The sequence below is a fragment of the Tropicimonas sp. S265A genome (genome assembly GCF_049800835.1).
Taxonomy (GTDB): domain Bacteria; phylum Pseudomonadota; class Alphaproteobacteria; order Rhodobacterales; family Rhodobacteraceae; genus Dinoroseobacter.
Genome location: NZ_JBNAFU010000001.1, coordinates 1,462,018 through 1,505,346 on the forward strand (window position 1 = coordinate 1,462,018; position 43,329 = coordinate 1,505,346).

The window sequence follows — 43,329 nt, forward strand, 5'->3', positions numbered from 1 at the left end:
TGCGCGTCTCCTTCTTCTTAGCCGCCTCTGAGCGTGCCGTCCGGCGCGACCGCTCAGAGGTATCTTCCGCGCCTTCATCGCGACTGAGACAACGGCTAACCACAGAGACACCAAAATGACCCAGACATCCGACCAAGACCGCGTGTTGATCTTCGACACGACGTTGCGCGACGGCGAGCAATCCCCCGGCGCGACCATGACCCATGACGAGAAGCTGGAAATTGCCGGCATGCTCGACGAGATGGGTGTGGACATCATCGAGGCGGGCTTCCCCATCGCCTCGGACGGCGACTTCGAAGCCGTCAGCGAAATCGCGCGCCGGGCGCAGACATCCGTGATCTGCGGGCTTGCACGCGCCAATTTCAAGGATATCGACCGGTGTTGGGAGGCCGTGCGCCACGCCAAGCGCCCGCGCATTCACACGTTTATCGGCACCTCGCCGCTGCACCGGGCGATCCCGAACCTGACCATGGACGAGATGGCCGACCGCATCCACGACACCGTCACTCATGCGCGCAACCTGTGTGACAACGTGCAATGGTCGCCGATGGACGCCACGCGGACGGAATACGACTACCTCTGTCGTGTGATCGAAATTGCGATCAAGGCTGGTGCGATGACAATCAACATCCCCGACACGGTGGGCTACACCGCCCCGCGTGAAAGTGCCGACCTGATCGCGCGCTTGATCGCGGACGTGCCCGGCGCGGACGAGGTGACTTTCGCGACCCACTGCCACAATGATCTGGGCATGGCGACCGCCAACGCGCTGGCCGCGGTGGATGCCGGCGCGCGCCAGATCGAATGCACCATCAACGGTCTGGGCGAGCGCGCGGGCAACACCGCACTGGAGGAGGTCGTGATGGCGCTGCGTGTGCGCAATGACATCATGCCGTTCCAGACCGGGATCGACACCACCAAGATCATCAACATCTCGCGCCGGGTCGCTTCCGTGTCGGGCTTTCCGGTGCAGTTCAACAAGGCCATCGTGGGCAAGAACGCCTTTGCGCACGAGTCGGGTATCCACCAGGACGGGATGCTCAAGAACGCCGAGACGTTCGAGATCATGCGCCCGTCGGATATCGGGCTGAGCGACACCAATCTGGTGATGGGCAAGCATTCGGGCCGCGCGGCCCTGCGTGCCAAGCTGAAGGACCTGGGCCACGATCTGGCCGACAACCAGCTCAATGACGTGTTCGTCCGGTTCAAGGCGCTCGCAGACCGCAAGAAAGAGGTCTATGACGAGGACCTGATCGCGCTGATGCAGGACAGTGCGGACACAGCACCGGACCATATCCAGGTGAAGTTCCTGCGTGTGATCTGCGGAACGGAAGCACCGCAATCAGCGGACCTGACCCTGACCATCGATGGCCTGGACCATCAGGTCACCGCGCAAGGCGACGGCCCGGTCGATGCAACCTTCAACGCGGTGAAGGCATTGTTTCCACATGAGGCACGATTGCAGCTCTACCAGGTGCACGCGGTGACCGAAGGGACCGATGCGCAGGCAACCGTTACCGTCCGGATGGAGGAAGATGGCAAGATCGTCACAGGCCAGTCCGCCGATACAGACACGGTCGTGGCCTCTGCCAAAGCCTATGTCGGCGCGCTGAACCGACTGATCGTGCGGCGTACGAAAGCGGGCAAAGACGGTAAGGAAATCAGCTACAAAGACGTCAGCTGAACCAAGGCGCCGGGCAGGCAACTGCGCCTGTCCGGACGCAGTCGGGCGATGTTCTGCCGAATTGGGCCGTGAATCGCCTTTACCAAGTTTTGTGTAGGGTTCATTAAGTTGGAAACAATCCGTGGGGGCTAAACCCGCGCAAAGACGATTCTTGGCTGAGGTAGACGGGCATGTTTGGTGGCTTCTCGCTGTTTTCTTCTGATATGGCGATTGATCTGGGGACGGCGAACACGCTGGTCTACGTAAAGGGCAAGGGCATCGTTCTGAACGAGCCTTCGGTGGTCGCCTATCACGTCAAGGACGGCAAGAAACAGGTATTGGCTGTGGGCGAGGATGCCAAGCTGATGCTGGGACGAACCCCCGGCTCCATCGAAGCGATCCGCCCGATGCGCGAAGGCGTGATAGCCGATTTCGACGTCGCCGAGGAGATGATCAAGCATTTCATCCGCAAGGTCGCCAAGCGCTCGACGTTTTCAAAGCCAAAGATCATCGTCTGCGTGCCCCATGGCGCGACCCCGGTTGAAAAACGCGCCATTCGCCAATCGGTCATGGGGGCGGGTGCCCGGCGTGCCGGGCTGATCGCCGAACCGATTGCCGCCGCAATCGGAGCGGGCATGCCGATCACCGATCCGACCGGGTCCATGGTCGTCGATATCGGCGGTGGGACGACCGAGGTGGCTGTGCTGTCTTTGGGCGATATCGTCTACGCCCGCTCCATCCGGGTCGGGGGCGACCGCATGGACGAGGCGATCATCAGTTACCTGCGCCGCCAGCAAAACCTGCTGATCGGGGAATCGACGGCCGAACGGATCAAGACCTCCATCGGCACGTCCCGCATGCCCGATGACGGGCGTGGGGCCGTGATGCACATTCGCGGGCGTGACCTGCTGAACGGCGTGCCGAAGGAAACCGAACTCAATCAGGCGCAGGTGGCCGAGGCGTTGGCCGAACCTGTCCAGCAGATTTGCGAGGCTGTGATGACCGCGCTCGAGGCGACCCCGCCCGATCTGGCCGCGGACATCGTGGACCGCGGCGTCATGCTCACAGGCGGCGGTGCGCTTCTGGGCGAGCTGGATCTGGCGCTGCGCGAGCAAACCGGTTTGCCCATTTCTATTGCCGACGAGTCGCTCAATTGTGTAGCCTTGGGCACCGGCAAGGCGCTGGAATACGAAAAACAACTGCGCCATACAATCGACTACGACAGCTAAGAGCAGACGCAAATCTCTCGCTGAGGAGCAGCCTTGGCAAGACATCGATACGACGAGGAAGACCATTTCAAGCCGATCCGCCGCGTGCTGATCGGGACACTTGTGGTGTGTCTGCTGGGTATTTTCCTGCTGTGGCGGATCGATAGCCCCCGGGTGGAACGCTTGCGCGCCCAGATCGTCGAGCAGATCGTGCCGGGGTTCGACTGGATCATGGCCCCTGTCACGTCGCTGGTCCGGATGGGCGAAGGGTTCGAATCCTACGCGCGGCTGTATGAACAGAACGAAGAGTTGCGACGCGAGTTGCAGCAGATGAAGGCGTGGCGCGAGGCGGCGTTGCAGCTGGAGCTGGAAAACGCGCGCCTGCTGGACCTGAACAACGTGCAGATCGACCCGGAACTGACCTTCATCACCGGTGTCGTAACCGCCGACAGTGCCTCGCCCTTCCGACGCTCGATCCTGCTGAATGTCGGCTCCGAGGACGGCGTGCGCGATGGATGGGCGACGATGGATGGCCTGGGTCTTGTGGGCCGGATCGCGGGTACAAGCCGTCGCACCGCGCGGGTGTTGTTGCTGACCGATCCGTCGAGCCGCGTGCCCGTGACGATCCAGCCTTCGGGGCAGAACGCGATGCTGGTGGGTGATAACTCCGCGGCGCCGCGCATCGATTTTATCGAGGCCACTGAACAAGTGCGGCCGGGTGACCGGGTCGTGACCTCGGGCGACGGGGGGGTGTTCCCCGCCGACCTGCTTGTGGGGTCGGTCGCCCTGGGCACCGACCGACGGTTCAGGCTGCGGCTGGCGGCGGATTACGAGCGGCTGGAGTTCCTGCGCGTGCTGCGCAGCGCGCCGGCCCGCCCGGTGGAGGACGCCCGCCCCATCGACGGGCGGGTTGATCCGGAAACCGATGACGACCCGATTGCCGCTCTGGACGCGGAGGCCGCCGATGGCTGAACGCGCCAATTTCCAGACGTGGGTGCTGCGTGCGCTCTTTCTTGGGCTGGTGCTGGCCATATTGCTGCACGGGCTCTTGCCGCTGGATGTCGGCGCACCACGCATTCCCGGCCCGGACCTGATCCTGTGTCTGGTTCTGGCGTGGGTGCAGCGGCGACCGGATGTCCTGACCGCGCCGCTGATCGCCGGCACGATCCTGCTGGCCGATTTCCTGCTGATGCGGCCGCCCGGGCTCTGGGCCGTGCTGGTCCTGATCGGGTCCGAGGTTCTGCGCCGCCGGGCCTACCGCGCGGAAGCGACGCCCATCGTTCTGGAGATGGGGATCGTGACCGTGGCCATCGCGGGCATGATGATCGCGCAGCGCCTGATCCTGACCATTCTCTTCGTCGATCAGCCGCCCGTCACCGCAGAAATGCTGCATTTTCTGACGACGGTCGCGGCCTATCCTGTTGTTGCCGTCGCGAGCGTCTATGTGTTCGGCATCAGAGCCCATACCGGAGATGACGGAGGGCTGCGCACATGAAGCGTCCTGACAAAGATCAGGCCGCATCCAGCCGGATGCTCACCCGCCGCGGCCTCGTGGTGGGCGGGTTGATGGGCAGCGTGCTGGGCGTTCTGGCCTTGCGGATGCGCACGCTTCAGGTCGAACAGGCAGAACAGTTCCGGTTCCTTGCCGAAGAAAACCGCATCAACATTCGGCTAATCCCCCCGGCGCGCGGACTGATCTACGATCGCAATGGCGTTCTGCTGGCAGGCAACGCCCCGAACTACAAGGTCGTCATCACGCGCGAAGAAGCAGGCGATGTGGACGCGGTTCTGGAAACGCTGACCTCCATCGTGCCGCTGCCCGAAGATGATCTTGAGCGCGCGCGGCGGGAGATTTCGCGCCGCTCGGCCTTTGTGCCGGTGACCGTGGCGGACCGCCTGACATGGGAGCAGTTTTCCGAGATCGCGGTGAACGCCCCGGCCCTGCCGGGCATCACGACCGAGGTCGGCCTGTCGCGCTTCTACCCTCTGGAGGGTGATTTCGCCCATTCCATCGGCTATGTCGGTCCGGTGTCCGACTTCGACCTGGAACGGTTGAACGACGATGACCCGCTACTGCAAATCCCGCGCTTTCAGATCGGCAAGACCGGGATTGAGGCCAAGTACGAACTGGACTTGCGCGGCAGCGCCGGGACCAGCCGGATCGAGGTCAACGCCGCTGGACGGGTCATGCGGGAACTGGACCGGCAGGACGGGCAAACCGGCGACAGCCTGCAATTGACGCTGGATCACGCACTCCAGAACTACACCGAGGCCCGGCTGGAGGGTGAAAGCGCCGCCGTGGTCGTGATGGATGTCGAACAGGGCGATATCCGAGCGATTGCCTCCGCCCCGTCCTTCGATCCGAACAAGTTCGTTCGGGGCATCTCTGGCCCGGATTACCGCGCGCTTCTGAACGACGAATACCGCCCGCTTGCCGACAAGACCGTGCAGGGCACCTATCCGCCCGGGTCCACCTTCAAGATGCTGACCGCGCTTGCCGCGCTGGAAGAAGGCGTCATCGGTCCGGAGGAACGCGTCTGGTGCCCAGGCTTCCAGCGGCTCGGCAGGCGGCGCTTTCACTGCTGGAAACGCGGCGGGCACGGCTGGATGAACCTTGTCGACAGCCTGCGGCAGAGCTGCGACGTCTACTACTACGAGATCAGCCAGCGCGTCGGCATCGACAAGATCGCCGCGATGGCGAACCGGTTCGGCCTCGGCGTGAAGTTCGACCTGCCCATGTCTGCCGTCTCCGAAGGCTTGATCCCCACCCGCGCGTGGAAGGAGGCCAATCGGGGCGAGGGCTGGCAGGTTGGCGACACGCTCAACTCTTCCATCGGGCAGGGGTTTGTGCTGGCTTCGCCTTTGCAGCTTGCGGTGATGACGGCCCGACTGGCCACCGGGCGCGCAGTGGAGCCGCGGCTGGTGCGCGCCGTGAACGACGTGCCGCGACCGGTCGAACAGGCCCCGATGCTGGGCGTGCGCCGCCTGCACATGGACCTGGTGCAGCGCGCGATGTACGAGACATCAAACCTGCGCAGTGGCACGGCCTACCGGTCGCGCATCGCGGAGGACGAGTTCAAGCTGGCGGGCAAGACCGGAACCAGTCAGGTGCGCAACATCACCGCCGAAGAGCGCGCACGGGGCGTGTTCCGGAACGAGGATCTGCCCTGGAACCGGCGCGATCACGCGCTTTTCGTGGGCTACGCGCCCTATGACAATCCGAAATACGCGATCTCGGTCGTGGTCGAACATGGCGGCGGCGGGTCAAAGGCCGCAGCCCCGATTGCGCGCGATGTCCTTTTGCAAGCACTCTACGGGGAGTTGCCCCCGCTCAGCGCCTATCCGAGCCACCAGCGCAACATGATCGAAGAGCAGCGGAAGAAACTGAAGCTGCGCCCACGGCAGGAACCCGAACAAGGCCGGAGCCGCGCGTGAGTTATCTTGAATACAACGTCAAGCGGGTGCCATCGGGTCTGTCGAAGGTCCTGCACCTGAACTGGCCGTTGATCCTGCTGATCTGTGCGGTCGCCTCATTCGGGTTCCTGATGCTTTATTCGGTGGCGGGCGGCTCGATGACCCCCTGGGTGGAGCCGCAGATGAAGCGGTTTGCGCTGGGGATGGTCGCGATGTTCATCGTGGCCTTTGTGCCGATCTGGTTCTGGCGCAACGTCGCGACGCTTGGATACCTGGTGGCGATGGCCTTGCTGGTTGCGGTGGAATTCGTGGGCGTTGTCGGCATGGGGGCGCAGCGCTGGATCGATCTGGGCTTCATGCGGCTGCAACCGTCAGAGTTGATGAAGATCACGCTGATCATGCTGCTGGCGGCCTATTACGACGTGCTTGACATTAAGAAGGTGTCGCGGCCCCTCTGGGTGGCGATCCCGGTCGGTCTGATCCTGCTACCGGTGTTTCTGGTCCTCAAACAGCCTGATCTCGGCACCTCGATCCTGCTGACGGCGGGCGGTGGCGTCGTGATGTTCGCGGCGGGCGTGCATTGGCTGTATTTCGCGGTCGTGATTGCCGCCGGGGTGGCCCTTGTGGCGGCGGTCTTCTACTCCCGCGGGACGGATTGGCAGCTGCTGAAAGACTACCAGTTCCGCCGGATCGACACGTTTCTGAACCCCGAGAACGATCCGCTCGGGGCGGGTTATCACATCACCCAGTCGAAGATCGCGCTGGGGTCCGGTGGGTGGACCGGGCGCGGGTTCATGGAGGGTACGCAAAGCCGCCTGAACTTCCTGCCCGAGAAACACACCGATTTCATCTTCACCACGCTGGCGGAGGAGTTCGGGTTTCTGGGCGGCGTGTCGTTGCTCATCCTGTACGGATTGATCATCGCGTTTTGCCTGATCTCCGCGATGCGGGCCAAGGACCGGTTCTCCGGGCTGCTGATCGTCGGTATCGCGGCCACGTTCTTCTTCTTCTTTGCGGTCAACATGGCGATGGTCATGGGGCTCGCACCGGTCGTGGGTGTGCCGCTGCCGCTGGTCAGTTATGGCGGGTCTGCGATGCTGGTCCTGATGGTCGGGTTCGGCCTTGTGCAATCCGCGCATATTCACCGACCGAGGTAAGCCATGCCACGCATCCTGTTCGCCGCCGCCGAGGCCCGGTGGGCGCAGTACGAAGCCCCCCTGCGCACCGCACTGGCCGAAGCAGGAATAGAAGCCCGGCTGGACTGCGACGCCTCCGCTCCCGAAACCGTCGATTACATGATCTTTGCTCCGAACGGCGCGATTGAGGATTTTCGTCCCTTTTGCAGCTTGAAGGCGGTGCTGAACCTCTGGGCCGGTGTGGAAGATGTGGTGGGCAACCCGACGCTGACCGTGCCACTGGCCCGGATGGTCGATACAGGGCTGACCGAGGGCATGGTGGAATGGTGCGTGGGCCAGACCCTCCGTCACCACTTGGGCCTTGATCGCCAGATCACCACGCAAGACGGGGTGTGGCGGCATTTCGACTGGATTCCCCCGCTGGCGCGCAATCGCAAGGTCTGTGTTCTGGGGCTCGGTGCACTCGGCAGTGCCGTTGCGCGGACGCTGGTCTCGCTCAACTTTCAGGTCAGCGGCTACAGTCGCAGCCCCAAGCAGATCGACGGGGTCACCTGTTTCAGCGGGGCTGACATGACAGAAGCCCTGCGCGATGCCGAGATCGCGATTGCGCTTTTCCCGTATACCCCGGCAACTGACAGTATCCTTGACGCAGATGCGTTCGCGGCCATGGCGCATGGCGGGGTAATCCTGAACCCGGGGCGCGGCGGATTGATCGATGACGCGGCGTTGCTTGCGGCACTGGACTCAGGCCAGATCGGGCAGGCGACGCTGGATGTGTTCCGTACCGAGCCGCTGCCACCGGATCACGCCTACTGGGCACATCCGAAGGTGACAGTGACCCCGCACATCGCGTCTGAGACGCGGCCCGAAACGGCGGCGCGCGTGATTGTCGAGAACATCCGACGGGGCGAGGCAGGCCTGCCGTTCATCAACCTCGTGGACCGCGTGGCAGGATACTGAAGCTCAACGCAGCTTGGGTGGACGCGCCGGATCCATGCCCGGATTGGCGCCGGGCGTCTGCACGGCTCCATCCGGGAATTGGGGCAGATCGAACCGCAGCCCATGCCGGGCGCTCCGCGCTGCTGACGGGTCTGAGGCCTTGAGGAAGGTCACATCCATTTCTCCTGCCTCGATGCCGGAAAACACCAGAGCCTCGCGCGCGGCCTGCGCCAACCCCTCCTCCGCGCCGGGGACTGGATCAACGAAGGCCAGCAGATGCCCGCGCCGCCCATCCGCATACCTGACGCCCACCAGATAGGCGCAGTGCGCCAGCCCCGCGGCCATCGCCAGCTTGGTATCCAGGGCAGTGATCAGCACCTCTGGCAGGCCCACAGGGGCGGAGATTTCCTGTGGCAGCGCCTCTTCGGGTTCGTGGTCATGGGCAACGGTCGCAGCAAGCCAGCTGACAGCGTCAGGCGGCAGCAGCATGGCGGACGGGGCGACCTCGAGGTTCAGACCGAGCCCCAGCGATTGTTCTGTCAGCAACGTCGCAAGAGCCCGCCCAGACAGTGCCGCATAGGGAGCAGGGCCACCTGTAAAACTTGTCAGACGTTCCTCCCGGTCGAATGCCAGAACGAAGGTATGCGCCTCCACCGGGAAAAGCCGCGGCGTCACGTTGTCCCCTTGGGCCTCAGCCGACAGAAGCAGGAAGAGTTCTGCATCCGCAAGGCGTTCGTAGAAGCGCAGGCGGACGGTGTCATCCTCGGGTGCGCTCTCCATCGCGGCATGGGCCGTGTCGAGCGGGGTTTGATCCGTCATGCAAGCTCCTCAGCGATGCGGCTGCGCAATTCGGGCAGCAGGTCGGTCGTGAACCAAGGGTTTTTACGAAGCCATCCGGTATTGCGCCACGACGGGTGCGGCAAGGGGATCACCTCGGGCACAAAGTCGCGCCACGCCGCTACGGTCGCAGTCACGCCGCCACGCGCCGCTGCACCCAGATGCCATTTCTGCGCGTAGCCGCCGATCAACAGGGTCAGGCGGATGTCGGGCAACCCCTCCATGACCGAGGCGCGCCATGTTTTTGCGCAGATCGGTGGCGGCGGCAGATCGGCGCCCTTCGCGTTGTAGCCCGGAAAACAGAACGCCATCGGCACAATGGCGATGCGGCTGCGGTCATAGAACGTGGCCTCATCCAGACCCAACCACGCCCTGAGACGGACGCCCGACGGGTCCATGAAGGGCTTGCCCGCTTTGTGCACCTTCATCCCCGGCGCCTGCCCTGCAATCAGCACCCGCGCCCCCGGTGCAAACCAGACCACCGGTTTGGGGTGGTGACGGGTCTGGGTGGCCGCAAACCGATCGGCGCAGATCGCACAGGTGCTGAGGTCATGGGCGAGCGGATGTGTTTCCATCCCCCGGAGCTAGGCCATTGGTCGCAACGCGGCAATCGGGACTTGATTATTTCGACATTTCTATAATTATAGAATTATGGAAGCGATATCGACTCATCTGCCCGATCAGAACCTTCAGGACGCGGCGGAGGCATTTGCCGCTCTGGGGGCGCCGCAGCGTTTGTCCGTCTTGCTGACCCTTGTGCGCGCGGGGCCGACGGGACTGTCCATCGGCGCCTTGGGCGCGCGGGTGGGCGTGACCGGTTCGACCCTGACGCACCATGTCAAGGCACTGGTGCAGGCCGGTCTGGTGGCACAGGTGCGCGAAGGACGCGTGATCCGCTGTACGGTCGTCTTCGGCCGGGTCGAGGCGTTGTCGGACTTCCTGCTGGCGCAGTGTTGCGCCGATACCGCGCAAACGGAGCATACCCATGGCTAACACCCAAACCGAGCCGGATCTTGCCCCTGCAACGGTGCGCAAACCTTGGTGGCGCGCGCTGTCGGGGCTGGACGCGGCCGCAGCCCTGATCGTGCTGATCCCGGCAGTTCTGTTGTTTGTGGACCGCGCGGCGCTGCCGCCGGTTCTGGCGGAAACCGCGGCTAGTTTTGCCCATACGCTGCCCTTCATCCTGTTCGCCGTGGCGGTGGTGGCGTATTTGCGGGCCGCGGGCGCCACGACCCTGTTGGCCAAGGTGTTCCAGGGGCATGAATCGCGCATGATCTTTCTCGCCGCGGTCTTTGGCGGGCTGTCGCCGTTTTGCTCGTGTGAGGTGATCCCCTTCGTCGCGGCCTTGCTGGCGGTCGGGGCCCCCTTGTCCGCGGTCATGGCGTTCTGGCTCGCCTCCCCCCTGATGGATCCGGCGATGTTTCTGGTGACAGCGGGCACGCTCGGGGTCGACTTCGCCCTCGCCAAAACCGGGTTTGCCATCGCCATCGGCCTCGGTGGCGGCTTTGCCGTCAAGGCTCTTTCGGGCAGCGCGCTCTACAGTGATCCGCTCAAGGAGCAACCAAAGTCGGCCTGCTGTGGATGCGGTCCTTCCCCGTTCGAGGGCACACCGAACTGGCGGTTCTGGCAGGAGGCACCACGCCGCGATGAGTTCACGTCTGTCGCGCGAGACAACCTGATATTCCTCGGCAAATGGCTGCTCCTCGCCTATTTGTTGCAATCACTAATGATCCGTTACGTCCCGGCGGACTGGATTGCGAACACCCTGGGCGGCGACGGAGCATGGCCGATCGTGATGGGTGCGCTTGTCGGGGGACCGGCCTATCTGAACGGCTATGCGGCCGTACCGCTGGTCGCTGGATTGCTGGAACAGGGCATGGCCCCGGGCGCGGCGATGTCCTTCGTGATCGCGGGCGGCGTCAGCTGCATCCCTGCCGCTGTCGCCGTCTGGGCGCTGGTGAAACCGCGCGTGTTCGCATCCTACATCGCGTTCGCGCTGATCGGCGCGCTGGTCGCAGGCTTTGGGTGGGCGGCGCTGGCCTGACCTGCAAGTGACCCTGGGTCAGCGCCAACTTGCCGACCCCGGGCGAACTCATGCAGACCTGTTGCGCAGCATACCGCGCAGGCGGTACAGCTTGCGCATTGGAGTAGATATTGCGCTTACCTTTTTTACCGATTTTGTTACAAGTGTCGGCAAATGATGCGGGATGGGCAGGACAGCCTTAACCCGCAGGGCAGTATTCAAACCGAGGTTTGAGGCACGAGGCGACCACGGTGATCGAATTCGATCAAGTCAGTAAGTCTTTCTGGACAGGCACGCAGCGCAAAGTCATTCTCGACGATGCGTCTTTTCGCGTGGAACCGGGCAATTCTCTCGGTATTCTGGCCAAGAATGGCACTGGCAAGACGACCCTGATCAACATGATGGCCGGGCTGGAACGACCGGACGAAGGCCATATCCGCCGCAAGGGGCGCATTTCGTTTCCCCTGGGCTTCATGGGTGGGGTCAAGGGCAACCTGACCGGGGTTGAAAATTCTCGTTACATTGCAAAACTCTATCACCTCGACGAAGACTACGTTGAGGCGTTTTGCAGGTATCTGTCAGGCATTGACGAGTATTTCGAGATGCCGCTCGGCACCTACAGCGCGGGGATGCGAGCCCGGTTTTCCTTTGCCCTCCTGATGGCGCTGGATTTTGATTTCTACCTGATCGACGAAGGGATGCCAGCGACCCTCGATGTCGGATTTAACAAGCGCGCTGGTACTGTCATGAAGGAGCGCCTTGAACGCGCCACCGTTGTGATCGTGTCGCATGAAACAAGCGTATTGGAAAAGTTCTGCTCGTCCGCGGGCGTCTTGCAGAACGGCAAACTCTTCATGTTCGATTCTCTCGAAGAAGCAAAAAGGCTCTATGACTATGAAGCCGACGGTTAAGAAATTTCGGATCCGGCGTTCGGACGTCGCCAATTCGCTTGCACGCCAGACGACGGCACCGCAGGCAAAGGCGCAACAGGCTGCGGCGCAAAAACCCGCTGCGGACCCGGCAAGCAAGGCCGCCCCCGGCCCCCGAACCACCGCAAACCCCGCCCCGGCAAAGCCCGCTTCGGGCAACCGCGAGACCAAAGCCGACGCGAAAATGCAGACGGCGATGAACGCCGCCAAAACCGGCCCTGCCCCAAACGCAAAGCCCAAACGTCCCGCCCAGCGCCCACAAGCCGGGGCTGGCCAGGCCAGGCCCAAGGCCGATGCAAAAGGCGCACCGACCGACGCCGATATCCTTGCCGAAGGTCTGACCGGGCGTCAGTTGCGCATCGCACGTCGGGTCGCCTTGCGCCACGGGCTCAAGCCGGAGACCGACCTTGATGCGGTGCGCATGTTGCGGGCGCAGGGGATCGACCCGTTCACGCGCGATTCCATCCTCGACCTCGTGGCAGACAAGAAAAAGGTGAACCTGCCCACGACGGTGCCGGACAATCAGGTGCCCGCGCCGCAGGTGCAGACCGAAGCCGATATCGCCCGCGAAGTAGAAAAGATCCAGAAAGGCATCGCCCAGCGCCGCCGCCGCCGGGTCGGTTTCCTTGCCGCGCGCCTTGCTGCATTTGTCTTTCTGCCGACGCTGGTCGCCGGGATCTACTATTTCCTGATCGCCACCCCGATGTTCGCAACGCATTCAGAATTCATCATCCAGCAGGCCGACGCACAAAGCGCCGGGGCACAGGGCGGCTTCGGCGGCATTCTGGGTGCGGGCGGAGGGCTTGCCACGACACAGGATGCCGTGACGGTCCAGAGTTATCTGACCTCTCGCGAGGCGATGCTGCGGTTGAACGAAGATCACGGGTTCAAGGACCACTTTTCCTCCCCCGAGATCGACTTCTTGCAGCGTCTCGCGCCCGACGCGTCGAATGAAGACGCGTTCAAACTTTACAAGGACCGCGTGATCATTGGCTTCGATCCAACCGAAGGCATCGTGAAGATGGAGGTGATCGCAGCCACGCCAGAGGTCAGTCACGCATTTTCTACCGCGCTCATTTCCTATGCCGAAGAGCAGGTCGACAACCTCACGCAGCGCTTGCGCGAGGACCAGATGAGCGGCGCGCGCGAAAGCTACGAGGATGCCGAGAACAAGGTTCGCGCCGCGCAGGAGCGGGTGCTTGAGTTGCAGGAAACGCGCGGCGTTCTGAGCGCCGATCTGGAAGCGTCATCGCAGATGCAGCAGATTTCCACCTTCGAGACACAGCTCAACCTTGAGAAGCTGCGCCTTCAGGAGCTTCTGCAGAATGCCTCTCCGAACTCTGCTCGTGCGACGGTTGTTGCGGGGAATATCGAACGCCTCGAAGCCCTGATCTCGCAGCTGCGTGCCGAGATGACTGATGGCGTGGATGGCCAGGCGTCTCTAGCGCGGGTCTCGGGCGAGTTGGTGATCGCGCAGGCCGATCTGGAGACACGTCAATCGATGCTCAGCCAGTCGCTTCAGCAGCTGGAGATGGCGCGGATTGAAGCCAACCGGCAGGTCCGGTATCTGTCTCTCGGTGTGCGGCCAATTGCACCGGACGAGGCCAGCTATCCAAGGGCTCTGGAAAACACTTTCCTTGCGTTTCTTGTCTTTGCGGGCATTTATCTGATGGTGTCGCTGACCGCCTCAGTGCTTCGAGAGCAAGTATCGGGATAGTATGAAAACCATAGACCTGCGCGGGCTGGAAATCGGCAACGATCTGCCTTTGACGATCATTGCCGGTCCCTGCCAGCTGGAAAGCCGCAGCCACGCTTTGGAGATTGCCGAAGCCATGCGGGCGGCTTGCGCCGACGCCGGGGCCGGGTACGTGTTCAAGGCCTCCTATGACAAGGCAAACCGGACGTCCGTTTCCGGCATGCGGGGCTTGGGCATGTCCGACGGTCTGGAGATCCTGGCCGACATCCGCAGCACGCTCAACGTGCCCGTGCTGACCGACGTACACGCCCCCGATCAGTGCGCGCCAGCGGCGCAGGCCGTCGATATCCTGCAAATCCCTGCCTTTCTGTGCCGTCAGACAGACCTGCTGCTGGCCGCAGGCAAAACCGGCGCGGTGATCAACATCAAGAAGGGCCAGTTTCTGGCCCCCTGGGATATGGCCAACGTCGCCGCGAAGGTTGCCTCGACAGGCAATGACAGGATCCTGCTGACCGAACGCGGGGCATCTTTTGGCTACAACACGCTCGTGACCGACATGCGCAGTCTGCCCACGATGATGCGTACAGGCTACCCGGTGGTGATGGACGCCACCCATTCGGTGCAACAACCCGGCGGTCAGGGCACTTCGTCCGGGGGGCAACGCGAATTCGCACCGGTGATGGCCCGCGCCGCCGTCAGCCTGGGCATCGCAGCCGTATTCATCGAGACGCACCCCGACCCGGACAACGCCCCGTCTGACGGGCCGAACATGATCGCCCTGACGGACATGCCCGGGCTGGTCCGAAGCCTCATGCGGTTCGACCGACTCGCAAAAGAAGATCCCTTGCGGGTCTAAGCTATCAAGGACCCCGACATGACCACACCGCTTGCTGACGTTGCCCAGAACACCTGGGAGTTTCTGCTTGAGCCGATGATCAAACCAACCGGGTTTCGAGAGTATGACGCGCGCTGGCGTTTCCCTGACGAGATCAATCTGCCCGGCGTCACCGCTCTGGGACTTGGCCTTGGCACTCAGATACACCGCCGCGGGATCAAGCCTGAGATCGCGGTTGGCAACGATTATCGCGACTATTCGCTGTCGGTGAAGAACGCCCTGATGATCGGCCTGATGCAAGCCGGGATCACGGTTCGTGACATTGGCCCCGCACTCAGCCCCATGGCGTATTTCAGCCAGTTCTTCCTCGATGTACCTGCGGTCGCGATGGTCACCGCATCGCACAACCCGAACGGCTGGACTGGGGTCAAGATGGGGTTCGACCGCCCCCTGACCCACGGCCCGGAGGAAATGTCCGAACTGCGTGACATCGTGCTGGGTGGCCAGGGTGTGCCCCGTGCGGGTGGCGCCATCAGCAGGGTAGACGGGATCGAAGAGGCATATATCGCCGACCTCGTCGGGGATTTTCGCCTGTCACGCCCTTTGAAGGTTGTCTGCGCGACTGGCAACGGGACGGCCGGACGGTTTGCGCCTGCGATCCTCGAACGGCTGGGCGCCGACGTAGTGCCGCTGCACACGGACCTTGATTACACCTTTCCGACCTATAACCCGAACCCCGAAGCGCTGGAAATGCTGCACGACATGGCTGCGGCCGTAAAAGCCTCCGGCGCCGACTTTGCGCTCGGGTTCGACGGGGACGGGGATCGCTGCGGTCTGGTCGATGACGAAGGCGAAGAGATTTTTGCCGACAAGGTCGGGGTTATCATGGCCCGTGATCTGGCCAAGCTCTACCCCGGCGCAACCTTCGTTGCAGATGTCAAATCAACGGGCCTGTTCGCGTCCGACCCCGAGTTGATCAAGAACGGCGTGAAGGCGGATTACTGGAAAACCGGGCACAGCCACATGAAGCGCCGCGTGAAGGAGATCGGCGCGCTCGCCGGGTTTGAAAAATCCGGGCATTACTTTCTCGCGCACCCGATCGGGCGCGGATATGACTGCGGCATGCGGGTCGCGGTCGAGTTCTGCAAGCTGATGGACCGCAACCCCGGGCGCAGCGTTTCAGACCTGCGCAGGGCTCTTCCGAAAACATGGTCCACGCCCACGATGTCGCCTTTCTGCCCGGACACCGAGAAATACGACGTCCTCGCGCGGATCGTGGCCAAGATCGAAGACCACGCAGCCAGAGGCGGCAAGATTGGCGGACGGGGCATCTCTGGCATCGTGACCGTGAACGGCGCGCGCGTAATGCTTGATAACGGCGCATGGGGACTGGTCCGCGCGTCGTCCAATACCCCCAATCTGGTCGTGGTATGCGAAAGCCCCGAGAGCGATGCGGAAATGCGCGCGATATTCAATGACCTCGACGCGATCGTGCAAACCGAGGACGCGGTCGGCGAGTACGATCAGAAAATCTGAAACCATCCGGGTCAGGTCTGTTTCCGGTAGATTTTTTTGGCGAAAGGTCTTGCACAACCTCGGGGAGGATCGTATCCCCATCGCCACTGTTGGGGTGTAGCCAAGCGGTAAGGCAGCGGTTTTTGGTACCGTGTACCGTAGGTTCGAATCCTACCACCCCAGCCATCTCTTTCTACATCCCGAGCGACGGGGACAGGTGTCAGGACTGGTCGGCTGACTTCGGTGTGCTTTCAGGCGGATCGTCGTAGACCGACCATCCAAACGCTCCGGTGCTTTGCGGCAATTCGGTATCGCCGGTGTTCCGCGCCAGATATGCCTTCGCGATGAAGTTCGCCGTGATCGGCGCCGTGAGAAACAGGAATAGTGTGATCAGCAACTCGTGCACCGATATATATCCCGTCTCCGCGTAGAAGAAGATCATGGAGGCGATCAAGACCCCGCCCACACCAAGGGTTGTCGCCTTGGTCGGGGCGTGCAAACGCTGCACCGTGTCCTTGAGTTTCACCAATCCGTAGGACCCGACGAACCCGAAGACCCCGCTGATCACCAGGGAAAGCGCAATGAGGAGTTCTGCGACAAAACTCATGGTCTACCTCACTCGATGATGTCGCCGCGCAGCAAGTAGCGGCAATAGGCAACGGTGGACACGAAACCGACCATTGCGATCAGCATCGCGGCTTCAAAGTAGATCGCGGTGCCTCGCCAGACCCCGTAGAGCACCAGAAGGGCAATGACGTTGATGACCATCGTATCCAGCGCAAGGATGCGATCGGCCGCGTCTGGGCCAACGGCGATCCGCCAGAGGTCGATCAGCAGGGCAAGCCCGTAACACCCCGCGGCAAACAGCAAAGCATATTCGATCATTGAAAGATCTCCTTGAGGCGGCGTTCGTAGCGCTGCTTGATCTCGTCCCGGACACTGTCCGGGTCGTCAGTATGCAGGCAGTGCACCAGGATACAGCCCCCATCCGCCGACAGCATGGTGGAAACGGTGCCAGGCGTCATGGTGATCGTCCCGGCAAGGACCGTGATCGCCTCGGCCGAGGTGAGTTCAAGCGGGACGACGATCCATTCCGACCGGATGGACGGTTTGGGTCGAAACAGGATGATCATCGCGACCTGCACATTGGCGACGACGATATCCCACAGCACGATCAGGATGTATTCGGCGATCTTCAGGGGCCGTCCGATCAGGGGTCGATCCGGCCAGTAGGCGGCGGTCAGCATCGGAATGAACAGCCCCAGCGCGGAGCCGAGGATCAGGTTGCCAAGGGTGAATGTGTTCACGAGGGCCAGCCAGACCAGCACCAACGTCACGCTCAGGATAGGATGTGGGATGAAGCGGGCCAACATGAATCACTCCTCCGTAGCGGGGTCGAGAACGGCGGCAATGTAACCCGCACGGTCAAACAGTTGTGTTGATGTCGCCTCCAGATAGGACGCCACCGGCCCCGCAAAAGCCGCCAGACCGGCCAGAACCGCGATGGCAACCATCGTGGGGGCCAGCTGTGTCGGACCAGCCTTGATCTGTGCTGGCGCGGAAGAGGCGTCACCGCCCTGCCCTGCCAAAGCGGTCGATTTCCAGAACAGAGCACTGCCCGCGCGAGCGAACCCGACTATCGTCAGCAGCGACCCCCCAAGGATGGCCGACCAGGCCCAGACCATGGCACCCGGGTCGCGCAGGGCATCCAGAACCAGCAACTTGCCGAGGAACCCGCTCAGCGGCGGCATCCCTGCCATTGCAATCGCGGCAGCAAAGAAGAGTGCGGCAAACAATCCGTTCTGCACGGTCGCAGGCACCGGGTTCAGAGTGTCCGCCGCGCGCTGGGTGACAACAAGATCGGCAATCAGGAACAGGCAGGCCGCTGCAAAGGTCGAGTGCACCATGTAGTAGAGCGCAGCGGTCGTGGCCGTCGGCGAGAACGCCGCGACCGCGACCAGCAGCGTCCCCATGGATCCGACCACGGAAAACGCGATCAAAGGCATCAGGCGCCGCGCACCCAGAACGCCGAATGCGCCGATGGCGATGGTCACGATGGCGGCCGGGAAGAGCCACGTGCTCGCCAGATCCTCTGTGCCCGGACTGCCTGGGCCGAAGGCTGTCGTATGGATGCGCAGGATCGCGTAGGCCCCGACCTTGGTCATGATTGCAAACAGCGCGGCCACAGGTGCGGGGGCGTTCGCATAGGTAGCGGGCAACCAGAACTGCACCGGGAAAAGTGCGGCCTTAACTGCAAACACGATCATCAGAAGCATCGCCGCGACACGCACGAGCGAGGCTTCCTCGGGCGGGATCTCGGGGATGCGGGCTGCCAGGTCAGCGATGTTCAGTGTCCCGGTGGAGGCGTAGAGCGTGCCGAGCGCAAACAGAAACAGGGTGGACCCGGCGAGGTTCATCACGACGTACTGCAGGCCCGCGCGCATCCGGTCACGCCCACCCGAATGGATCATCAACCCATAGGAGGCAATCAGCAGGACCTCGAAGAACACGAACAGATTGAAAATGTCGCCGGTCAGGAATGCGCCGCATATCCCCATGAGCTGGAACTGGAACAGGGCATGAAAATGCCGCCCCCGCGCGTCCCACCCGGTGGCGATGGCATGGATCAACACGATCAGAGCCAGCGACGCGGTCAGCAGGATCATCAGCGCCGACAACCGATCCAGAACAAGGACGATCCCGAAGGGCGCGGGCCAGTTGCCAAGCCGGTAGATATGCGTCGCCCCATCTGCCGCGAGCGCGGCCAGCCCAATGGCAGTGGCCAGTAAAAGCACGGTGCCCGTGACCGAAGCCACGCGCGCCAATGTCATGTCGTGACGCATGACGAAACCGATCAGCGGCGCAAGCAACGCAGGCAAGACGACGGGCAGGATGATCCAGTGCATCATCATGCCTGCGCATCCTTTTTGGCGTCCGCATCCATTTCGTCGCTGTCGATGTCGATGCGGTCACTGTTGGCTTCGAGATACGCGCCCAGGCCGATCATCACCAACACCGCCGTCATTCCGAACGAGATGACGATAGCCGTCAGAACGAGCGCCTGCGGTAGCGGGTCGGTATAAACGCCGTCGCCGTACTTCGACAGGATCGGTGACATGTCGATGGCCAGCCGTCCGCTGGCGAACAGGAACACGTTGACCGCGTACGACAACAACGCAAGGCCAAGGATCACCGGGAAGGTGCGCAACCGCAAAAGCAGGTAGACCCCACCCGCCGTCAGAACGCCCACCGTGCTTGCGACAATAACTTCCATATCAGGAGCCCGCCTTCGCTTCGGCGGCCTGTTCGCCCGGGTCGTAATCCATCGGCTCGACGTTCACCGTCTCTCCGGCAAAACGCGCGATCCGCGACAAGCTGTAGAGCATCAGCATCACCGCCCCCAACACGGTTAGGAACACGCCAAGATCAAACAGCATGGCGGTCGCGAGTTCGAACTCCTCGATCGGAGGCAGGTGGACGTAGGTGTACGCGCTCGTCAGGAACGGGCGCCCGGCAAGCCATGCACCCACGCCCGTAAGCCCGGCTATCACGATGCCGATGCCGATCATCGTATGATACTCGATCTTCTTGCGCTCCTGCGTCCAGGCGAAGCCTGACGCCATGTACTGCATCAAGAGCGCGATGGCGATCACCAGACCGGCGACGAACCCGCCACCGGGCTCGTTATGGCCCCGCAGGAAGATATAGACCCCGACCACAACCGCAATCGGCATCAGCACGCGGGTCACGACGACCATCATCAGCGGGTGACGGTCGCGCGACCGGTCATAGCCGTAATCCAGTTGCCTCAGCCGCTTCGCAGCGGGTCCATCCAGCAGTGCATGCATCAGCGCAAAAATCACGAGCCCGGCAATGCCAAGCACGATGATCTCGCCATAGGTATCATAGCCCCGGAAATCCACGAGGATCACGTTGACCACGTTTGTGCCGCCTCCGCCCTCATAACTGTTGGCGATGTGGAACCCCGAAATCGTTTCGATGTCGCGCATCAGGAAGGCATAGGCGAGCCCGCCAACCCCGCCGCCCGCAGCAAGCGCAATCGCGCCGTCCCGGATCTTGAGGCCCATCGGGCTTTCCTTCGGGGTCAGTTGCGGCAGGAAGTGCAGCGCCAGCAGAAGCAGCATGATCGTCACCGTCTCGACCGAGATCTGCGTCAGAGCCAGATCCGGCGCAGAGAGGTACACGAACCCGGCAGAGATCGACAATCCGATGATCCCGATCAGGACCAGCGCGCGGAACCGGTGGTGATGCATCACAACCACCGAGACAGTTGCAACCACCAGCATCACCCAGCCTATCGCGATCACCAGCGGCACAGGCAGCAGCCCGCGCGTCGGCGCGGACAGCCCACTGCCGGAATAGGCGATCCACCCAAGTGCAACGGATGCGACGGTGAAAATCGCAAGATACCGGCTGATCGCGCCGTTATGGGTGCGGTCGGTAATGCCACGCGCCGCGGATACAAGCGCCGCGACAAGCCGATCGAAGATGGCCTTTGCCTCTGGCCGGCGGGCGGCGATCCAGACCCGGTCGAGCACCCGGTGCTGCGTCAGTAGCAGCGCGCCGCCGATCGTGGCCACGACGGACATCCACAACGCGGGCGTCAAACCATGCCAGATTTTAAGATGTGGGTGCAGGTCCGCCCCGGTCACTGCGTTGGCCGCAACCGTCACAAGTCCCTCGGCCAGGAACGGCGCAACGCCGATCAGGACCACCAGAAAAACCAGCAGCGCAGGCGAGGCCCACATGCCGAAAGGCGGATCGTGGGGCGTATGCGGATAATCGTCACGCTTGGGTCCAAGAAAGACATGCGCCACGAAGCGGAACGAATAGGCCACCGACAAAAGCGCGCCGAATGTCGCCACGACGGGCACCGCATAGTGACTGCCGAACCAATCTGTGTGAGCAGCCTCCTCCAGCATCAGTTCCTTGGACAGGAACCCGTTGAAGAGCGGAATACCCGCCATCGACAGGGCTGCAACTGTTCCGATGACGAAGGTTACCGGCATCAAGTGCCGGAGCCCGCCGAGCCGCTTTATGTCGCGGGTATGGGTCTCATGGTCGACAATACCGGCGGTCATGAAGAGCGCGGCCTTGAACGTCAGGTGGTTGATGATGTGGAACACCGCCGCCACCGCCGCGGCCGTGGTTCCAAAGCCCAACAGCATTGTCAGAAGCCCAAGATGACTGACGGTTGAAAAGGCCAGCAGCGCTTTCAGGTCATCCTTGAACAGCGCGATCAGCGCGCCCAGAACCATGGTGATCAACCCTGTTGTCGCCACGATGTAGAACCACGCATCCGTCCCGGACAGGACCGGCCACATCCGCGCCATCAGGAACACACCCGCCTTCACCATCGTTGCCGAGTGCAGATAGGCCGACACCGGCGTCGGAGCGGCCATCGCATGGGGAAGCCAGAAGTGGAACGGGAACTGGGCGGATTTGGTGAACGCGCCCAGCAGGATCAGGATCAGTGCGGGCAGGTACCACTCGGACGCGCGGATCGCGTCGCCCGCTTGCAGGATGTCCGTCAGATTATAGCTGCCCGCGATATTGCCGAGGATCAGCATGCCACCGATCATCGCCAGCCCGCCCGCGCCGGTGACCGCCAACGCCATACGTGCTCCCTGCCGCCCTTCGGGCAAATGCTTCCAATAACCGATCAGCAGGAACGAAGACAGCGAAGTCAGCTCCCAGAAAATCAGCAAAAGCAAGATGTTATCCGAAATGACAATGCCCAGCATCGCCCCCTGGAACAACAGCAGATAGGTATAGAACTGCCCCATCGGATCCTGGCTGGACAGGTAGAACCGCGCATAAAGCGTGATCAACAGCCCGACGCCAAGGATCATGCCCGCAAACAGCAGACCCAAGCCATCAAGGAAGAAAGACACCGACAGGCCGAGTTGTGGCAGCCATTCGATCTCTGCCTGGATCACCTCGCCGCGCATGACCGCCGGGGCCAGCGTCAGAAGCATGATAAAGGCCAGCGCGGTCGGAACAGCCGTGAACGTCGCGCAGGCCGTCCGGCCAGCTCTGATCATAAGGCCCGGAACAAGCGCCCCGACAAACGGCAGCAGCGCGATGATAAAAAGCAGATGGCCCCCGAGGCTCATTATCCGTCCTTATGGAACTTCTTGTTTCACCACTGGATACCCGCGGCGGCGCAAGCTGTAAAACACAGCTTTGCATTTCGCATAGGACCGTTTGACGCGCGACCGGTCGGCCCAGCCCGACATCCCGCTGTGACACCCTGTGTCAGGACCGGGGCCAGACCGGATGATGGTCGTCGATCACGAACGTATGGGTATGGCGTATGCGCCGGTGGCGATGCCGCCCCGTGGCGGGGCCCTCCAATTGGCCCAGCGCGTGGTGCGGCCCGGCGCGCGGGCCGTGTTCGTGCTCCACCTCCTCGTGCTCGTGTTCGATCACGAGCGGGTCGCTTTCCGGCCAAAGCCGAACCGCAGTAACAATCGCCCCTACAACACAAGCCGCCAGCACAAATGAAATCGCCGACAGGCCGAGTGCAACGCCGCCCCACCCGGCAAGTGGATAGCTGACAAGCCAGCATGCGTGCGAGAGCGCAAACTGCGCGGCAAAGACTGCCGGTCGGTCCTCCGCATGGGCGGAGCGGCGCAACAAAAGCCCGGCGGGCGTTTGAACAAGGGCCGCCGCCGCTCCCAGAAATGCCCAAAGCCCAAAGGCGGGCGCCAGTCCGGGCAGAAACGGAATACAGCACATGCCGATGGCCAGCCCCGCCGCGCCACCAAGCATGGCAGACCGTTCAGGCACCAGGTGCAAAAGATGCGGCAGGCCAAGCGCGACGGCCATTGACCCAGCGCCGTAGCTGGCAAACAGCATCGCGACCTGCTGTTCGGTTCCGCCGAACCGATCCTGCACCAGAACCACCGTGTTCACGATGACCATCGCTCCGGCCGACGCGACTGCGAAGCTCAGCGCCAGAAGACCTCGCAGGCGCGGTGTGGCAAGATAGATCCAGCTTCCCCGCAGCAGTTTCCGCCGAAATCCCGACGGGTCGGACACGGCCTGCAAGCCGGGCAGGGCCGCCGCAGCAACCAGCAGCGCGGAGGCCAGAAACCCGAGCGTCGTGCCGACGAACAGCCAGTGAAAGCTGATCAGGCTCAACAGGAGCCCTGCGAGCAAAGGGCTCAGAAGCGCCTCGGTATCGTAGGCCAGACGCGACAGTGACAGAGCCTTTGTATACGCCTCCTCTGTGTCGATCAGGTCGGGAATGATCGCCTGGAAGACCGGCGTGAACCCGGCCGAGCAGCTCTGAAACAACACGATCAGCACGTAGATCTGCCAGACCTCTGTGACAAATGGCAAAACCAGCACAAACGCCGCGCGCAGCAGGTCCAGTGTCACCAGGTAGGCCTTGCGCGGCAGGCGGCGCGCGACCAGTTCCGCCACGGGCGCGACGCTGACATATACGACCATCTTCAGGGCCAGTGCGGTGCCCAGCACCAGCCCCGCCTGCGCCCCGGCCAGATCATACGCCAGTAGACCGAGCGCGACCGTCGTGAGCCCGGTGCCAAGCAGCGACAGAACCTGTGCCGCGAACAGGCGGCGGTATGCGGGATGCGCCAGGACAGAGAACATCGCGCGCAGGCTAGCCCGCCACGTGCGCGTCGGTAAAGCCATCAGCTTGGCCCGCCCGCCAAGTTTGCCCTTGCCCTGCGCCCCCGTGCGCGGCGATAGTCCCGACGGTTCCAGGACAGGCCATTCCGCCATGCGCATCCGCTCTTTGCTGTTCCCTTTTTGCGCGCTCGTCTGCGCGCTTGGCCTCTGGTCGGCTGCCGCATCGGCGGGCCGCGCCGAGGTGACGGTGTTCGCCGCCGCCAGCCTGAAAACCGCGCTCGATGCCGCCCTGTCCGATTTCGAGGCCGAGACCGGGGTCAAGACCGCGGCCTCCTATGCCGGATCATCGGTGCTTGCCCGCCAGATTCAACTTGGTGCACCAGCTGATCTGTTCATTTCCGCCAATCAAGACTGGATGGATCTGCTTGGGGCGGACGGCCATCTGGCACCAGGAACGCGCCGGGATATGCTGGGCAACAGCCTTGTTCTTATCGCCCATGGGGCCGACGCCCCGGAGCTGACTCTGGCCGACCTGCCCAGCCAATTGGGCACCGGGCGCTTGGCGATGGCACTGGTCAGCGCCGTACCCGCCGGCATCTACGGAAAGGCGGCGCTTGAGGCTGCGGGCCTGTGGGATGCGCTTGCCCCGCAGATCGCCCAGGCCGACAATGTACGCGCTGCGCTGGCGCTGGTCGCAACTGGCGAAGCCCCGTTCGGCATCGTCTACGCCACGGACGCCCGGGCGGAGACGCGGGTGACAGTTGTTGCGCGGATTGACCCCGCAACCCACGCGCCGATCGTCTATCCGGCCGCTCTGACATCGCGCGCGCGGTCGGCGCATGCACATACCCTGCTCAGCTATCTCACCGGGCCAAAGGCAGCCGACAGGTTCCTTGCCCAAGGCTTCACGGTTCTGGCCGAATAGACCGCGATGGATTGGCTGACCCCCGAGGAATGGAGCGCGGTGTCCCTGTCCTTGCGCGTGGCGTTCTGGGCCACGCTGCTCAGCCTTCCGCTCGGAGTGTTGACCGCCTATGCACTGGCGCGCTGGCAGTTCCCCGGTCGTCAGCTTCTGAACGGGCTTGTGCACCTGCCGTTGATCCTGCCTCCGGTCGTGACCGGGTATCTGCTGCTGCTGACCTTCGGCACCCAGGGCCCGATCGGCGGCTTTCTGGAAAGCTTCGGCATCGTGTTCGCCTTCCGCTGGACCGGGGCCGCGCTGGCGGCTGGGGTGATGGCCTTTCCGCTGATGGTCCGGGCCATGCGCCTGTCGATCGAAGCGGTGGATCCAAAACTTGAACAGGCCGCGGCCACGCTCGGAGCCTCCGGACCCTGGGTGTTCTGCACCATCACCCTTCCGCTGATCCTGCCTGGCGTGCTCGCCGGAGCCATTCTGGCCTTCGCCAAGGCGATGGGAGAATTCGGGGCAACCATCACCTTCGTGTCCAACATCCCAGGCCAGACGCAAACCCTGCCCTCCGCGATCTATGCCTTCTTGCAGGTGCCGGGCGGTGAAAGCTCTGCCATGCGCCTTGTGATCATCTCGGTGATCGTGGCAATGGGCGCGCTTCTGGCATCCGAAATTGTCGCCAGGCGCATCGCCAGACGGGTTTCCGGCCAATGACGCTGTCCGTCCACCTTCAACATGGTTTTGGTGCTTTCGCCCTCGATGCGGGCTTCGAGGCCCCGCAGGGCATCACCGTGCTCTTCGGGCGGTCGGGATCTGGCAAGACGACCATCGTCAATGCCGTGGCGGGTCTGCTGCAACCCGACGCCGGCCAGATCTCCCTGAACGGAGAGGTACTGCTCGACACAGCGTCCGGAGTGTCATTGCCGCCGCACAAACGGGGTCTTGGCTACATCTTCCAGGAAGGCCGCCTGTTCCCGCACCTGACGGTCCGGCAGAACCTGACCTACGGGCAGGTCTTCACGCGCGGCAGGCCGCCAGGGCCGAACTTCGATCAGGTGGTGGACCTGCTTGGGATCGGCGCGCTTCAGGACCGTCGCCCGGGTGCGCTTTCAGGGGGGGAAAAGCAACGCGTGGCCATCGGGCGCGCCCTGCTCGCCCGGCCGCGTCTGATCCTTGCGGATGAACCGCTGGCCGCACTGGACGAAGCCCGCAAGGCGGAGATTCTGCCCTATTTCGAACGGCTGCGGGACGAGGTGGCAATCCCGATCCTCTACGTGAGCCACGCCGCCGCCGAGGTCGCGCGCCTGGCCACGACCGTGGTTGCATTGCAGGACGGGCGCGTTGCGCGCCAGGGTCCGGCGATCGAGGTGCTGAGCGATCCGATGGTCACGCCGGCAGGTGTCCGCGCCGCCGGTGCGGTGCTGGAGGCGCGCGTCGTGGCCCACCACCCGGACGGGCTGAGCGAGTTGGACGCGCAGGGGCAGCGGCTGTTTCTGCCGCAGCTTGACCGCCCTGTCGGCGCGCAGATTCGCGTGCGGATCGCGGCACAGGACGTGATCCTGTCGCGCACCGCACCCGAGGGGCTGTCTGCGCTGAACATCCTGTCGGGCGAAATAGACCAGATCCGCCCGGGTGATGGGCCCGGAACACTGGTGTCGCTGCGCACGCCCGCCGGAACCGTGCTGGCGCGGGTCACGCAACGCTCCGCCGCAGCGCTGGATCTGGCCCCCGGGCGGTCGTGCTTTGCGGTGCTGAAATCGGTCGCAGTGGCCCCGCAGGATGTCGGGTGATCCGGTCCCGACTGCGCGGACTTGTGCGTTGTAACCGCGAGGCGCTTCTGTTCACCTTTGGCCCAACGCCGACGGGGATTCGGCGCGATCGACAGGGATGCCTCATGCGCGTTTTGCTTTTCGTATTTCTGACCAAGATGGCGGCTCTGTCGGCTATCCCGTCCGTGGCGCAAGAGGCGGAGTATGTCGGGTCGGGCGCGTGTATCGATTGCCATACGGACGCAGCACAAGACTGGCAGGGCTCGCACCATGCCGGCGCCTGGACCGAAGCAACCGCCGAAAACATCACCGCCGATTTCGACGGGACATCCTTTGCGCTGCGCGGGCTTGAGGCTCGGTTCCGGATTGAGCCTGACGGCGCCCACCATGTCGAGGTCACAGAACCGGACGGCACCACCCGTGATTACCCGGTGCATTCCGTCATCGGCGTGGAGCCATTGCAGCAATACGTTCTGGAAACCGAACCGGGCCGTCTGCAAAGCTTCGACGTTGTCTGGGATACCGAAGAGGGTGGCTGGTTTCACATCTACCCCAGTTCTGATCTGTCCCCGCGGGACGGGCTCCACTGGTCAGGCCCCTACAAGAACTGGAACGCGCGCTGTGCGGCTTGCCACGCCACGGGGTTCGAAAAGAACTACATCCTCCGGTCACGCAGCTATGCCTCCACCCAGGTGGAGATCGGCGTGGGGTGCGAGGCGTGCCATGGCCCCGGGTCCACGCACGTTAATTGGGCGCAATCCACGCCGCAGCCTGCACCGCCGCAGAATTACGGGTTTGCAATGGATTTCTCCGATACGGAGGCAACGATCCAGCAATGCGCCACTTGCCACTCCCGCAGAGAGGCGCATCTGGATGGCAACCCAATGCCAGGGTCGGCCTTCCACGATGACTACAATCTGGCCCTGCTGCGCGAGGGGCTCTATCACCCGGACGGGCAGATCTTGGAGGAGGTTTTCGTCTACGGATCGTTCCTGCAATCAAAGATGTATTCGAAGGGCGTCGGCTGTCTTGACTGCCATAACCCACACTCTGCCCAGCGGATTGCCGAGGGCAACGCCGTATGCACGCAATGCCATAGCCTTGCCGGAAACCCGGACTACCCGAGCCTTGAACTGGCCGACTATGACGCGCCGTCGCATCACTTCCACCCCGACGGCAGCGCGGGCGCGCAATGCAAGAACTGCCACATGGTGGAACAGGTCTATATGGGCAACGACCGGCGGGCCGATCACTCCTTCCGCATTCCACGCCCGGATCTGGCCGCGCAGACAGGCACGCCGGACGCCTGCACCGAATGCCACACCGATCGAACGCCGGACTGGGCTGCGGCCCAACTGATCGAATGGTATCCCGACAGTGACGCGCGTGGCCCGCACTACGGCACGACCCTGGCCTTGGGTCGCGAGGATGCGGTTGCCGCCTCGGAGGAGTTGATTGCGCTGGCCCTCGATACGCAGGTTCCGGGCATCGTGCGGGCGACGGCCCTTTCGCTGGTTGAACGCGCGGGCAGCTTCACCGCCGCCGAGGACCTTGTCCCGCTGCTGTCCGATCCCGACCCGCTGGTGCGCGCCGCCGCCGCCGGGGCGCAACGCGCCGCGCCGGTGGAGGTGCGTGTGGACCGTTTGCTTCCCCTTATGGAAGACACCTACAAGAACGTGAGGATCGAAGCCGCGCGCGCGCTTCTTGACGCCGATCCGTCGGCGTTTTCCCCGATTGCGCAAGAGGTGTACCAGAACGCCCTTGATGACTGGCGCGGCGCCATCTCCAACCGGCTCGATTTTCCCGAAACGCACCTGCAACTGGCAGGCATCGCGATGACCAACCGGGATTTCCGATCTGCTGTCAGCGCCTTCCGCGAGGCGGTCGCGCAAGACCCGCAGCGCGTTGATGCCTGGGTGATGATGATCCGCATCGGCGCGGCCCTCGGGGCGCAGGATCGCACGCTTCTGGACTTGCTGAACGAGGCACTTGAGGCAAATCCGGACGATCCTGCCCTGCTTGGTATCCTTGCGCAACTGCGAGGCCTGCCAACGCAGGACGGGCTTTTGCCACCGCAGTAGCGACCCTGCCCTGCGCGGCGCATAAACCACGCATGGCGGCAAAAGCCTGCGGCCATTCCGAAAAGAGTGGCCGAATCATGCTGCGGTGCGGAAACTTCCCTTACGTTACCCGAAAACGCAGTGCGGTCCTGGTTTGGGAGGGCCCGACTGCACACTCACTTCCCTGGCGCCACTGGCCCCAACCCTGCCGAGGTTCGCATGCTGGACTGTTCCGTCCTCCCCCTCCCGTCGTTTTCCACCAAGGGCCGCCATTCTGTCTCGGGCCTGTCTTCCGGCGCCTTCATGACGGTACAACTACATATCGCGCATTCGTCTGACTTCATTGGTGCGGGCGTGATTGCCGGGGGGCCCTACCGCGCCGCCGAAAGCTATCGCGCGGCGCCAACCGCGCCAAGTTCCTGCATCCTGAACTCACTGTATATCGCGATGACCCCGCTGACCGCATCCGTGGCCCCGGATGCCAGCGCCCTTGTCGAGCAGGCGCGCGCAACCGGGAATATTGACCCTCTGGACAATCTCGCCACCCAACGGCTTTACATCTTCACCGGGACGAAAGACGCAGTCGTCAACCAGTACGCGGTGCGCAGCACCCGTGCGTTTTACGAATCTCTGGGCGTCTCGGGCGATGCGCTGTGTTTCGTGGATGACGTGCCGGCAGGGCATTCGATCATCACGACAAACCCCGAAGACAGCCCGCTCAGCGCCAACCAGCCGCCCTATATCAACAAGGGCGACTACATGCAGTCACACAAGATCCTGGACCACATCTATCCGGGCGCGAAACCCGCCGCTGACCGCCCCAAGGGCGACTTGCTGCGGTTCGAGCAGGCCGATTATGTGGAGGGCCCACAGGAGCGCGCCTGCATGGCAGAGTTCGGCTATGTCTACATTCCCTCCGCCGTGGCTGCGGGCAAGGCCAAACCGCTTGGCGTGCACGTCGTCCTGCATGGCTGCAAGCAAGGCTACGCCTATGTGGATTACATCAACGGACGCGAGGACATTCAGAACACGCCTCCCTATGGCGACCGGTACGTGCGCACGACCGGCTACATGGAATGGGCCGAAGCGAACAACCTGATCATCTTGTTCCCGCAAGCCGATGGCGGCGACAGCACCGTGGTGCAGAACCCGGACGGCTGCTGGGACTGGTGGGGCTACAGTGCACAGGATCCCAACACCCCGGACTACTATTCGCAGGACGCCGTACAGATCAAAGCCATCAAGGCGATGCTTACGCGCCTGACCACAGGGTGAGGAGAGGACGAGACATGGACAACCACGTCACCAAGGGCATGAAACTTCAGGCAACGCAGGCCGCGCGCTGTGCGCACACCGTCAGCGATACGCTCAAGCTGGCCACGCAACCGCCAAAACCCACCACGATCACTGAGGCGTGGGAGCTTGGGATGTCGACATTCAAACGCTCCGCCGCGCTGCAGACATCGTGGATGAACGATTGGGCGGAATGGATGAACTACGCGCAATCGCTGCCAGACACCGATACGGTGCCGAAATACCTCGCACAGTCGGGCAACATCGTGCTTCAGGCGCAGGCGCAGATGGTGTCGCAGATCAGCGAGCTGTCCGAACTGGTCGATAATGTCAGCGTGAACTACGGCTTCTGGCTGTCGCAACAGGTCAAGGGGCCCGAGGATTAAGCTTCGCGCATTGCGTTGCCGACCGATTGCAATGCCGGATAAAGCTGCCGGTATCCTGCCAGCCGCGCTGCATGGCGCGCCCGGCCGTCCGGCGCAGGCGCGAAGTTGGTCGAGACCTGCGGTTTGCGCGCGACCCTTGAGGGTGCCTCCCCTGTCACCGCCATCTGCGCGAGCCGCGCCGCACCGAGCGCCGGGCCGATATCCGCATCCGCGCTGCGCCCTATAGGGGTCTGGGTGACGTCGGCGATCATCTGCAGCAGAAAGTCGCTGCGTGTGCCACCCCCGATGGCCAGCAGGTGCGCGGGCCGCGTGCCCGCCGCTGCCAGCGCATCGGCGGCATCGGCAAAGCTGAAAGCAATCGCCTCGACCACGGCGCGCATCATCATGCCATGCGTCGTATCCTCCCCAAGTCCCCAGAACCCGGCACGAATATCCGTGTTGCCATGCGGCGTGCGCTCCCCGGTCAGATACGGAAGGAACAAGGGTCCGGGCGGGGCCTGCTCTGCCTCGGCCAGCAGGTCCTGGATCGGACGGTTCAGTATCTCCGACAACCACGCCATCGGCCGCGCACCGTTGAGCATGCAGGCCATCTGAAACCAAAGCCCCGGCAGGGTGTGGGCATAGGCATGCACGCGGCTTTCAGGGTTCGGGCGATAGGACTTGGTGGTGACGAACATCTGTCCGGACGTCCCGAGCGAGATGAACCCATCGCCATCCTCGGTCGCACCGATGCCGATTGCCCCGGCGGCGGCGTCGCCCGCCCCGACTGCCACCGGGATACGTGCGGGCAGACCCAATGCGTCCGCAGTTTCGGGCAGCAGTTTTCCGGCCACTGAATTGCCGGTCTTGATCTCCGGCAACCAGTTTGGGTCCGTCGCGCTTATGGTGCACAACAGCTCGGACCACGTGACCGATGCCTGATCAAGCCAGTGGGTACCCGCCGCATCCGTGGGATCCGTCACGCACTGACCGTGCAATTGCAGGCCGACATAATCCTTGGGCAGAAGCACCTTGCGAATGCGCGCATGCCGGTCCGGGTCATGCGCCTTGAGCCACAGCAGCTTCGGCGCCGTGAACCCCGGCATTGCCGGAACGCCCGCGATCTGGCCAAGATCCGGCGCGCAGGCATGCATGGTTGCGCATTCCTTCGCCGAACGGCCGTCGTTCCACAAGATCGCCGGCGCAACCGGACGCAAGTCCTGCCCCAGCATCACTGCGCCATGCATCTGCCCGGACAGGCCGATCCCGCCGACCCGACTGCGCAGGGTCGTCGAAACGCCCGACAAAGCCGTCGCCAATGCCTGAAACCACGCATCAGGGTCCTGCTCGCTCGCGGTCGGAAAAGGATGAGAGGTCGCAACAGGGGCCGCGCGGGTTTCGGCGAGCGCACCGTGCGTATCTATCAGGCAGAGCTTTACGGCGGAGGTTCCGATATCAATGCCGAGGAATAGAATTGTCTTGCTCCGTGTCCGTCTGGACTGGAGGAAATCACAGGCCGGCGCGCTGTGAAAGCACCCGCGCGCACCCAGTGGGTCGTTTTCCCCTCGATCAAACCCCGTTTGGCCTTCGCGTCGCGGGGAGGATCGTACCGGTACAGGCGCCAAATCCAATTCGGTAAGGCCCCTCGCACCACCCGCGCAACGTCACGGTATCGCCATCATGCAGAAACGCGCGATCCTGCGCCCCGACCGGCACAGGTGTACGCCCGTTTGAGCTCAGTTCAAGCAGACAGCCAAAGCTGCCAGGTTGCGCGCCCGAAATGGTGCCGGACCCCAACAGATCGCCGGTCTCCATCGCGCAGCCCGACAACGTGTGATGCGCCAGTTGTTGCGCGGTGGAGTAGTAGAGTGTCTTTGCGTTCGTCCGGCTGATTACGGCAGCGGGCCCGCCCGCCGGGGCAAGATCGACTTCAAGCCGGATGTCGAAATTGGTGTCCGAGGCGGCATGCAGGTAGGGCAGAAGCGGTTTTTCACGCTCCGGAGTCGCGTGCCGGAACGGCTCCAACGCCTCGCGTGTGACAACCCAGGGGCTGATCGACGTTCCGAACGCTTTCGACTGAAACGGACCAAGCGGCTGGTACTCCCACACCTGAATGTCGCGCGCCGACCAGTCGTTGAGCAGCACGAACCCAAAACACATCTCGAACGCTCGGTCCGTCGTGACCGGCGTTCCCATCTGGCTCGGCTGCCCCACAATGGCCCCCAGTTCGAGCTCGAAATCCAGTTTCGCGCTCGGTCCCACCTCTGGCGCCTCGGCGTCCGGAGCCTTGATCTGCCCCAGCGGGCGGCGGATGTCCGTGCCGGACACGACCACGGTGGAGGCGCGACCGTTATACCCGATGGGCATATGCAGCCAGTTCGGCATAAGCGCATTTTCAGCGCCCCGGAACATCGTACCGACATGGGTCGCGTGTTCTCTGGAGGCGTAGAAATCCGTGAAACTGCGCACGAAAATCGGCAGGTGCATGGTTGCGTCGGATTGCGCCACAAGCGGCACTGTCGGATCCCCGCGATCCGCATCCAGCATATCGGAAATTCGCGCGCGCGTGGCAGACCAGATCGACGGGGGCAATGCCATCAGCGGATTCAACACGCCCTGCGCAAACACCCTGTCCGCGCCGCCGGGGGTCAGCACGCCTGATGCCTCAGCCGCGCTGAGATCGAGTATCATATCCCCGATCGCAACACCCACGCGCTTGCGCCCGTCCCCCGCGCTGAACACGCCGTAGGGCAGGTTCTGGATCGGGAAATCAGTGTCCGGACGATTGGCGCTTTCGACCCAACTGCGCCGCGCCGGATCATGGGTCGCGTTCAGGTCCGGCATTCGCCCCCTCCGTCCTCGTGTCCGTCATGCCAGTCGCGGCGCGGTCTCAGGCCCTTGATACGCGCAAATTGGACAGTGGCGACACAGTTTTTCCAAGTTGGCCCTCCAAGAGCGCCCTTCTTTCGCCAAAGTCTCGGGGCCCTATCGAGCCAAAATCCCCGACAACGCCCGGATATTTCAACGCGAGCAGCCTCATGAGCATTGCAGAACCAATTCCCGTCAAGAAAAGCGGCGGCAACCTGCTGGCGGCGATCAGTTTCACGGTGACGATTTTCCTCAGCGCGACGTTGCTGTTCTTCGTGCAGCCACTGTTCGCCAAGATGGTCCTGCCGCAGATCGGCGGCGCGCCTGCGGTGTGGACAACGGCAATGCTGTTCTTCCAACTGGTTCTGATTGCCGGTTACGTCTACGCGCATCTCCTGACCCGCTACGTTCCGCACCGCCTGCAATTGCCGGTGCATGTGGCGTTCTGGGCCGCATCGCTGGCGTTCCTGCCCCTCGCCGCGGCCGAGGGATGGAGCTATGACGCCAACGCCAACACGACATGGCAGACGCTGGAGCTGTTTGCCTTGGGCGTCGGCGTTCCCTTTGCCCTTTTGTCGGCCAATGCACCGCTTCTGCAAGCCTGGTATGTCAGGTCCGGCGGCCCGTCGGCGGAGGATCCATATTTCCTTTATGGGGCCAGCAACATCGGCTCGCTTCTGGCACTTCTGAGCTTCCCGCTGCTTGCCGAACCCAATCTGGGTGCCGAACAGATCGGCACGATCTGGGCCGGGGCATTTGTGGTGTTTGGGGCACTGATGATCCTGAGCGGCCTGCAAACCTCGTCCAGATCAAGTGCAACAGCCGAAGCAGCCGAAGCGGTCAAGGCCACGGCTGCCCCCAACCTGCGAGAGGTTGGCACATGGATGTTCATCGCCTTCGTGCCATCCTCGCTGATGCTGACAATCACCACCAAGGTCAGCGCGGATCTCGGTGCGCTTCCGCTGATCTGGGTGATCCCGCTTGCGCTCTATATCCTGTCCTTCGTGGTTGCCTTCTCGAACCGCCAGATTGTCAGCCCCGCGACGCTGCGCCTTGGCGCGATCGTGTCCATCGGCATCTGCGCCATCCTGATGAGCGGTTCGGTGATCTCGCAACACGCTCCGATCAGTGCGCTCTTGTTCGCCCCGGCGCTTTTCATTGTCGCCGTTCAAGCGCACCGCACTCTTTACAACCGCCGACCTGACGCCGCGCACCTGACGGTTTTCTATATCTCGATGTCCGTCGGGGGCGCTTTGGGCGGGGTGTTCAACTCGATCCTCGCTCCCGCACTGTTCTCGGGCATCTACGAAGGCTATGTCACCGTCGTGCTGGCGGGCGTATTGCTCTGCCTGATGGGCAAGACCCGCATGACACCGCGTGCCCTCGCCATAGCGCTTCTTTCCGCAACAACGGCCTTCTTGGCCTTTGACATGCTGCCCGATCTGCTTGGCATCAAGTTGAATGTCACGCTTCTTTTTGCGGTGATCATCGGTTTTGCGCTGTCGCTCGCGGTGCTCAACAAACACCCCGTTGCGATCGTGCTCGCGCTCGCAACCTATGCGATCCTTGACCTCACGGGCGCTGCCGAAGATCACCTTTTCCGGGATCGCAGCTTCTTCGGGGCGCACAAGGTCTACGATGCGCACGGCAAACGGCTCTATGTGAACGGTACCACGATCCACGGCTCCCAACGGGTCTCAGAGCAGGGCACGCGCCCCACGCCACTGGCCTACTACCACCCCGGAAGCCCGATGGCGCAGATCATCAAATCCGACTTCGGCAAAGCTGCCGAGCGGGTTGGCGTGGTCGGCCTCGGGGTCGGCGCACTGGCCTGCTACGCACACCCGGGCCAAACTTGGGACTTCTATGAAATCGACGAGATGGTCGACCGCGTGGCCCGCAACCCGGACCTGTTCAGCTACATGTCCGAGTGCGCGCCCGACAGCAAAACCCATCTGGGGGACGCCCGCATCGTGCTCGGACAGCAGGATTTCACCTTCGATATCCTGTATCTGGACGCCTACAGTTCCGATTCCATTCCGATGCATCTGCTGACACGCGAAGCGATCGAACTCTATCGCGCGCGGATCACCTCGGATGGCGTGCTCGTATTCCATATCTCCAATCGATACTACGATATCGCGAAACCTCTGGCGCGACTGGCCGAAAACCTGAACATGTACACCGCGCTTCAGATCGAAATCCCCGAGAACCTTGAGGCCGGTTACCCATCCAACGTCGTCGTGCTGACGCCGGACAAAGCGCGTTTCGATGCGTTCTTGTCCAACGAGAGGTGGCAAGCCCTGCCGTCTGATGGCGGTCCGATCTGGACCGACGATTTCGCAAACCCGCTCTCGGCGTTACGGATGTTTTCGGACTGATCTTCCTGCGCCAGCGCGCGGCCTTCGGCCAGCAGCATCACCGCAACCAGAAGCAGAGCGGACGACATCGCGCAGGCCATGGTGCGCACCGTGTTCCAGAACGACCAGCGCGGCACGTAAACCTCGTTCCAGTAGACTTGCGTCGCCTCTGAGCCTGGGTCCATTCGCGCCAACGCTTCATTCATGGGCACGTTGCACACCACGGTCACCGCGAAACACCCGATCAAGTAGATGCCTCCCGCGAGGCCGATCACTGTCGCCGCCGGACCGCTCAGGAAAACGACCGCAAAACCGATCAGCCCGAGCGATGCGCCCGCCATCCCGAGGAACAAGGCCATGAACACCCAGCGGAAGACCTCCTCGTTCACGGACTGCATCGTTGCGGTTCCCTGCGACGCGCCGGTGCGGGCCAGCGACCGCATGATGAAGTCCGAGAACGCTAGAAACACCCCACCGACGAAGGCATAGGCAAGGGTGGCAACTGCGATCAGCAAGAACAGAACTTGGGACATTTTCGATGCCTTTCAATGAGTTACGGGGTCTCAATGGAAACGGGATGTTTTTTGCCCTCGAATCCGCAGCTTTTGTCCCGGACCGTCCATGCAGTCCGGACTGCGGAACAGGCGTCTCTTGCCTCGCCTGCTCCGCTAAGACGTCAGGCGGCCACTGACCAGCGTCCGGCCTTGGCAGCACTTCGTGCAAACTCGGCGAAATCCCGCGGCGGTCGCCCGAGTGCACGCTGAACGCCGTCGCAAACCCTTGCGTTTCGTCCGTCCAGCGTCTCGCGCGCGATCGCAGTGAAGACGTCAGCGACGAAGTTACCGCCGGCCTCGGCCACGTTCGCGTGAAAATCGTCAAAGGAAATCGGAACGTGGCGGGTCTGCTGTCCCGTAGCCTCGGACAACACTGCGGCCATCTCCGCGAAACTCATCAAACGCGGGCCTGTTACCTCATACAGCGCACCTTTGTGCCCGTCTTCGGTGAGTACGGTCACGACGACATCCGCGATATCTTCGATGTCGATGATCGGTTCCTTCACCTGTCCGCCGGGCATCGGCAAGATCCCGGACAGGACCGGGTCACGCAGGTACCCTTCGCTGAAGTTCTGGGCGAACCACGCAGCGCGTACGAGGGTGAAGTCGATCCCCGATGCTCGGACGACCTCTTCGCCCAAGCGCGCGTGGTGTTCCCCGCGTCCCGAAAGAAGTACGAGATGCGCGACACCGGCCGTTTTGGCGACCGCGCAGAGGCGTTCCAGTTTCTCCACCGCACCCGGAAAGGCGAGATCGGGAAAATACGTCACATATGCGGATCGGACCCCCGCAAGGGCAGGCGCCCAGGTCTCGGGTTCCTCCCAGTCGAACGGGATCGCCGACTGCCGCGACCCGCGCCGCACGGGGTAACCGAGCGCTTCGAGCTTCGAGGCAACGCGCGAACCGGTCTTGCCGGTCGCGCCGATAACGAGAATTGGTTCGGATTTCATGGTCTATCTCCCTGGCAGAGTTGATACCCAAGGAGTACGCGCCGCGCGGGCCAGCGTCTTGACCGGAACTGCCAGTGTTTTGACCGACCCTGCCAGAGCTTTCTCGCAGCGCCACGCACGCAGCCGCTGCATCCGTGGCCACGTCCCGCAAGACCACAGAACCACGTCACCGAGCCCGCAACCGGACCTCAGCTTCATGTTTTCTGGCAAACGGGCGCCTGCCCAAGCGGCAGCCGACACACGTCAAACTGAAAATCAAAATGCCTCCACGGGAAAACCGACGGAGGCACTACAGGGTATTTTGGTTGCGGGAGTAGGATTTGAACCTACGACCTTCAGGTTATGAGCCTGACGAGCTACCGGGCTGCTCCATCCCGCGCCATTTTTTGCGGATTTTTGTCCGCATTGGTGCGTTTGTTTCGAGATCGTATCGAGAGGTAAACGAGACTATTTTTATTGGCTTTTTTCTAGGTTTGGCGGTGACCTACTCTCCCACGCCTTAAGACGCAGTACCATTGGCGCTACGGCACTTAACGACCGAGTTCGGGATGGGATCGGGTGTTTTGCTCGCGCTATGACCACCAAACCGAGGAAAAAGCCGTTTCCGGTCGATTTTGCGATGCAGTCGCCGGTTTTGTGTCAATCAGAGGATGTTCCAAGCCAAGGGGGGCTTTGCAGCAGGGGTCGCGTTTTGCGCCTTCTACTGGATCAAATCAAGCCTATCGAACCATTAGTACCGGTCAACTGAATGCATTACTGCACTTACATCTCCGGCCTATCGACGTCGTGGTCTACGACGGTTCTCAGGGATACCTTGTTTTGAGGGGGGCTTCCCGCTTAGATGCCTTCAGCGGTTATCCTTTCCGATCATAGCTACCCAGCACTGCCATTGGCATGACAACTGGTCCACCAGTGGATCGTTCACCCCGGTCCTCTCGTACTAGGGGCAACTCCTCTCAAGTATCCTACACCCACGGCAGATAGGGACCGAACTGTCTCACGACGTTCTAAACCCAGCTCACGTACCTCTTTAAACGGCGAACAGCCGTACCCTTGGGACCTGCTCCAGCCCCAGGATGAGATGAGCCGACATCGAGGTGCCAAACGGTGCCGTCGATATGGACTCTTGGGCACCATCAGCCTGTTATCCCCGGCGTACCTTTTATCCGTTGAGCGATGGCCCTTCCACTCGGGACCACCGGATCACTATGGCCGTCTTTCGACTCTGCTCGACTTGTCAGTCTCGCAGTCAGGCTGGCTTCTGCCATTGCACTCAACGAGCGATTTCCGACCGCTCTGAGCCAACCTTCGCGCGCCTCCGTTACGCTTTAGGAGGCGACCGCCCCAGTCAAACTACCCGCCACACAGGGTCCCGGATCCGGATAACGGACCGCGGTTAGACATCAAGCGATGCAAGGGTGGTATCTCAAGGGAGGCTCCACCAAGACTGGCGTCCTGGTTTCAAAGCCCACCACCTATCCTGCACATGCATGGCCTGATGCCAGTGTGAAGCTGTAGTAAAGGTGCACGGGGTCTTTCCGTCTAACCGCGGGAAGCCTGCATCTTGACAGGCAATTCAATTTCGCTGAGTCGATGTTGGAGACAGCGGGGAAGTCGTTACGCCATTCGTGCAGGTCGGAACTTACCCGACAAGGAATTTCGCTACCTTAGGACCGTTATAGTTACGGCCGCCGTTTACCTGGGCTTCAATTCGGAGCTTGCACTCCTCCTTTTAACCTTCAGGCACCGGGCAGGCGTCAGACCCTATACGTCGTCTTGCGACTTCGCAGAGCCCTGTGTTTTTAGTAAACAGTCGCCACCCCCTGGTTTGTGCCCCCAGCCCTCAGTTGCCTAAGAACCGGGCCTCCTTCTCGCGAACTTACGGAGGTATTTTGCCGAGTTCCTTCAACATCGTTCTCTCAAGCGCCTTGGTATGCTCTACCAGTCCACCTGTGTCGGTTTCGGGTACGATCTCACGGAAGAGCTATTTCCAGGAACCGCTCAGCAGCCCAACCAATCCGATAAGGTTGAACTACACCTGCGATCCGTCACTTCTTCCTGGCTCCGGAATATTAACCGGATTCCCATCGACTACGCCTTTCGGCCTCGCCTTAGGGGTCGGCTTACCCTGCTCAGATTAACTTTAAGCAGGAACCCTTGGACTTTCGGCGACAGGGTCTCTCACCCTGTTTGTCGCTACTCATGTCATCATTCTCACTGGTGATCTCTCCACCGGATGGCTCACGCCCCGGCTTCATCGATAACTCCTTGTTTGCGCTACCGCTTCGCTACTTGAGCGCGGTTGCCCGCACCGCTCGTAGACCGGCGATATAACAAACTAGGAGTTTTTTCACACCACGCTCTGCTACCATGCCTTACGGCATCCTAAGCTTCGGCTCATGGCTTGAGCCCCGTTACATCTTCGCCGCAGGACAACTTGTTTAGACCAGTGAGCTGTTACGCTATCTTTAAAGGATGGCTGCTTCTAAGCCAACCTCCTGGTTGTTTTGGTCGTCCCACCTGCTTTCCCACTTAGCCATGAATTAGGGGCCTTAGCTGTAGGTCAGGGTTGTTTCCCTCTCCACTACGGACGTTAGCATCCGCAGTGTGTCTGCCATCTAGTACTCCCGGGTATTCGGAGTTTGGTTAGGATCAGTAAGCCTGTGGGGCCCCATTACCCATCCAGTGCTCTACCCCCCGGGGTATTCGGATGACGCTCTACCTAAATAGATTTCGCAGAGAACCAGCTATCTCCGAGTTTGATTGGCCTTTCACCCCTAGGCACACCTCATCCCGACCTTTTTCAACAGGTGTGGGTTCGGACCTCCAGTTGGTGTTACCCAACCTTCATCCTGGACATGCCTAGATCACTCGGTTTCGGGTCTGATCCCACGAACTCATGCGCCCTATTAAGACTCGCTTTCGCTGCGCCTACACCTAACGGCTTAAGCTTGCTCGTGAGACCAAGTCGATGACCCATTATACAAAAGGTACGCCGTCACCTCTCAAGGAGGCTCCGACTGCTTGTAAGCGTTCGGTTTCAGGAACTGTTTCACTCCCCTCGTCGGGGTGCTTTTCACCTTTCCCTCACGGTACTGGTTCACTATCGGTCAGCAAGGAGTACTTAGCCTTGGAGGGTGGTCCCCCCATGTTCAGACAGGATTTCACGTGTCCCGCCCTACTTAATACGTCCCTCAAAGCTTCCCATACGGGGCTATCACCCACTATGGCTATGTTTCCCAACATATTCTGGTCACTTATCAGGCTCGGCTGGTCCCCGTTCGCTCGCCGCTACTAGGGGAGTATCTGTTGATGTCCTTTCCTCCGGGTACTTAGATGTTTCAGTTCCCCGGGTTTGCTCTTTGTAACCTATGTATTCAGTCACAAAGTACCTGGTTCAGCCCGTTATTAACCGCACCGAAGTGCAATAATAACAAACTGTCAGGTGGGTTGCCCCATTCGGAGATCCGGGGATCAAAGCCTATTCTCGGCTCCCCCCAGCTTATCGCAGAGTATCACGTCCTTCATCGCCTCTTGCTGCCAAGGCATTCACCAAACGCCCTTTTCGCGCTTGATTTGATCCAGAAGAAGACGCACAGCGCCAACTCCCGGAACAAAGCTTTACTATCCCACCCCCCGCTGGTTCACAGGGGGCTTGGTCCGCAATCCTGTCGGATCGCGGTGGTTAGTGTACTTGACTTGGAACAAAAATTGCCGCGCTGCTCAGCCCCGAAAGACTGTCAGCAGATCAACCCGCACTTGGGAAGATCAGCAATCTCTGATGTTTAACTCTCTATACGATTTCAAAGCAGTCGCGACGCGACTGCGTTGGGCGTGATGTAGCGGGTTCCAGAGGAACCTGCGGGTCACGCACCGTTGTCTGCCGGGCAATGCTTACGCATCCCCCGAGAACAAACATTTCAGAAGTTCCGAAGAACTGCTCAAAAGTGTATTCTTATTTATTCGATCTCTGGCGCCCTACATCGCTAGAACCTGCCCTCTCATCGCTTCTGCGACGCGACTGCCGGGCAACGCCTTTTGCTGCACAAAAGGCTTGGTGGAGCCTAGCGGGATCGAACCGCTGACCTCCTGAATGCAAATCAGGCGCTCTCCCAGCTGAGCTAAGGCCCCATTTGCTCCGCAAATGGGGCCTGGTGTGGGTAAGCGGTTCTTCGAAGAAGAACTGCGGCCACACACCGTCTCCATTCCGGGAGCTGTTCACGCAACCCAAACGGGTCGCACGCAATTGGCAGAGCCAATCGCTTCCGCGACACGTCCAATTTGCGCGGCAAATTGAACGGTGGTGGGTCGAGGAGGACTTGAACCTCCGACCTCACGCTTATCAGGCGTGCGCTCTAACCACCTGAGCTACCGACCCGTAAGCCGGTCCCGGATCGTATCCGGGATGAGATCGTCCGGCGGACGATCACAAGGCGCAGCGCCGAGGAGCGCAAGCTCCGAGGATGACCACTATGGAGACCTTCGGGATCGGCTAGTGAATGCGGCGGTTAACCCGCATTCCGTGTTCTGAAGAGATATGAGGACGGCCTGATCAAGGACGCCTTGAGCAGCGCCCTTTTATGCCCAGCCGTTCCGAAGAACGGGTTACGGGCTGCTAAGTGTTCCACGTTTCCGAGCGAACTCAAAAAGCCAGGAACATCCTTAGAAAGGAGGTGATCCAGCCGCAGGTTCCCCTACGGCTACCTTGTTACGACTTCACCCCAGTCGCTGATCCTACCGTGGTCCGCTGCCTCCCGAAGGTTAGCGCACGGCCGTCAGGTAGAACCAACTCCCATGGTGTGACGGGCGGTGTGTACAAGGCCCGGGAACGTATTCACCGCGTCATGCTGTTACGCGATTACTAGCGATTCCGACTTCATGCCGTCGAGTTGCAGACGACAATCCGAACTGAGACAGTTTTTGGGGATTAACCCATTGTCACTGCCATTGTAGCACGTGTGTAGCCCAACCCGTAAGGGCCATGAGGACTTGACGTCATCCACACCTTCCTCCCGCTTATCACGGGCAGTTTCCCTAGAGTGCCCAGCCGAACTGCTGGCAACTAAGGATGTGGGTTGCGCTCGTTGCCGGACTTAACCGAACATCTCACGACACGAGCTGACGACAGCCATGCAGCACCTGTGTTGAATCCAGCCGAACTGAAGGAAACCGTCTCCGGTAACCGCGATCCACATGTCAAGGGTTGGTAAGGTTCTGCGCGTTGCTTCGAATTAAACCACATGCTCCACCGCTTGTGCGGGCCCCCGTCAATTCCTTTGAGTTTTAATCTTGCGACCGTACTCCCCAGGCGGAATGCTTAATCCGTTAGGTGTGACACCGACAAGCATGCTTGCCGACGTCTGGCATTCATCGTTTACGGTGTGGACTACCAGGGTATCTAATCCTGTTTGCTCCCCACACTTTCGCACCTCAGCGTCAGTATCGAGCCAGTGAGCCGCCTTCGCCACTGGTGTTCCTCCGAATATCTACGAATTTCACCTCTACACTCGGAATTCCACTCACCTCTCTCGAACTCAAGACTAGCAGTATCAAAGGCAGTTCCGGGGTTGAGCCCCGGGATTTCACCTCTGACTGACTAATCCGCCTACGCGCGCTTTACGCCCAGTAATTCCGAACAACGCTAACCCCCTCCGTATTACCGCGGCTGCTGGCACGGAGTTAGCCGGGGTTTCTTTACCTGCTACTGTCATTATCATCACAGGCGAAAGTGCTTTACGACCCTAGGGCCTTCATCACACACGCGGCATGGCTAGATCAGGGTTGCCCCCATTGTCTAAGATTCCCCACTGCTGCCTCCCGTAGGAGTCTGGGCCGTGTCTCAGTCCCAGTGTGGCTGATCATCCTCTCAAACCAGCTATGGATCGTCGGCTTGGTAGGCCGTTACCCCACCAACTACCTAATCCAACGCGGGCCAATCTCTCACCGATAAATCTTTCCCCAAAAGGGCGTATACGGTATTACTCCCAGTTTCCCGGGGCTATTCCGTAGTGAAAGGTATGTTCCCACGCGTTACTCACCCGTCCGCCGCTAACCCGAAGGTTCGCTCGACTTGCATGTGTTAAGCCTGCCGCCAGCGTTCGTTCTGAGCCAGGATCAAACTCTCAAGTTGAAACGCCGCAATCGCGACGTTCTTGACAGAAAGAACCTCTGCACATCATCCCTCGAAGGCTAACCCGAGGGATATCTCTGTTTGCAGTTCATCCTCCAAAGAGAACAAGAACCGACAAACAGTGAAGCTGACACCTTATCATCAGATCGCCGAAGCAACCCTAAAGGCGTAGAGATATACAAAAGTCAGTCAGTCGACATTTTCAACCAAACCGCCCGCATATCCCTTCAGAATATATCACAATGTCAAAGAGCG

At 61.8% G+C, this 43,329-nt stretch carries 32 protein-coding genes, 4 tRNA genes, 3 rRNA genes and 1 pseudogene; 21 read left to right on the forward strand and 19 right to left on the reverse strand.

Annotation, left to right across the window (positions count from 1 at the left end; translation table 11 throughout):
- The first annotated feature begins 115 nt into the window (after positions 1 to 115).
- From ACP15N_RS07265 to ACP15N_RS07295, 7 genes are all read left to right on the forward strand, one after another.
- Positions 116 to 1,684 (forward strand): 2-isopropylmalate synthase, encoded by a 1,569-nt coding sequence (locus tag ACP15N_RS07265; protein WP_425091548.1) that lies wholly within the window; start codon positions 116 to 118, stop codon positions 1,682 to 1,684.
- Positions 1,685 to 1,854: 170 nt separating this feature from the next.
- On the forward strand, positions 1,855 to 2,892 hold the full coding sequence (locus ACP15N_RS07270) for a rod shape-determining protein (RefSeq protein WP_425091549.1): 1,038 nt from the start codon (positions 1,855 to 1,857) through the stop codon (positions 2,890 to 2,892).
- Between the two features lie 33 nt (positions 2,893 to 2,925).
- The gene (mreC, locus tag ACP15N_RS07275) at positions 2,926 to 3,843 is read left to right on the forward strand and encodes a rod shape-determining protein MreC (RefSeq protein WP_425091550.1); all 918 of its coding nucleotides are present in this window, start codon (positions 2,926 to 2,928) and stop codon (positions 3,841 to 3,843) included.
- Positions 3,836 to 4,366, forward strand: a complete 531-nt coding sequence (locus ACP15N_RS07280; RefSeq protein ID WP_425091551.1) for a rod shape-determining protein MreD — start codon at positions 3,836 to 3,838, stop codon at positions 4,364 to 4,366. The genes mreC and ACP15N_RS07280 overlap by 8 nt, the downstream gene beginning before the upstream one ends.
- Entirely contained in the window at positions 4,363 to 6,306 is a 1,944-nt protein-coding gene (gene mrdA, locus ACP15N_RS07285; RefSeq protein WP_425091552.1) for a penicillin-binding protein 2, read from the forward strand. The genes ACP15N_RS07280 and mrdA overlap by 4 nt, the downstream gene beginning before the upstream one ends.
- The gene (gene rodA, locus ACP15N_RS07290) at positions 6,303 to 7,442 is read left to right on the forward strand and encodes a rod shape-determining protein RodA (protein WP_425091553.1); all 1,140 of its coding nucleotides are present in this window, start codon (positions 6,303 to 6,305) and stop codon (positions 7,440 to 7,442) included. Before mrdA ends, rodA begins: the two co-directional genes overlap by 4 nt.
- Before the next feature lie 3 nt (positions 7,443 to 7,445).
- Positions 7,446 to 8,381: a 2-hydroxyacid dehydrogenase gene (locus tag ACP15N_RS07295; RefSeq protein WP_425091554.1), complete on the forward strand. Its 936-nt coding sequence runs from the start codon at positions 7,446 to 7,448 to the stop codon at positions 8,379 to 8,381.
- Positions 8,382 to 8,384: 3 nt separating this feature from the next.
- Here ACP15N_RS07295 and ACP15N_RS07300 read toward each other — a convergent pair whose 3' ends face one another.
- A complete protein-coding gene (locus ACP15N_RS07300) occupies positions 8,385 to 9,179 on the reverse strand; it encodes an SseB family protein (protein WP_425091555.1) in 795 nt (264 codons plus the stop codon).
- Positions 9,176 to 9,772, reverse strand: coding sequence for a uracil-DNA glycosylase family protein (locus ACP15N_RS07305; RefSeq protein WP_425091556.1), 597 nt, complete (start codon positions 9,770 to 9,772; stop codon positions 9,176 to 9,178). The genes ACP15N_RS07300 and ACP15N_RS07305 overlap by 4 nt, the downstream gene beginning before the upstream one ends.
- A 76-nt stretch (positions 9,773 to 9,848) precedes the next feature.
- Between ACP15N_RS07305 and ACP15N_RS07310 the strand changes: the two genes are divergently transcribed.
- From ACP15N_RS07310 to ACP15N_RS07340, 7 genes are all read left to right on the forward strand, one after another.
- Positions 9,849 to 10,190: an ArsR/SmtB family transcription factor gene (locus ACP15N_RS07310; protein WP_425091557.1), complete on the forward strand. Its 342-nt coding sequence runs from the start codon at positions 9,849 to 9,851 to the stop codon at positions 10,188 to 10,190.
- On the forward strand, positions 10,183 to 11,241 hold the full coding sequence (locus ACP15N_RS07315) for a permease (RefSeq protein ID WP_425091558.1): 1,059 nt from the start codon (positions 10,183 to 10,185) through the stop codon (positions 11,239 to 11,241). The genes ACP15N_RS07310 and ACP15N_RS07315 overlap by 8 nt, the downstream gene beginning before the upstream one ends.
- A 230-nt stretch (positions 11,242 to 11,471) precedes the next feature.
- On the forward strand, positions 11,472 to 12,131 hold the full coding sequence (locus tag ACP15N_RS07320; RefSeq protein ID WP_425091559.1) for an ABC transporter ATP-binding protein: 660 nt from the start codon (positions 11,472 to 11,474) through the stop codon (positions 12,129 to 12,131).
- Positions 12,115 to 13,866, forward strand: coding sequence for a capsule biosynthesis protein (locus tag ACP15N_RS07325; protein ID WP_425091560.1), 1,752 nt, complete (start codon positions 12,115 to 12,117; stop codon positions 13,864 to 13,866). The genes ACP15N_RS07320 and ACP15N_RS07325 overlap by 17 nt, the downstream gene beginning before the upstream one ends.
- A 1-nt stretch (position 13,867) precedes the next feature.
- Positions 13,868 to 14,701 (forward strand): 3-deoxy-8-phosphooctulonate synthase, encoded by an 834-nt coding sequence (kdsA, locus tag ACP15N_RS07330; RefSeq protein ID WP_425091561.1) that lies wholly within the window; start codon positions 13,868 to 13,870, stop codon positions 14,699 to 14,701.
- Between the two features lie 18 nt (positions 14,702 to 14,719).
- Entirely contained in the window at positions 14,720 to 16,216 is a 1,497-nt protein-coding gene (locus ACP15N_RS07335; protein ID WP_425091562.1) for a phosphomannomutase/phosphoglucomutase, read from the forward strand.
- Between the two features lie 90 nt (positions 16,217 to 16,306).
- Positions 16,307 to 16,381, forward strand: a tRNA-Gln gene (locus ACP15N_RS07340).
- Positions 16,382 to 16,415: 34 nt separating this feature from the next.
- Here ACP15N_RS07340 and ACP15N_RS07345 read toward each other — a convergent pair.
- From ACP15N_RS07345 to ACP15N_RS07375, 7 genes are all read right to left on the reverse strand, one after another.
- Positions 16,416 to 16,802, reverse strand: a complete 387-nt coding sequence (locus ACP15N_RS07345; RefSeq protein WP_425091563.1) for a Na+/H+ antiporter subunit G — start codon at positions 16,800 to 16,802, stop codon at positions 16,416 to 16,418.
- Between the two features lie 8 nt (positions 16,803 to 16,810).
- The gene (locus ACP15N_RS07350; protein ID WP_425091564.1) at positions 16,811 to 17,080 is read right to left on the reverse strand and encodes a K+/H+ antiporter subunit F; all 270 of its coding nucleotides are present in this window, start codon (positions 17,078 to 17,080) and stop codon (positions 16,811 to 16,813) included.
- Positions 17,077 to 17,568, reverse strand: a complete 492-nt coding sequence (locus ACP15N_RS07355; protein WP_425091565.1) for a Na+/H+ antiporter subunit E — start codon at positions 17,566 to 17,568, stop codon at positions 17,077 to 17,079. Before ACP15N_RS07355 ends, ACP15N_RS07350 begins: the two co-directional genes overlap by 4 nt.
- 3 nt (positions 17,569 to 17,571) lie before the next feature.
- On the reverse strand, positions 17,572 to 19,104 hold the full coding sequence (locus tag ACP15N_RS07360; protein ID WP_425091613.1) for a monovalent cation/H+ antiporter subunit D: 1,533 nt from the start codon (positions 19,102 to 19,104) through the stop codon (positions 17,572 to 17,574).
- Positions 19,104 to 19,469, reverse strand: a complete 366-nt coding sequence (locus tag ACP15N_RS07365; protein ID WP_425091566.1) for a Na+/H+ antiporter subunit C — start codon at positions 19,467 to 19,469, stop codon at positions 19,104 to 19,106. The genes ACP15N_RS07360 and ACP15N_RS07365 overlap by 1 nt, the downstream gene beginning before the upstream one ends.
- A gap of 1 nt (position 19,470) precedes the next feature.
- Positions 19,471 to 22,332 (reverse strand): monovalent cation/H+ antiporter subunit A, encoded by a 2,862-nt coding sequence (locus tag ACP15N_RS07370; RefSeq protein WP_425091567.1) that lies wholly within the window; start codon positions 22,330 to 22,332, stop codon positions 19,471 to 19,473.
- Between the two features lie 142 nt (positions 22,333 to 22,474).
- Positions 22,475 to 23,836: an MFS transporter gene (locus ACP15N_RS07375; protein WP_425091614.1), complete on the reverse strand. Its 1,362-nt coding sequence runs from the start codon at positions 23,834 to 23,836 to the stop codon at positions 22,475 to 22,477.
- A 130-nt stretch (positions 23,837 to 23,966) separates the two neighbouring features.
- Between ACP15N_RS07375 and modA the strand changes: the two genes are divergently transcribed.
- From modA to ACP15N_RS07405, 6 genes are all read left to right on the forward strand, one after another.
- Entirely contained in the window at positions 23,967 to 24,740 is a 774-nt protein-coding gene (gene modA / locus ACP15N_RS07380; protein WP_425091568.1) for a molybdate ABC transporter substrate-binding protein, read from the forward strand.
- Between the two features lie 6 nt (positions 24,741 to 24,746).
- On the forward strand, positions 24,747 to 25,439 hold the full coding sequence (gene modB / locus ACP15N_RS07385; RefSeq protein WP_425091569.1) for a molybdate ABC transporter permease subunit: 693 nt from the start codon (positions 24,747 to 24,749) through the stop codon (positions 25,437 to 25,439).
- Positions 25,436 to 26,515, forward strand: a complete 1,080-nt coding sequence (gene modC / locus ACP15N_RS07390; protein WP_425091570.1) for a molybdenum ABC transporter ATP-binding protein — start codon at positions 25,436 to 25,438, stop codon at positions 26,513 to 26,515. Before modB ends, modC begins: the two co-directional genes overlap by 4 nt.
- A gap of 104 nt (positions 26,516 to 26,619) precedes the next feature.
- A complete protein-coding gene (locus ACP15N_RS07395) occupies positions 26,620 to 28,575 on the forward strand; it encodes a multiheme c-type cytochrome (protein ID WP_425091571.1) in 1,956 nt (651 codons plus the stop codon).
- Positions 28,576 to 28,773: 198 nt separating this feature from the next.
- A complete protein-coding gene (locus ACP15N_RS07400; protein WP_425091572.1) occupies positions 28,774 to 29,829 on the forward strand; it encodes a hypothetical protein in 1,056 nt (351 codons plus the stop codon).
- 14 nt (positions 29,830 to 29,843) lie between these two features.
- Complete coding sequence (locus ACP15N_RS07405; protein ID WP_425091573.1) at positions 29,844 to 30,233, forward strand: hypothetical protein; 390 nt, start codon at positions 29,844 to 29,846, stop codon at positions 30,231 to 30,233.
- Here the strand turns inward: ACP15N_RS07405 and xylB are convergent.
- Both xylB and fahA read right to left on the reverse strand, forming a co-directional pair.
- Entirely contained in the window at positions 30,230 to 31,843 is a 1,614-nt protein-coding gene (xylB, locus tag ACP15N_RS07410) for a xylulokinase (protein ID WP_425091574.1), read from the reverse strand. The genes ACP15N_RS07405 and xylB overlap by 4 nt on opposite strands.
- The gene (gene fahA, locus ACP15N_RS07415) at positions 31,782 to 33,056 is read right to left on the reverse strand and encodes a fumarylacetoacetase (protein WP_425091575.1); all 1,275 of its coding nucleotides are present in this window, start codon (positions 33,054 to 33,056) and stop codon (positions 31,782 to 31,784) included. Before fahA ends, xylB begins: the two co-directional genes overlap by 62 nt.
- A 194-nt stretch (positions 33,057 to 33,250) precedes the next feature.
- Between fahA and ACP15N_RS07420 the strand changes: the two genes are divergently transcribed.
- A complete protein-coding gene (locus ACP15N_RS07420) occupies positions 33,251 to 35,461 on the forward strand; it encodes a transporter (protein ID WP_425091576.1) in 2,211 nt (736 codons plus the stop codon).
- A gap of 68 nt (positions 35,462 to 35,529) precedes the next feature.
- Here ACP15N_RS07420 and ACP15N_RS07425 read toward each other — a convergent pair.
- The 8 genes and pseudogenes from ACP15N_RS07425 to ACP15N_RS07460 all read right to left on the reverse strand — a co-directional run.
- Positions 35,530 to 35,973, reverse strand: a pseudogene (locus ACP15N_RS07425) (DUF1772 domain-containing protein); the annotation flags it as partial.
- Positions 35,974 to 36,116: 143 nt separating this feature from the next.
- Entirely contained in the window at positions 36,117 to 36,944 is an 828-nt protein-coding gene (locus ACP15N_RS07430; protein ID WP_425091577.1) for an NmrA family NAD(P)-binding protein, read from the reverse strand.
- A 302-nt stretch (positions 36,945 to 37,246) separates the two neighbouring features.
- Positions 37,247 to 37,323: transfer RNA gene (locus ACP15N_RS07435), tRNA-Met, on the reverse strand.
- A gap of 92 nt (positions 37,324 to 37,415) precedes the next feature.
- Positions 37,416 to 37,530: ribosomal RNA gene (rrf, locus tag ACP15N_RS07440) — 5S ribosomal RNA — on the reverse strand.
- A 123-nt stretch (positions 37,531 to 37,653) separates the two neighbouring features.
- Positions 37,654 to 40,521: ribosomal RNA gene (locus tag ACP15N_RS07445) — 23S ribosomal RNA — on the reverse strand.
- A 478-nt stretch (positions 40,522 to 40,999) separates the two neighbouring features.
- Positions 41,000 to 41,075: transfer RNA gene (locus ACP15N_RS07450), tRNA-Ala, on the reverse strand.
- A gap of 170 nt (positions 41,076 to 41,245) precedes the next feature.
- Positions 41,246 to 41,322: transfer RNA gene (locus ACP15N_RS07455), tRNA-Ile, on the reverse strand.
- 288 nt (positions 41,323 to 41,610) lie between these two features.
- Positions 41,611 to 43,074 (reverse strand): 16S ribosomal RNA (locus ACP15N_RS07460).
- Together the 16S, 23S and 5S rRNA genes with 3 tRNA genes alongside form the textbook arrangement of a ribosomal RNA operon.
- Between the last annotated feature and the right edge of the window lie 255 nt (positions 43,075 to 43,329).

What these genes read in the sequence shown, in the direction of transcription:
- ACP15N_RS07395 (WP_425091571.1), top strand. Translation starts at nt 26,620, where the DNA reads ATGCGCGTTTTGCTTTTCGTATTTCTGACCAAGATGGCGGCTCTGTCG.
- ACP15N_RS07300 (WP_425091555.1), bottom strand. Translation starts at nt 9,179, where the DNA reads ATGACGGATCAAACCCCGCTCGACACGGCCCATGCCGCGATGGAGAGC.
- ACP15N_RS07305 (WP_425091556.1), bottom strand. Translation starts at nt 9,772, where the DNA reads ATGGAAACACATCCGCTCGCCCATGACCTCAGCACCTGTGCGATCTGC.
- ACP15N_RS07280 (WP_425091551.1), top strand. Translation starts at nt 3,836, where the DNA reads ATGGCTGAACGCGCCAATTTCCAGACGTGGGTGCTGCGTGCGCTCTTT.
- ACP15N_RS07365 (WP_425091566.1), bottom strand. Translation starts at nt 19,469, where the DNA reads ATGGAAGTTATTGTCGCAAGCACGGTGGGCGTTCTGACGGCGGGTGGG.
- ACP15N_RS07370 (WP_425091567.1), bottom strand. Translation starts at nt 22,332, where the DNA reads ATGAGCCTCGGGGGCCATCTGCTTTTTATCATCGCGCTGCTGCCGTTT.
- ACP15N_RS07430 (WP_425091577.1), bottom strand. Translation starts at nt 36,944, where the DNA reads ATGAAATCCGAACCAATTCTCGTTATCGGCGCGACCGGCAAGACCGGT.
- ACP15N_RS07270 (WP_425091549.1), top strand. Translation starts at nt 1,855, where the DNA reads ATGTTTGGTGGCTTCTCGCTGTTTTCTTCTGATATGGCGATTGATCTG.
- ACP15N_RS07265 (WP_425091548.1), top strand. Translation starts at nt 116, where the DNA reads ATGACCCAGACATCCGACCAAGACCGCGTGTTGATCTTCGACACGACG.
- modC (WP_425091570.1), top strand. Translation starts at nt 25,436, where the DNA reads ATGACGCTGTCCGTCCACCTTCAACATGGTTTTGGTGCTTTCGCCCTC.
- fahA (WP_425091575.1), bottom strand. Translation starts at nt 33,056, where the DNA reads ATGCCGGACCTGAACGCGACCCATGATCCGGCGCGGCGCAGTTGGGTC.
- modB (WP_425091569.1), top strand. Translation starts at nt 24,747, where the DNA reads ATGGATTGGCTGACCCCCGAGGAATGGAGCGCGGTGTCCCTGTCCTTG.
- ACP15N_RS07310 (WP_425091557.1), top strand. Translation starts at nt 9,849, where the DNA reads ATGGAAGCGATATCGACTCATCTGCCCGATCAGAACCTTCAGGACGCG.
- ACP15N_RS07295 (WP_425091554.1), top strand. Translation starts at nt 7,446, where the DNA reads ATGCCACGCATCCTGTTCGCCGCCGCCGAGGCCCGGTGGGCGCAGTAC.
- ACP15N_RS07315 (WP_425091558.1), top strand. Translation starts at nt 10,183, where the DNA reads ATGGCTAACACCCAAACCGAGCCGGATCTTGCCCCTGCAACGGTGCGC.
- ACP15N_RS07325 (WP_425091560.1), top strand. Translation starts at nt 12,115, where the DNA reads ATGAAGCCGACGGTTAAGAAATTTCGGATCCGGCGTTCGGACGTCGCC.
- ACP15N_RS07355 (WP_425091565.1), bottom strand. Translation starts at nt 17,568, where the DNA reads ATGTTGGCCCGCTTCATCCCACATCCTATCCTGAGCGTGACGTTGGTG.
- ACP15N_RS07350 (WP_425091564.1), bottom strand. Translation starts at nt 17,080, where the DNA reads ATGATCGAATATGCTTTGCTGTTTGCCGCGGGGTGTTACGGGCTTGCC.
- ACP15N_RS07405 (WP_425091573.1), top strand. Translation starts at nt 29,844, where the DNA reads ATGGACAACCACGTCACCAAGGGCATGAAACTTCAGGCAACGCAGGCC.
- mrdA (WP_425091552.1), top strand. Translation starts at nt 4,363, where the DNA reads ATGAAGCGTCCTGACAAAGATCAGGCCGCATCCAGCCGGATGCTCACC.
- modA (WP_425091568.1), top strand. Translation starts at nt 23,967, where the DNA reads ATGCGCATCCGCTCTTTGCTGTTCCCTTTTTGCGCGCTCGTCTGCGCG.
- ACP15N_RS07420 (WP_425091576.1), top strand. Translation starts at nt 33,251, where the DNA reads ATGAGCATTGCAGAACCAATTCCCGTCAAGAAAAGCGGCGGCAACCTG.
- ACP15N_RS07360 (WP_425091613.1), bottom strand. Translation starts at nt 19,104, where the DNA reads ATGATGCACTGGATCATCCTGCCCGTCGTCTTGCCTGCGTTGCTTGCG.
- ACP15N_RS07375 (WP_425091614.1), bottom strand. Translation starts at nt 23,836, where the DNA reads ATGTTCTCTGTCCTGGCGCATCCCGCATACCGCCGCCTGTTCGCGGCA.
- kdsA (WP_425091561.1), top strand. Translation starts at nt 13,868, where the DNA reads ATGAAAACCATAGACCTGCGCGGGCTGGAAATCGGCAACGATCTGCCT.
- ACP15N_RS07335 (WP_425091562.1), top strand. Translation starts at nt 14,720, where the DNA reads ATGACCACACCGCTTGCTGACGTTGCCCAGAACACCTGGGAGTTTCTG.
- ACP15N_RS07345 (WP_425091563.1), bottom strand. Translation starts at nt 16,802, where the DNA reads ATGAGTTTTGTCGCAGAACTCCTCATTGCGCTTTCCCTGGTGATCAGC.
- ACP15N_RS07400 (WP_425091572.1), top strand. Translation starts at nt 28,774, where the DNA reads ATGCTGGACTGTTCCGTCCTCCCCCTCCCGTCGTTTTCCACCAAGGGC.